This window comes from Actinomadura sp. NBRC 104412, assembly GCF_030269515.1.
GTDB lineage: Bacteria > Actinomycetota > Actinomycetes > Streptosporangiales > Streptosporangiaceae > Spirillospora.
This window is the reverse complement of sequence record NZ_BSTM01000042.1, coordinates 1-49,657: the sequence shown is the minus strand read 5'-3', so window position 1 is coordinate 49,657 and position 49,657 is coordinate 1. Positions and strand designations below refer to the sequence as shown.

Here is a 49,657-nt window from a genome sequence, read left to right as displayed (position 1 = left end):
AATGCCCAGCTCAAGAGCTGGCGGATCCTCCGCAAGCTGCGCTGCTGCCCGCACCGCGCCGGGCACCTGGCCAAGGCCATTCACGTGCTACAAACCCGCGAAGCTCACGCCTGCTGAAAAAGGTTCACTGTACGGGCCGGAAGACCTCCGGGATCACCGGGCGACGTTCGATCGGGATAGGTGCTGTTCCCTGGGCGACAGGCTAGCCGCTGTGGGCGAGTGCGATGTCGAGATGCGCACCGTCCCACCCGGTGGGTGTTCGCCAGATGACATGGACACCGTGGCGATCCGCCAGCGCCTCGAGGGACTGGGGATCCTCGGGTTGTTCGGGTATCACCAGGAAGCGGTAGGCGGCCTTTTCGCCCTCGGTGAATTCGAGGTGCTTGAGGCGGGTGGCTCCCTCCCGCATCCGGGGATAGGTGTGCCCCCCTTCTCCGAGGACCTCGTAGAGCAGCCACCCCTGAGGGCTCTCGCAGGAGGTGTCGACAAGAGGGGAGTCGACCTGAGGAATCCTGCCCACCCGATACAGGTCCCCGATCAAGGTGTGACGCAGATACTCGTGGACGTGTGAGGCCCTGTCCCTTCTCACCTCCTTGAGAAGCCGAATCTCGAACCCGTCGGGATCTGGACCGGGCGGTGGCTCGTTCGCCACAGTCGCGGTCGGGGCGGATTCCACGGCGGTCACTCGTGCAACGACCGCTGTGCCCTGTTCATCGACCTCGTCGTGGTCTGCGGAGCCGACGGGATTACCGGTATCTGGGCCATGTGTGAGGACGGCCGGCAGCGGCTCGGAATGGACGATTGTCAGAGTTTGCGTACAGCGTGTGAGCGCCACGTACAGGTGATTCAGGCCCGCGGGCCCCTCGTCCACGATGGCCGCGGGTTCCAGGACGATGACATGGTCGAATTCCAGCCCCTTGACCTCCGCGGTGGTGAGGATCTTGACCACGGACCCGAGGCCCTCAGGCGCGAGCCGTTCGAGCTGCTCCCGGAGCAGGCGCAGTAGCCGCCGATCGTCGGGCACGATGAAAGCGATCGACCGGGGACGGCGCCCGTCGGTCGCGGGGAGCAGCCGCACCTGTTCGACGGCGTCGGTCACCAGGGTGACCGGGCTGGAGGGCAGTACCCGCACCGGGTCTTCGTCCGACTTCGGGCGGACCGAGCGGGGGAACGACGTGTCGGGGGACAGCGTCGCGGCCAGTGGCGCGACGAAGTCCATGACCTCGCTGGGGACGCGGTAGCCGATGGTCAGCTCCGCGAGGTGGCCTCCGCTGCGTGCGCCCAACTGGTCGGCGAGTTCCTGCCAGCTGGCGTACTGATGGACGCCGGTGGCCTGGGCGAGATCCCCGAGAATGGTCATCGACCCGCTCGGGCAGCGGCGGGCGAGTGCCCGCGCCTGCATAGGGGTCAGGTCCTGGGCCTCGTCGACCACGATGTGCCCGTAGCGGCGAGTGACTTCGCCGGTCATCAGGAAGCGGATCTCCTCCAAGCACACCAGGTCCTCCAGCGACCACGGCTCCTGCGCCTCGCTCGCGGGCGCGGTCCTTCTGATCGCCTGCTGTTCTCGCTCGGTGAGCAGGTTGGCCGCGGCGGCGCGTAACGCCTTCCCGCGGAAGAGGCTCCGGAGAAGCCTCTGGGGGGAGAAGTCGGGAAATACCAGATCCACCAGCCTGGTGACATGACGGTTGCGTTCGATGTCCCTCCGCCAGTCGGGGTCGGGCCGTTCGGAGGTGGCGCGCGCCTGCTCGTGTAGCAGGTGATCGACGAGTTGGTCGGCGAACCTCTTCCGGCGAACCCGGTAGGGAAGCTGAACGCCTTCGGTCCCGGCGAACCTCCTCAGCAGCGACAGCGGAATCTCCACCGGTTTGGGCACTTTGGCGAGCTTCACGGTGCGGTTGGCCGGCGCCTTGACGGCCTTGAGATTGACCCGGTTGTTCACCGCGCGGCGGAGCACCTCGGCCATCCGGGCACTCGACTTGACCCGCCGTGACTCCAGCGGGTCGACGCCGCGGACCTCGCCCGCCCACAGGCGCGCGAGCTCAAAGCTCGTGACGCCGGAAGTGCCCAACTGCGGGAGGACCTCGCCGACGTAGTCGAGGAAGCCGGTGTGCGGTCCCACCACGAGGACGTCCTCGGCGCGGAAGACGTTGTTGAACAGCAGGTACGAAATCCGGTGCAGGGCGACCGCGGTCTTGCCGGTTCCCGGGCCTCCTTGCACGACCAGCAGACCCTTGCGTTCGTCGGAGACCAGCACGAACTGCTCGCGCTGGATGGTCTCGACGATGTCGCGCATCCTCTCGCCGCGGGCACGGCGAAGCTCGTCGAGAAGGAAGTCCGGCAGATCGAGCCCGATGTCGTCGCCCGCGCCGTCCGCGTTTCCCGCCGCCGCTGGCGCAGGACGCTCTTTGATGGCGTCGAAGTAGCCGACCACCGTCCGGTCGTCGCATCGGAGTTCCCTGCGGAGCAGGACGTCGCCGGGCTGGTCGGGCTGGGCGAGCATCCATTGCTTGGCCATGCGGGCGTTCCAGCTGATCACAACCAGGTCGCCATCGCTCGAGCGCACCAGACGCCGCCCGATGTAGAAGGTCTCCCGTCCCGTGGCGATGTCCGCGCAGACGTCCACCCGTCTGAAGACCAGGCTGCCGTCGAGAGGAGCATCGACTTGGAGCAGTTCAGGGGGTGTTTCGGGGATGAAGGCAGTGCCGGCATGGGCGTCTGTGGCGTCCCAGTACGGCTCCCTTCGCGTGTGACGTTCCCGGACCTGACGCGCGAAGCAGTCATAGGCGTGGTCAACGGCCGCCTGCTCGGCCTCGACAACGGGATCCTTCTCGGTCACTCGCGCTCCAGGAAAATGTCAGCCCGCGATTGGGGATCGAATGCCGGAATGGGCAGCGACCCTATGACCTCTACCGCCCTCCCCTCCAGTCGGAATGGTGTCTACATCCGGTCACAATCGATCAAGGGGAGGACAGACGGCCCCGTGGGCGCCGGGCCGGCTACGCGATCAGACAGAGACACGCAATAGCACGCGCTCCGCGAAGCCCGACACTGGTGGCCTGATCGGGAATCTTGTGGCGGAGGTGCGGAGGGACGGGCGAAGATGGCGGTTGTGACCGCAATGGGAGGCTGAACGGGGACGCGTCATGCGTGGGCCGGAATATGTGCAGGTCGAAGAGCCGTTGCTGCGGCAGCTCCGCGGTATGGGGTGGAGACATCTGGAGGGGACGCCCCCCGACACCTTCACTCCGACCGACCCGGCCGCGTCCGGGCGCGCTTCCTTCGCCGAAGTGTTCCTGGAAGATCGGCTGCGGGCCGCGCTACGGAAGATCAACCTCACGCCGGACCAGAAACCCTGGCTGGACGATCGTCGCGTCTCACAGGTCATGGCCGAGCTCACCAGGATCGGTGCGTTCAGCCTGCTGGAGGCCAACGAGAAGGCGACCGAGCTGCTCGTCTCCGGTGTCACCGTGGCGGGCCGCCCCGGCTGGGACGGGGGTCGTGACCAGCGCGTCCACTTCATCGACTGGGACCACGTGGATCGTAACGACTTCGTGGTCGTCTCGCAGTTCCGGGTGGACGTCCCGGGGACGCAGGGTCGTCAGCACATCACCCCGGACGCCGTCCTGTTCGTCAACGGGATCCCGATCGTGGTCGTGGAGTGCAAGAAGCCGGGTCGTGGCGATGCGATCGCCCAGGCGGTCGGGCAGATCCGGCGGTACTCCGGGCAGGACCGGGGGCGGAAAGGCAACCCGAAGCTGTTCCACACCGTCCAGCTCACCGTCGCTACCTGTGGGGAGCGGGCACGGCTCGGGACGTTCACGGGTGAGGCCGAGCATTACAACCGCTGGCGGAAGCCCTACCCGCTGACCGACGAGATCCTTGCCGAACGGCTGGGGTGCGACGTGCGGTCGGTCACCGAGCAGAACCGGCTCGCCGGGGTCGTGCTGCAGCCCGAACGGCTGCTTCAGATCGTGCACGACTACGTCACGTTCGTGACGCTCGACACCGGGCAGCGCGTGAAGATCGCGCCGCGCTGGCAGCAGTACCGTGGGGTGGAGCGGGCCAGGGAACGCCTTCTCACCGGGGAGACCAAGCCCGAGAACGGGGTACGGGACGAGCGCGGCGGGATCATCTGGCACACCCAGGGGTCCGGCAAGAGCCTCACCATGACCTTCCTCGTCCGGCGGATGCGGTCGACGCCGGAGCTGGCGTCCGCGAAGGTCGTCCTGGTCACCGACCGGACCCAGTTGCAGCGGCAGCTCGCGGCCACGCTCAGGCTGACCGGCGAGGACGTCCTGGAGGCCAGGAATGTCAAGGACGCCAAGCGGCTGCTGAAGGCGGAGGAGCCCGGGATCGTCGCCGTGATGATCCAGAAGCAGCAGGACATCGCCGCCCGCACCACCGAGGGCGAGCTGAGCGAGCGGGTCCCCTCGCTGGGCGAGCTCAACGACTCCGAGTCCATCGTGGTGCTGATCGACGAGGCGCACCGCTCGCACTCGTCCCGGCTGCACATGAACCTGCTGGAGGCGCTGCCCAACTGCGCCCGCATCGGGTTCACCGGCACGCCGATCATCATGGGCGCCAAGAAGAAGACCAGGGACATCTTCGGCCCCGTCATCGACCGGTACCTGCTCGCCGACGCCGAGGAGGACGGCGCCGTCGTCCGGATCTTCTACGAGGGCCACACCGTCAAGGGCGCCGTCCGGGACGGCCGCGACCTCGACGAGGTCTTCGAGGACATGTTCGCCGACCAGTCCGACTCCGAGCGCGAAGCACTACAGCGCCGCTACGCCACCAAGGGCGACGTCCTGGAGGCGGACGAGCTGATCGAGGCCAAGGCCCGGCACATGCTGCGCCACTACGTCACCGGCGTCCTGCCCGGCGGTTTCAAGGCGCAGCTCGTCGCCAACAGCCGGGCCGCGACGCTGCGCTACCGCACCGCCCTGATGAAGGCCCGGGACGCCCTGGTCGCCGAGGCGGAGAGGATCCCGTCCCACCTGCTGGACACGCCGCTGGACGAGCTCAGCCCGCGCCGGCTCGTTCTGGTGCAGGCACGCAGGCGTCTCGACCTGCTGCGCGCCATGGAGTTCGTCCCGGTCATCTCGCCGGGGGCCGACGACGGCCCGGAATACGGCCAGTGGACGGACGAGCGCGCGCAACGGAGCCGGGAAGCGGCGTTCAAGAGGCCGTTCCCCGAAACGCTCGGCGAGGGCGAGAAACCCATCGCCTTCCTGATCGTCAAGTCGATGCTGCTGACCGGGTTCGACGCTCCGATCGAGCAGGTCCTCTACATCGACCGGTCGCTGAAAGAGGCCGAGCTGCTCCAGGCCGTGGCGCGCGTCAACCGCACGGCCGAGGGCAAGAAATGCGGCTATGTCGTCGACTACTACGGTGTCGCCCATCACCTCGCCGACGCGTTGAAGGCGTACGCGGCCGAGGACGTGGACGGGGTGATGCACGACCTGTCCGAGGAGGTCGCCAAGCTCGACCCGATGCGGCGTACGCTGCGCGCCATCTTCACCGAGAAGGGCGTCGAACCGTCCGGCCACACCCTGGAGCCGTGCGTCCTGCTGCTGGAGGAGGGGGCGCGGTTCGACCGGTTCGAGGCCGAGCTGCGGCGATACCTCGGCACGATCGACGTCATCATGCCCGCCCCGATCGCGCGCCCCCATCTGCGCGACGCCACCCTCTACGCCGAGATCGCGATGCGGGCCCGCCGCCGGTACCGGGTGGACGGCGGGGACTTCGACCCGAGCATCTACGGCGCGAAGGTGCGCGAGCTCATCGACGAGCACATCCGGTCGCTGGGCATCGAGGAGGCGCTGCCGCCGGTGTCGCTGACCGCGGACGACTTCGAGGAGAAGGTGGCCGCGCTGTCGAGCACCCGGGCCCGCGCCTCGGAGATGGAACACGCCATCCGTGACCACATCGAGGTGCACCGCGGCAAGGACCCGCGCCGTTACCGGCTGCTCAGCGAGCGGCTGGAGGAGATCCTGCGGGACTACGCCGACGACTTCGAGCAGCAGGCCGTTCTGCTCGCCCGGCTTGTCGCGGAACTGCGCGAGGACCGTCCCGCCGACGACGACCCGCGCAACCCGGTGGAAAGCGCGCTGTACGGCGTTCTGCTGGAAGGGACGGCTCGCGACGGCGTGATCGAACCCGAGGCCGACCGGGTGCTGTGGGACATCGCCACGGCGGTGCTGGACATGGCCGTCCAGGCCACCCATCGCCGTGACTTCTGGCGCAGGCCCGTCGACCAGGAGAAGCTGCAGCACGACATCGCCCGGCGGCTCATCGCCGGCGATGTGGACCTTACCAAGGTGCAGGCGCTGGCGGACGAGCTCATGAGCGTGATCAGGCACTGGCGGCTTGACCTTCCTCGCCCATGACGGGTGGTGGTCGCCGGCGATGTCGGTGTCCCGTGGCAAGCTGGGGCGGTGAGCGGTCCGACGACGATCCAGATCGGCGATCTCGACGTGCGGGTGCGGGTCAGCGATCGGCGCCGGCACGTCCGGCTCACCGTCGAGCGCGACGCCGCCGTGACCGCCACCGTGCCGCCCGGCATCGACCAGGCCGAACTCGTGAAGATCGTCAAGAGCCGGCGCCGCTGGCTCTACCGGAAGCTGGCCGAACGCCGCTCGGTGGGGGAGGGGCGGCCCGCCCGTGAATACGTCTCCGGCGAGGGGTTTCCCTATCTGGGACGCAGTTACCGGCTGCTGGTCATCGACGAGGCCCCCGTGCCGGTCCGGCTGCTGCGCGGACGGCTGGAGATCCTCCGGAGCGCGGTGGACGACGATCCGGCCGCCGCCCTGATCGGCTGGTACACGCGTCGTGGCCGCGCCTGGCTGCCCGCCCGCCTGCGCCCCTGGGCGGAGCGGATGCAGGCGCCCATCAGTGACCTGCGAGTCATGCCACTCGGCTACCGCTGGGGTTCATGCTCCCAGGACGGACGGCTCAACCTCCACTGGGCCACCATGCAGCTCCCGCCCGACCTCATCGATTACGTCCTGGCGCACGAGGTGGCCCACTTGCACGAGCGTGACCACGGCGAGCGGTTCTGGAGCCGGGTGGAGCGTGCCATGCCCGACGCCGCAGCTCGCCGCATTCGCCTGAAACACCTGGGCCCCCACCTCTGGCTCCCCGAGTGAAGTCTGAGGCGGCGGCGCCGTCAACGCCATCGGCCTTGGTGCACATTCGTGTACGGAGACGGGTCAGGCGGTGTGTTTGTCTAAGGAAAGGGCGGCGCGTTGTTCTTCGGTGATGTTGTCGCGGTCGGTGGAGCGGGTCAGGTCCTCATACTCGGCGTCGCGATCAGCGAGGGTCTGGGCCGTGCCGCGAGCCACTGCCAGGGCGTCGGAGCCCAGGAGGAGCCTTGTGGGTGGGGCGTCCATGTCGGCGATGTGGAGGATGGCTTGGGCGATCTTTTTTGGGTCGCCGAAGGCGGTGTTCGCCACGGTTTCGTGCACTTGTGCGGCCGCCTGAATGATCTTGCGGTAGGGAGGGGACGGTTCGGGTTTGGCCATTGACGCGCCGGCCCATTCGGTCTGCATGCCGCCCGGTTCGATGGCCGTCACCTTGATGCCGAGGGGGCCGACCTCCTTGGCCAGGATTCCGGAGAGGCCGCTGATCGCCCATTTCGCCGTCTGGTACGCGGAGAGGCCCGGGGAGGAGGAACGGGAACCCACCGAGGACACCATGATCACTGAGCCTCCGCCCTGCTCGCGCAGGATGGGGAGCACGGCCTTCGTCACATGCACGGGGCCGAACAGGTTCGTCTCGATCTGCGCGCGGAAGCTGTCCGGGGTGGTGTCCTCGAACGCGGCGAGGTCGGCGTAGCCCGCGTTGTTCACCACGACGTCCAGCCGGCCGAACTCCGCCATCGCCGCGTCCACGGCCGACCGGACCGCGATGGGGTCGGTCACGTCCAGCGGCAGCGCCGCCAAGGCCCCGGGATGGGTCGCCACCAGGTCGTCCAGATGCTCCGGGCGCCGCGCGGTCGCCGCGACCCGGTCGCCCCGTCCCAGCGCCGCGAGAACGATCTCCCGCCCGAGCCCCCGCGAGCTCCCCGTGACGAACCACACCTTGCCCATGCGTCCCGCTTTTCCCTGTGTGGGGGTTTCAAGCGCGCCGATCTGCGGCGTGAGCCACGCCGCAGATCGGCTGTGCGGTCAGTGCCAGGCGAGGATGCGGAGCGGGTCCTCCAGCATGTCGCCGACATCCTTCAGGACTCGGGAGCCCTGCTCGCCGTCGATGACGCGGTGGTCGAACGACAGTGCCAGCGTGGTGACCTTGCGGACGGCCAGCTCGCCCTCGTGCACCCACGGCATGTCGCGGACCTGCCCGAACGCCAGGATGGCCGACTCCCCCGGCGTGATGATCGGGGTTCCGGTGTCCACGCCGAACACGCCCACGTTGGTGATGGTGATCGTGCCGCCGGTCAGGTCCTCGACCGTGGAGCGTCCCGCGCGGGCGGACGCGGTGAGGTCGGCGAGGGCCCTGGCCAGCTCGGGCAGCGACTTGGCGTGGGCGTCCTTGATATTCGGGACGAGCAGGCCGCGCGGGGTCGCCGCCGCGATGCCCAGGTTGACGCGGCGGCGCAGCACGATCTCGGCGCCGTTCGGGCCGTCCACCCAGGTCGCGTTGGCCTCCGGGGTACGCGCCACGGCCGTGAGCAGCGCCTTGGCGACCAGCAGCAGCGGTGACACCTTGACCTCGGCGAACTCGGGCAGCGTGCGCAGCCGCTTGACCGCCTCCATCGTCTCCGTCACGTCCACCTGAAGGAACTCGGTGACGTGCGGGGCGGTGAAGGCGGAGTTGACCATGGCCGTCGCGGTGCTCTTCCGCACGCCCTTGACCGGAACGCGCTCCTCGTCCGGGCCCAGGGGGGTCTGGACGGTCGTGGTGGTTGGCCGTTTGGCGGCCGGGGCGGTCTCCGACCGGTGCGCCGTGAGGACGTCGTCTCGCGTGATCGAGCCCCCGGGGCCCGAGCCGGAGATGGAGGTGAGGTCGATGCCCAGTTCCTTGGCCAGCTTCCGCACCGGTGGCTTGGCCGGCGGCAGGCCGTTGCCCACGACCTGTGGACGGGCGGGCGGGGCCTTCGGGACGGGCGCCTTGCGCGGGCGCCGTCTGGTGGTGCCGGGTTTGACCCCGTAGCCGACCAGGACGGGCTGGCGCTTGGGTTCGTCTGGTGTCACGGTGCCGGGCTCTTCGGCGGTGGGGACCGGCTCCTCCGCGGGGGGCGGGGCGGGCGCGCCGCCGCTCACGTCCACCGAGATGATGGGGACGCCGACGTCCACGGTGACGCCCTCGTCGGCCATCAGCTCGGTGACCACGCCCTCGAACGGGCAGGGCAGCTCCACGATCGCCTTGGCGGTCTCGATCTCCACGATGGTCTGGTTGACCTCGACCCGGTCGCCCGGCGCCACATGCCACTTGACGATCTCGGCCTCGGTCAGCCCCTCGCCCACATCGGGCAGCTTGAACTGCTTCACATCGCTCATCGGCTCGGCTCCCCCGGTCACCACGAGAACGTCCGGTCGACCGCGTCCAGGATGCGGTCGAGGTCGGGCAGATAGTGCTCCTCCAGCCGCGACGGCGGGTAGGGAGTGGAGAAGCCGCCGACCCGGAGCACGGGGGCCTCCAGGCGGTAGAAGCACTTCTCGGTGATGCGCGCGGCCAGCTCGGCGCCGTACCCGCTGAACACCGGGGCCTCGTGGACGACCACGCAGCGGCCGGTGCGGTTCACCGACTCCACGACCGTGCCGATGTCGAGCGGGTTGAGCGAGCGCAGGTCGATGACCTCCAGCGAGCGGCCCTCCTCGGCCGCCGCGGTCGCCGCCTCCAGGCAGGTCTTGACGGACGGCCCGTACGCCAGCACGGTGACGTGCCCACCCGGGTTGACGACGCGGGCGCTGTGCAGCGGCGTCCACGCGGCCGGGTCGGTCTCCACCGGGCCCTTCTCCCAGTAGCGGCGCTTGGGCTCGAAGAAGATCACCGGGTCGTCGGAGGTGACGGACTGCTGGATCATCGTGTACGCGTCCGCCGGGTTGGAGCAGGCCACCACCCGCAGCCCGGCGGTGTGCGTGAAGTAGTTCTCCGGGGACTCGCTGTGGTGCTCGACCGCGCCGATGCCGCCGCCGCACGGGATGCGGATCACCACGGGCAGCGACAGCGCGCCCAGCGACCGCATCCGCATCTTGGCGAGCTGCGTGATGATCTGGTCGGCGGCGGGGAACACGAACCCGTCGAACTGGATCTCGCAGACGGGACGGTAGCCGCGCAGCGCCAGCCCGATCGCGGTGCCCACGATGCCCGACTCGGCCAGCGGGGTGTCGATCACCCGCTCCTCGCCGAAGTCCTTCTGAAGTCCGTCGGTCACGCGGAACACGCCGCCGAGCCTGCCCACGTCCTCGCCCATGACCAGGACCTTGGGGTCGGCCTCCATCGCCTTGCGCAGGCCCTCGTTGAGCGCCTTGCCCAGCGTGAAGGTCGGGGTCGCCGAGCCGGTCTCCATCGTCTCGGTCATGACGACACCTCTTCCTCGAAGGACGCCAGGTAGGCGGCGAACTGCTCCTGCTCCTCGGTCATCAGGGGATGGTCCTCGGCGTACACGTGCTCGAAGATCCGCAGCGGACCGGGGTCGGGCAGGGCGAGGCACTGCTCACGCAGCTCGGTCGCGCCCTTCTTCGCCTCGGCCTCCACGTCCTCGAAGAAGGACGCGTCGGCCAGGTCGTTGCGGACGAGGTACGCCTTGACCCGCTCGATCGGGTCCTTGAGCTTCCACGACTCCTCCTCCGCCTTGAGGCGGTACCGGGTGGGGTCGTCGGTGGTCGTGTGGGCGCCCATGCGGTACGTGAACGCCTCGATGAGCGTCGGGCCCTGCCCCTCGCGGGCGTGCTCCAGGGCCTTCCGAGTGACGGCCAGGCAGGCGAACACGTCGTTGCCGTCCACCCTCAGGCCGGGGAACCCGTACCCCTGCGCGCGCTTGTAGAGGGGGATGCGCGACTGCCGTTCCAGCGGCTCGGAGATGGCCCACTGGTTGTTCTGGCAGAAGAACACGACGGGCGCGTTGAACACGGACGCGAACACGAAGGACTCGTTCACGTCGCCCTGCGAGGTGGCGCCGTCACCGAAGTAGGCGATGGTCGCCCCGGCCGACGGCGTTCCGAGGACGCCATCGCGCTGGATGCCCATCGCGTACCCGGTCGCGTGCAGCGTCTGGCTGCCGATCACGATCGTGTAGAGGTGGAAGCCGTGCTCGGACGGGTCCCACCCGCCGTGGTTCACGCCGCGGAACAGGCCCAGCAGCCGCAGCGGCTCGACGTTCCGGCAGTACGCGACGCCGTGCTCGCGGTAGGTCGGGAAGACCATGTCGTGCTCGGTCAGCGCCCGTCCGGAGCCGATCTGCGCCGCCTCCTGGCCCAGCAGCGAGGCCCAGATGCCGAGCTCGCCCTGGCGGGTCAGCGCGACGGCCTCAAGGTCGATGCGGCGTACCGTCACCAGGTCCCGGTACAGGTCGCGGACCTCCTGGGCGGACAGGTCCAGCGGGTAGTCGGGGTGTTCGATCCGCTCGCCCTCGGGGGTGAGCAACTGGACGAGTGCGGGTTCGGCGTGCTCGGGGGTGGCGGGCGCGCCGCGCACGGAGTCGATCGTCATCGATGCCTACTCCTTGGTCGGGGCCGGACGCGGGGTCGCCGCTCGGCCGGCCGTTCTTCAGTGGCCCCGTCCCCGGTAGGGGACGAACGCCGCTGAAGCCCATCGTGGCAGACCTCACACGTGGAGGCGCAAGCCCCACGCACCCGGATCCTTACCCGCCCACGGCGCCGTCCGATCACTCGCGGGACAGGGCGCGGGTGGCGCCCGCCGCCACGGTCAGTCCCAGCACGAAGCCCATGATGACGATCAGGTTGGCGATCCACTGGTAGACGCCCTCGGGCGCGAACACCCGTTCCTGACCCAGGTCGCCGATCGGCAGGATCAGGTCGAGGGTGTAGAAGAACGCGTTGAAGTGCGGGTGGTCGTCCTCGTTGAGGATGGCGGGCCGGTGCAGGGAGAACACGATCGTCCCGAACACCAGCAGGGACATCAGCCAGCTCGCGGCGCGGAACGGGCGGTAGCCGTAGCCGACCAGCACGTCCTGGAACCAGCCGACGATCTTGCGTGGGATGCCCTGTGTCTTGCGCCGGTCACGGGCCTTGGCCAGCAGCACCGAGCGCCCGTCGGCGTCCAGGCCGAGCGCGCGGTAGGTCTGCGCCAGCCGCTCGTACGGCTGCGGCTGGTAGCCGTCGGTGTCGCGGCGCAGCCAGTTCAGCCGGTCGCGGGCGGTGAGCGGCGGCTCCAGGGTCTCGTACTGCAGCCCGTCCAGTTGCAGCCGCTCCGGCCAGGTCGCCGGGTCGTCGCGCAGCAGGTTGATCTTGGCGAACGACAGGTCGGTCACGCCCTTGACCTGCTCGGCGGGACGCAGCAGCACCTCCTCGGCCTGGAGCCGTTGCAGGCTCAGCGCCGTCCCGGAATCGTTGTGCAACCGGGCGCCGCGCAGGCTGAGCTGGCCGCTGACGCGGGCACCCGCGAACGTGACACCGCCGTGCGAGGTGAAGCCGTCCGAGCAGTAGACGTCGGTCTCGACGGCCAGATCGTCGGCGTTGAGCGCGATCCCGTCCGGGCAGGAGAGCTGCGCACCCACGAACGACAGGTAGCCGCCGACGCGGGCGCCCCGCAACCGGATGGAGCCCTGCGCGGAGAAGCCTCCGTCACAGAACATGTTGGCCGCCACCTCCAGGCGGCTGGCGTACAGCGCGGCGCCGGACGGGTTGTGCAGCCGTGCCTTGCGCAGGATGAGCTGCCCGCCCACCCGCGCGCCGGGGACCCGCACCTCGCCGTTCGCGGTGAACCCCTGGTCGCAGTAGACGTTGGCGTCCACGCTGAGCCGGTCGGCCAGCAGCGCGTCCCCGCCCGGGTTGAGCAGGTGGACGCCCGACATGTTGAGGATGCCCGCGATGTGCGCGCCGTCCAGCAGTAGCCCGCCGGACACCTGGCTGCCCTCCAGCCACAGATGCCCGTCCACCCGCGTACCGGACGCGACCAGGCCCGGCATCCGGCACCGCATCATGTGGACGCTGTCCATGCTCGCCCAGTAGAAATGCGGCGCCTCGTCGAACACGCAGTTGGTCAGCGCCAGCGGCACGTCCACCTGCGCGTGCCCGAGGTTCAGGGAGCCGAGGATCCGGGCGCCGCTGAGCCGCACCGCCGCCACGTGTCCCGACTCGGGCTCGACGGCACCGGCCAGCAACGCCACCAGCACCTCGGCGCGGATGTACCGGTCGGGACCCCAGCGGTCGGCCGTCGCCGGGTCGCTCAGCCCGGGATCGGCGCTGGACAGGTCGACGGACTCGCCGCGCGGGAACGCCTCCCAGAGACGGCGCTCGGGGGGTGACAGCTCATCGATGTTCATCGATCGACTCCGGGGTGCTGGTGGGTCATGCAAGGGTCATGGTGCCGTACGCTGCTGACGGTAGGGGAACCGCAGATCAGTAAGGGGGCGGTCGTGGCTCGCGTGGTCGTCGACGTCATGCTCAAGCCGGAGATCCTCGATCCGCAGGGGCAGGCGATCGCTCGCAAGCTGCCGCAGATGGGGTACGAGGGCATCGGCGCGGTGCGCCAGGGCAAGAGGTTCGAGCTGGAACTGGCCGGCGAGGCCGACGAGGAGGCCCTCGGCCGGGTCCGTAGGATCGCCGAGACCCTGCTGGCCAACACGGTGATCGAGACCTTCGAGGTGCGCGTCCTGTAACCGCGGTGGGACGCCCGGGTCGCGCACGGGTGATTTACCGGCCTCGCGAATGGACGAGCCGCCAATTGGAACGTGCTATCCCCTTTGCTCTCATCAACCGATCTAGGCCAATCCCGGCCGGGGGACTAAAGCCATCCAGTGACAACCGAGTGTTCACAGAAAGAGCCCGCCGTTCAACGATTACGGAAGATACCGCCGGGGAAGCCTTAGCTGCGTCGAGTCGAGCAACGCTCGGGGGACCGGAGTCCCGCCGCGGGATCCCGGGGCATGAGCACGAGGTGACCGGTGGACATGAGGTTCTCGCTCGCGCTGCCGCGCGAGGCGCTGAGCATCCCGGTGATCCGCCGGGTACTGGGGGAGGCGCTACGCGGTCTCGGGGTCGCCGAGGACTGCGTCGCCGACATTCTCGTCGCCACCTCCGAGGCGTGCACCAACGTGATCCAGCACGCCCGCGGCACCCGCGAGTTCGAGGTGGCCGGACGGGTGGACGACGGCCTGTGCCTGCTGAAGATCATGGATCTGGGCCGCGGCCCGCGCCGCACCCCCGCCGTCACCGACCCCTCGGACTTGGCCGAGTCCGGCCGCGGTATTAGGATCATGCGGGCATTGGTGGACGAACTCATCATCGACTCCGCGTCCGAACGGGGCACGGTCGTCCACCTCGAGAAGCGCCTGACCTGGCGCGACGAGGCGCTGATCAGGGACCTGGACGAACCCCTGGTGCACAGCGCCGGGTAGATTGAGACGAACGCGGGGGGATCGCGTCGTGCGACGGTGACCGGTGGTCGCCGTGCCACGGCGCCGTTCGGCGGGCAAGGCCGCCTCACCCCCGGCCGCCTCATTCCGGAGGAACAGTAGAGATGGACGCTGCCCGGGTAGGGATCGTCACCTTCCCAGGTTCCCTCGACGACCGTGACGCCGCGCGTGCCGTGCGGCTCGCGGGCGCCGAGCCGGTCGCCCTCTGGCACGCCGACCACGACCTGCGCGGCGTGGACGCCGTCGTGCTGCCCGGCGGGTTCTCCTACGGCGACTACCTGCGCGCCGGTGCGATCGCCCGGTTCGCGCCGCTGATGACCGAGCTGATCGCCGCGGCCGGGGACGGGCTTCCGGTGCTGGGGATCTGCAACGGCTTCCAGGTGCTGTGCGAGTCGCACCTGCTGCCCGGCGCGCTGCTGCCCAACGCCGGCCTCCACTTCGTCTGCCGTGACCAGCGCCTGCGCGTCGAGAACGCCGAGACCGCCTGGACGGCCGACTACGCCGAGGGCCAAGAGCTGGTCGTCCCGATCAAGAACAGGGACGGCCGCTACACCGCCGACGCCGCCACGCTCAGCGAGCTGGCGGAGAGCGGCCGGATCGTGGCCCGCTACGTCGACCTCAACCCCAACGGCTCGCTCGACGACATCGCGGGCGTCTGCAACGAGGCCGGCAACGTGGTCGGCCTGATGCCCCACCCCGAGCACGCCGTGGAGACCCTCACCGGCCCCTCGACCGACGGGCTCGGCTTCTTCACCTCGATCGTCAAGAGGCTGGTCGCCGTATGACAGAGCGGGAAGGACGCGGCGTCGCCCGCCGTGGAGGGCGGGCGGCGAGCGACGAGGGAAGGCGGCGCCCAACGGCGCCCTGTACGCGAACGGGAAGCACAGCATGAGCGAGCAGCCGTCCACCCCCGGCGCCCCGGACGTCACCGCGACCGGCGAACCGGACGAGCCGAGCCTGGAGTGGTTCGCCGACCTCAAGTCCGACGCCGACGACCCCGAGCTGCAGCCGGTCAACCCCTCGGTCGTCCAGGCATTCGAGGCCGTGGCCGAGGAGGGCGAACGCCAGGCCGCCGCCGGCCTGGTCCCCCAGCCACCAAGGCCCGACACAGGCCCGCAGCCCGCGGTCCCCTCCAACACGGGCCCACAGCCGGTCGTCCCGTCCAGCACAGGCCCGCAACCCGTGGTCTCCGGCACACAGCCCGTCGTGACCGACACCGGGCCGCAGCCGCGGATCCCCAGTGTCGAGGACCAGTCGAACGCGCCCGACTCGGGCCTCCGGCATCCCGCGTCCGGCACCGGGCCGCAGGAGGCCGTTCGGGACGACGCGAGGCCCGGGGACGCGGCGCCCCTGGCCGGTGGGGACGGGACCGCCGCCCGTCCCGCGACGGCGGCCGAGATCCTGCAACGCTTCGAGGAGCAGCCCCCGGCCGTCGAGGTGCCCGTGCCGCCGGTGCCGGTGTCCGTGGAGGACGGGCCGGACGCCGCCGTCCCCCAGGAGACCGACACGGTCGCGGTCGCGGCGGCCACCCCGGACCGGCCGCAGCCGTACGCAGAGCTGGGCATGAAGGACGAGGAGTACCAGCGGGTACGGGAGATCCTGGGCCGCCGCCCGACCTCGGCGGAGCTGGCGATCTACTCGGTGATGTGGAGCGAGCACTGCTCGTACAAGAGCTCCAAGGTCCACCTGCGCCAGTTCGGTGAGAAGGCGCCCAAGACCGACGCGCTGCTGGTCGGCATGGGCGAGAACGCCGGCGTGGTGGACGTGGGCCAGGGCTGGGCGGTCACCTTCAAGGTCGAGTCGCACAACCACCCCTCCTACGTGGAGCCGTACCAGGGCGCGGCGACCGGGGTCGGCGGGATCGTGCGCGACATCATGTCGATGGGCGCCCGTCCGGTCGCGGTGATGGACTCGCTGCGCTTCGGCCCGGCCGACGAGCCCGACACGCAACGGGTGCTGCCCGGGGTGGTCGCGGGAATCGGCGGGTACGGCAACTCGCTCGGCCTGCCCAACATCGGCGGCGAGACCGTGTTCGACCCCACCTACGCGCAGAACCCGCTGGTGAACGCGCTGTGCGTGGGCGTGATGAAGCACGAGGACATCAAGCGGGCGATCGCCCCTGGGCCGGGCAACCACGTGATCCTGTTCGGTGCCACCACCGGCCCGGACGGGATCGGCGGCGCGTCCGTGCTGGCCTCGGCGACCTTCGATGAGGAGTCGCAGGCCAAGCGGCCGGCGGTGCAGGTCGGCGACCCGTTCACCGAGAAGCTGCTGATCGAGTGCTGCCTGGAGCTGTTCCGCGAGGACCTGGTGGTCGGCATCCAGGACCTCGGTGCCGCGGGCGTGTCGTGCGCGACCACCGAGCTGGCCGCCGCCGGGACCGGCGGCATGCACGTCGAACTGGACGCCGTCCCGCTGCGCGACTCGACGCTGCGCCCTGAGGAGATCCTCATGAGCGAGTCGCAGGAGCGCATGATGGCCGTGGTCGAGCCGTCCAAGGTCGAGCGCTTCATGGAGATCTGCGCCAAGTGGGAGATCCCGGCGACCACGATCGGCACGGTCACCGACACCGGGCGCCTCGTCATGACCTGGCGCGGCGAGACCATCGTCGACATCCCCCCCGGCACCGCCGCCGACGAGGGCCCGGTGTACCGGCGCCCGCTGGAGCCCCCGGCCGACCTGGGCTCGCTGCAGGCCGACACTCCGGGACGGCTGACCCGCCCGTCCAGCGCCGAGGAGATCCGCCGCACGGTCCTGTGGCTGGCCGGGTCCCCGAACCTGGCGAGCAAGACCTGGGTGACCTCGCAGTACGACCGGTACGTGATGGGCAACACCGTGCTGGCCATGCCCGAGGACGCCGGGGTGATCCGGATCGACGAGGAGTCCGGGCTGGGCCTGGCGCTGTCCCTGGACGGCAACGGCCGCTACACCCGGCTCGACCCCTACAGCGGCGCCCAGTTGGCCCTCTCCGAGGCGTTCCGGAACGTGGCGGCCACCGGCGCCCGCCCGCTGGCGGTCACCAACTGCCTCAACTTCGGCTCCCCGGAGGACCCCGGAGTCATGTGGCAGTTCGCCCGTGCCGTGGAGGGCCTGGCGGACGCCTGCCAGTACCTGGGCGTCCCGGTCACCGGCGGCAACGTCAGCTTCTACAACCAGACCGGCACCACGCCGATCAACCCGACCCCGGTCATCGGGGTGCTGGGCGTCCACGACGACGTCCGCCGCCACGTGAACATGTCGTTCACCTCCGACGGCGCCACCCTCGCACTCCTGGGCGAGACCCGCGAGGAGTTCGGCGGCTCCGAATGGGCGCACGTGGTCTACGGCCACCTGGGCGGCCTGCCGCCCCTGGTCGACCTGGCCGCCGAACGCGCCCTGGCCTCGGTCCTGGTCGCCGCCGCCCGCGAGGGTCTGCTCACGGCCGCACACGACCTCTCCGACGGCGGCCTCTCCCAGGCCCTGGTGGAGTCCTGCCTGCGCGGCGGCCTGGGCGCCAAGATCACCCTGCGCGGCGACCCCTTCGTCAACCTGTTCAGCGAGTCCGTCGCCCGAGCCGTGGTGGCCATCCGCCCCGGCGGCGAGAACCGCCTGGTACAACTGTGCGAGACCGCGGGCGTCCCCATTTCCCAACTGGGCATCATCGGCGGCGACTCCCTGGACGTCTCCACCGTAGGCCCGGACGGCGAAGCCCAAGAGCTGTTCACGATCCCCCTAGTGGAACTAAGGGACACCCACGAACGCCTACTCCCGAGCTACGCCAACTAACCACCCCCAAGCCGAACACCGCTCAACCGCCACCAGCAACCCCCTCTGCCCACAAAACAAGCCCAGACGACGAGCGCAGCTCGTGGCCGCATAAGAACCTTTCGCAACGACCTCAGCCCGTAACCCCAGCCCCGAACGGCGCCCAAGCGTTGCGATCGCGACCGAAGGCAGGTTCCGAGCCTGCGAGGAACCTGATCGCGCAGCGAGCCCCTAGGCGAGTCGGAGCGATGCAGCGATCGCCGCAGGCGCGACAAGCGAGGAGCGCCAGCGACGAGCGCAGCTCGCGCCTGCCCAAAAATTAGAACACAGATATATGCACGTGGTCGTAGTGGTTGGCGGTGATGCCGCCGCGGTTGGCCATCATGCGCCAGCCTGGGCTGCGCATGTCGTAGATGCGCTGACGCCAGATGACGTACTTGATGCCGAGCCTGCTGGCGTTGCTGATGGCGTATTGGGCGGTGCGGTCGCCCTGGGCGCGGCCGTTGGCGGACGGCATGCTGCCGCCGGTGCTGACCATGAAGTCGCAGGCGGTGCCGGTGGCGTGGTCTTGGGCGTCGACGCCGCCGCGGAAGCAGCCGATGGTGGGGAACGGGCCGAACTCGATGTCGATCGTGTTCTTCACCTTGAGCATGCGCGCGGTGACGCCGCCCATGCCGACGCTCGGGGATTCGGGCTTGTACTTTTTGATCAGTGCCCGGATCCTGGCCCGCTGCTTGACCAGGTCGGCGATCTCCTTCTCCAGGTCCTTGATCTTCTGGTCGGCCTCGCGCTTGGCGCGCTGTTGGTCGTTGACGAGTTTCTGGATCTGCCGGACCCGGGCGGACTGGTTGGAGGCCACGTGGCTGGCGAGGCTCAGGCCGCTGAGCGCGCTGGACGGGTCGTCGGAGCCGAGGACCGACACGGACGGGTCGGCGCCGCCGGTCATGTACTGGGAGGCCGCTAGCTGGGCGACCAGGTTGCGGGTGGCTTCCAGGTCGGTGTTGAGCTCTCTGGCCTTGGCCAGGGCCTTCCTGGCGTCGTACTGGGCGTCCTTCAGCTTGGCGAGGTCGCCGCCGTAGGCCCTGTCGAGCTTTTCGATCTGGATGTTGAGCTTCCGCATCTTGGCCGTGTCGCCTGGGGCCGCGGCCTGCGCGTTCACCGTGGTGCCGGCGGTGAGCGGCACGGCACCGGCGGCGAGTGCCACGAGTGCCAGGGCGGGACGCCGTAGCCGGGTGCGCCAGCGACGGGTGGAGTTCGGGGTCTCCTCCACGTCCTCTCCTCTCCTCGATCGCCTACCGGGTTAGCTGACGGGTTCGGGCCGGGAGTCGGCCCTGCCACCGCCGGTGGTGACCGGTGGTGGGTTCACCCCGGCCGGTCTGGCCCGGGGGCTGGCCCCGGACTCACCGGCGATGGGTCCCCGGCTCCCGTGGCGCGGGTGCCACGGGACTCGGCCGATCCGGCCGTTCCGTCCCCGGGGGGCGGGACGGTGCGCGGGCCGAATGCCGTCGGACTGCAATGCGGTCGAACTGGAATGAGCCCTACGAACCTTAGCGGAGATCAAACCGCCGGGCGTCGTGGAATGGCCCATTGCTCGGTGGGCGTGGCCATTTCGTGGGTGCGGAGCCATGTCAGGTGACCCGGCTCACAGCGTGGACCAGCAGGGGATGCCGCCGCGCGTTCCACGGGGAAGCCGTCCGTTCCGTGCCTTTGCTCGGGCGGCGCTTGACCAATTCCGCGCCCACGAGAAAGGGCGCGGGGGCGCGGCAGGGCGGTTCGCCGGCGCGGCCCGGTGGCGCGCATGCGAGGGCCGGCCTTCGGTGGGCAGTCCGCAAGAGCACTCCTTCTCTCCGGCGGGGACCGGGCACCCGCGGCCGAGCCGATGATCTCGGCCGCGGATACCTTAATGGATCCGAGGTGAAAGAAACTCTTAAATGACCCTTAAATCCTCGGGTCCGGGCGGGTCCCGATAGGCCCGGCGCGGTCAGCTACGGCTGAGCTTGCCCTGGTAGCCGAGCCGCCGGTTGCCGGGCAGCCTCCACACGTACTGGAGCGTCCCGTCGACCTGGCGGGTGACCTCGACGGCACCGCTGGAGCACGGCTTGGAGATGTCCAGGGCCATCTTGAGCGTCCGGTTCGTGCCTTCGGTGAAGGTCAGCGTCCCGGTGCAGCGACTCTGCGGGTACACCGCGCGCGCCTTCGTCTGGCCCGGCTCGAACGTGACCTCGACTGGGAACGAGGCGCCGCGCGAAGGGTTGACGGCCGTGCCCTTCCACGTCCCGGCGAAGCCCTCGGGGATGGCCGTCACGGGCTGGTCGTTGATGGCGTTGGCGGGCCCGGCCTGCTGCGGGGACGGCTCCTCGTTCCCCCGCATCTGCGGCCACAGCACCAGAGCGATGATCGCGACGCCGACCAGCACGCCGATCGTGAGGGAGAGCGCCACGCCCAGCATGCTGTTGCCGGGGCGCAGGCGCAGCAGGTTCTCTAAGACCCCCGGCAGCCCACGGGGGGACGGCTCGGACGCCACGGCGGGCAGGACGGCCGTGGAGCCGCGCTCTTCCGGAACCTCGTCCCTGAAACGGTCCATGCCGGGGATCAGGTGCGGGACCGGGTCCGTCCTGTCGGTCGGCCCGGCGAACCCCGCCTCGGGCACGGCGGGCACATGCTGCGTCGCCATGTCGTCGTACACCCGGTCGCGGGACGGGGGCGGGCCGGACGGTTCGATGCGCGGCGTGTCGATCCGCGTGAGCTCGGCCGCCTCCGCCGCCTCCGTCGGCTCCGGCGGGGCCGACCAGGAGCCGGCCTTGGAGGACGAGCGGGGCTCGAACCACCCCTCGGAGCCCGACCGGGCCGTGGCCTCCCGCGGCGGCTCGTACAGATTGGACGGCTCGTACGAACCCGGCGCCGACGGTTCCCGGGGCGGGTCCGGGACGGCGGCCCTCAGCGGCACGGATTCAGGCGTAGGGCCGGTGAACGCGGTCGGTGAGAGGGGCGGCGACTCCAAGATGATCCGGGGCTCGGCGGGAGGCGGGGTGAGCGAGGCGCCGACGGCGAGCGCGCGACCCTCGTCGAGGAGCGTGCCGGGCATCTTCTCGGCCAGCGGCCCGGACTCGTCCAGCATCCGTTCGAGCAGCGCCGCCGCGGTGGGACGCCGCGCGGGGTCCTTGGCGAGGGCGTCGGCGACGATCTCGCGCAGCGAGTCCGGCAGCTCGTCCATCTCGGGCTCGTCGTAGACCACCCGCTGCATGACCTCGGAGGTGGAGTCGTCCCCGAACGGGGCCCGCCCGTAGGTCGCGTACAGCAGGCACGAGGCCCAGGCGAACACGTCGGCGGCCGGGCCGTTGTCGCTGCCGCTGAGCTGTTCGGGGGCCTTGTAGGAGGGGTCGTCGCTGACCCGCCCCGTCGGGGTGGCGTCCACGGCCTCCAGAGCGGCGGCGACGCCGGTGTCGGTCAGCCTGGGACCGTCCCGGCCGAGCAGGATGTTGGCGGGCCTGAGGTCGTGGTGGACGGCCCCGGCCCGGTGGATCGCGGCGAGCGCGACCGCGGTGCCGACCGCCAGCCGCTCGATCACCGCGTTCCCGCGCGGGCCCTCCTCGGAGACCAGCCGCAGCAGGGACGGCCCGGCGACGTACTCGCTGACCACGTACGGGCGGTCGCCCTCCACGTCGGCGTCGAGGATCGCGGCGGTGCAGAAGCCCCGCACCTTGCGGGCGGCGGCGAAGGCCCCGGCGAACCGGGCGCGCGCCGCCGGCTCCCCGGTCAGCCGCAGGTGCAGCAGCTTGATCGCGACCTGCCCGCCGGACGGGGTCCGGCCGAGGAAGACGGCGCCGTGCTCGCCGACGCCGAGCCGTCCGGTGACCTCGTAACCGCCGAGTCTTCGCGGGTCACCGGGCTGCAGGGGCAGCGCATCGGCCATCTACACAACCTCCGTGTTCTCCCCGCCGGGGACCGGCCCCCCAGCCGGCCCCCAAACCTTCCGTCCCCCGCGCCTTTCCGTGCCCCGTCCGGGTCGGCGCGCCGGTCCGTACGCCGGCCCGGGGCCGCGCGCCGTGGTCGCATGGTGCCCCGTGCCGGGCCGGAACGGGGCCTCGTCTGGTCTCTGCGCTCGTGTGCGGTTCCGTGCCTTCCATGCCTTCCGGGCACCTGTGCCGTTCGGCCCCTGCCGCCGTCCGCCGTGGCCGGTCCCTTTCTACCGGGTGCACGGCCCCGCCGCGCCGGGGACGGACAGGATGGGAGGAACGGTAGCGTCGGTGGCGATGTCGCGAACACCACTCACCCGAGCCGTGCTGGACGAGCAGCGGCACGCGCTGGGCCTGCCGCCGCACGGCGGTACCGATGAGCCCGCGGAGCTCCGCCGGTCCGCCCTGGAGGCCGTGCTGGCCGCCTACGACGCGGGCGCCGAACCGAACCGGCCCGTTCTCAAGGGAGCCGTGCGGTACCTGCTCGACCGGCTCGCCGCGCTCGCACCGGGGCGGTCGGTGGAGGTCCGGGTCCCTCCGTACGCCGCCGTCCAATGCATTGCCGGGCCGCACCATACCCGTGGAACCCCGCCGAACGTGGTGGAGATGGACCCACCGACGTGGATCGCGCTGGCGACCGGGCGGCTGGCCTGGGACGACGCCGTGAAAAAGGGGCGGGTCCGCGCCAGCGGCCCGCGCGCCGACCTGTCCGGTCACCTGCCGCTTCCGCCCGCTGACTGAGCGTTCGCCGGACGGCCTCGCCGCGCACGGCGGCGTCCCGCCCCGCGAGGGGGTTGTCACGGGGGGGCGGGCGCTGCCAGCGTGGGTGGTGCCATGCTGATCGCGCACTGGACCTTCGACGTCGGCACCATTGACGGCCGCAGCGCCGCCGAGGCCAGGGGTGCCGGACCGGCCATGGCGCTGGACGAGTCGGTGGCCGTCGTGCCGGGCAGGGACGGCGAGGCGCTGTCGTTCGACGGGACGGGCGGGGCGGTGGTGCCCGCCTCCCCGCAGCTCGTCCTGAACCAGATGTTCGGGTACGCGGTCGCCTTCCACGCCCGTGTGGCCCAGGAACCGGACGGCGAGTGGCGTGGCCTGTTCTACAAGCCCGTGGGGGAGAACGACGCGCGGAGCATCGGGATCTGGCTCTACCCGGACACGACCCAGCTCCGGGTGCAGCTCTTCACGGTCGAGGGGCCCGAGTACATCGACAGCCGTGCGTCCCTGCCGGTCGGTGCGTGGACCCATGTGACCTTTGCCGTCGATCGGGGCGGCATGCATCTTTACATCGACGGGCGGCTCGACACGGGAATCCCCTTGGAACACGAGGTGGTCCCTTCCTACGGGCCGATCCATCTGGGAAGCGAGCCGGGGAAGCCCGGCTTCGTGGGCCTGATGGACGATGTCCAGGTGTACGCCTCGGCCCTGAGCCCCGGAGAGGTCCGCGACCTGGCCTCCCCCGATCTCCCCATCGAGTAGGGCAATTCGGGCGATCTGGGGATCGGAGCAGGTGAGAGAGGGATCTAGACTGGCGGACGTGCCTCTCGGTGATGGACGTCTGAGCCATGACATCGACCCTTCCGACCGCTCCCCACAGGACGCCTGCGGGGTCTTCGGCGTATGGGTCCCGCCCTCGGAGGCGGATCATGCCGAAGTGAGCAAGCTCACATACTACGGGCTGTACGCGCTACAGCACCGCGGGCAGGAATCCGCGGGCATCGCCGTCAGCGACGGCACCCGCATCGTCGTCTTCAAGGACATGGGCCTGGTCGCCCAGGTCTTCGACGAGTCGGTGCTGAACACGCTGCGCGGCCACCTGGCCGTCGGCCACTGCCGCTACTCCACGACCGGCTCACCGACCTGGGAGAACGCCCAGCCCACCTTCCGTCCCACCGAGGGCGGCGGGCTGGCCCTCACCCACAACGGCAACCTGATCAACACCCTGGAGCTGGCCTCCAGGCTCGACCCCGGCGTGCTGACCGCCACCTCCGATACCGAGGTGCTGACCGCGCTGCTGAGCACCCACACCGGCGGCGACCCGCTGGCCGCCGCGCGGGAGGTCCTCCCGTTCGTCCGCGGCGCCTTCTCCCTGGTCTTCATGGACGAGGGCACGTTGTACGCCGCCCGCGACCCCGAGGGCGTCCGTCCCCTTGTGCTGGGACGCCTCGGAGCGGACGGCGGCGACGGCTGGGTGGTGGCCTCCGAGACCGCGGCCCTCGACATCGTCGGCGCCCGCTTCGTCCGGGAGATCGAGCCCGGCGAGCTGGTCGCGATCGACGCCCGCGGGCTCCGGTCCGAACGGTTCGCCGAGGCACGGCCCAAGGGGTGCCTGTTCGAGTACGTCTATCTGGCCCGTCCCGACACCACCATCGCGGGCCGCAGCGTCCAGGCCACCCGGGTCGAGGTGGGACGGCGGCTGGCCCGCGAGCACCCGGTCGAGGCCGACCTGGTCATCCCGACGCCCGAGTCCGGCACCCCCGCCGCCATCGGGTACGCGGAGGCGTCCGGCATCCCCTACGGCCAGGGCCTGGTGAAGAACTCCTATGTCGGCCGCACGTTCATCCAGCCGTCCCAGACGATCCGCAAGCTCGGCATCCGGCTCAAGCTGAACCCGCTGCGCGAGGCGATCGAGGGCAAGCGGCTGATCGTGGTGGACGACTCGATCGTCCGCGGCAACACCCAGCGCGCCATCGTGGCGATGCTGCGGGACGCGGGCGCCGCCGAGGTCCATGTCCGGATCTCCAGCCCGCCGGTGGCCTGGCCCTGCTTCTACGGCATCGACTTCGCCAGCCGTTCCGAGCTGATCGCGGGCAACCTCTCCGTCGAGGAGATCCGCGACTCGCTGGGCGCCGACTCGCTCGGCTACATCTCGCTGGACGAGCTGATCGCCGCCTCCCGGATCCCGAAGGACAACCTGTGCCGCGCCTGCTTCGACGGGCACTACCCGATCCCCGTCGGGGACGAGGCGCACGGCAAGTACCTGCTGGAACCTTCCACCACGTGAGCACGGGGGAGACGGGGATGGGCACCTCGTACGAGGCGGCCGGGGTCGACATCGCGGCGGGCGAGCGCGCCGTCGAGCTGATGAGGTCCCGGGTCGCCCGCGCCAGACGTCCCGAGACCGTCGACGACGCCAGCGGCTTCGCCGGGCTGTTCGACGCCTCGGCGCTGCTGCGGTACCGCCGTCCCCTGCTGGCCACGTCCACCGACGGCGTCGGCACCAAGGTCGACCTCGCCCGCCGCCTGGGGATCTACGACACGGTCGGGCACGACCTGGTCGGCATGGTGATCGACGACCTTGTCGTCTGTGGTGCCGAACCGCTGTTCATGACCGACTACATCGCCTGCGGCAAGGTCGTGCCCGAGCGGATCGCCGACCTGGTCGGCGGCATCGCCGACGCCTGCGCCCTCGCGGGCTGCTCCCTGGCCGGTGGCGAGACCGCCGAACATCCCGGTCTCCTGGAACCCGACGAGTTCGACCTGGCCGGCGCCGGTACGGGCGTCGTCGAGGCGGACCGGCTCCTGGGGCCCGACCGCGTCCGCCCGGGCGACGCCGTGATCGCCATGGGGTCGTCCGGTATCCACTCCAACGGCTACTCCCTCGTCCGGCACATCCTGGCGGCCAACCCCGGCCTCACCTTGGAATCCCAGCCTGACGAGCTCACCCGCACACTGGGCGAGGAACTCCTCACCCCCACCCGGATCTACGCGCAGCACTGCCTGGCGCTCACCCAAGCCGTAGAGGTACGGGCCTACGCCCACATCACCGGCGGCGGCCTGGCCGCCAACCTGGCCCGCTCCCTCCCCGGCACGGCCGACGCCGTCCTGGACCGCTCGTCCTGGACGGTCCCGCCGATCTTCGAGCTGCTCGCCGCGCACGGCCGCGTCCCCCGCCCGGAGATGGACAAGACGTTCAACATGGGCGTGGGCATGGCCGCCATCGTTGCCCCGGACGCCGCCGACACCGCCGTGAAGCTCCTCGACGACCGCGGAGTCCCCGCCTGGATCCTGGGTGAGATCACGCCCGGGACGGGCCAGGCCGTACTCCGCTGACCGCGAACCCCGTGGCGCCGCCCCGCGTCATATCGGCCGTGGTCAACAGGGCAATCGGCCGTCTGCTGGGCCCATCGCTCGTCCTGGCGGGCCTGATGGTCTACGCGATCCTCGCCCCGACCGGATGGGCGTACGCGGAGACGGCCCGCTTCCGCACGTCCGTGGAGAACGTCCCGGCGACGCCGGTCGCGCTGGTGCTGGGCGCGGGGATCAACGGCTCGCAGCCCTCACTGCTCCTGGCACGCCGCCTCGATCTGGCGGCCGACCTGTACCGTCGCGGCAAGGTCAAGGTCCTGCTGGTGTCGGGCGACAACCGCACCAAGGGCTATGACGAGCCGACCGTGATGCGCGACTACCTGCTCCGCCAGGGCGTCCCCGACCGCAAGGTCGTCCGGGACTTCGCGGGACGTGACACCTGGGACTCCTGCACCCGCGCCAAGCGCATCTTCGGCGTGGACCGGCTGACCGTCGTCACCCAGGACTTCCACCTGCCCCGCGCCGTCGCCCTCTGCCGCGCCGCCGGACTCGACACCTGGGGCGTCGGCGACCGCAGCCCCTGGGGAATGGGCGCCACCAAGGTCGGCTACACCCGCGAACCACTGGCCATGATCAAGGCTCTGGCGAGCCTCACCACCCGCCCCGACCCGGACCTGCTGGGCCACCCCGAACCCACGGTCCACAAAGCCCTGACGTCCGGCTGAGCCCCGCCCACCGGCCAGCACACGGCGCCGCAGGCGCCACCGCGAAGAACGCGAACACAAGCCGAAGCCAGGAAACCGACCACCCCAGCCCCGAACGGTCGCTCAAGCGTTGCGATGGCGTCCGACGGCAGGTTTCGAGCCTGCGAGAAACCTGATCGCGTTAGCGAACCGCTAGGGCCTGCTTCGAAGTGAGATGAGCGGTGGCGTGTCATGCGCCGAAGGCAGCGAGGTCCCCGGTAGAGCGTTCATCGAGAAGCCTCCCACGCTATCGAGTGCGGCATCAACCGGCTCGAACGCCACCGGGCATCCGCACCACCGCCATCAAAGGACGTCGACCAACTTTAAAACAGGCCCTAGGCGATTCGAAGCGATGCGGCGATCGCCGCAGGCGCTACAGGCTAGCGCTTGGAATCAGAGGACTCGTCGTAGTCGGCGTACTTTTGGGCGAGCTCGTCGTAGGGGTCGTCGTAGTCGTTGGTGGGGGCGGGGTCGGAGACTCCCAGCTCGCTCTTCAGGCGGTCGAGGTCGGTGTTGCCACCGTTGTACTTCAGCTGCCGGGCAACCTTTACCTGCTTGGCCTTGGCTCGGCCGCGACCCATTGGCTCGACCCCCTCGATGGTCAGGGCTTTCGTGGGCCCATCAACGCGCGCGTGTACCACACGAACCGATGCCTGATGAGCCATGCGTCAGTCACGGGTACAACCGTACCCGTTTTGCGCCCGGCTCGGTACATCGTCGGTACGTGGCGGCACGCTCGTTCAATGAAGCCCAGTCTATCCCCCGGCCATGGCCCTCTATACTCCGGGCGGATCATGTCAGGGGGACGATCCGCCCGGAGCCCGTGCCTCAGAGCCAGATGCCGCGGAGCCGTCCGATCTCGGACATCCGCCGCTCGGCGAGCCGGTCGGCGGCCACCGCGGGCGGGACGCCCTCCTCGGCGGCCAGGTGGAAGATCCGCCGGGTGGTGTCGAAGATCCCGGTCGCCCGCGCCTTGGCCCGGTCGAAGTCGAAGCCGCCGATCTCGTCGGCCACCTGGATCACCCCGCCCGAGTTCACCACGTAGTCGGGGGCGTACAGCACGCCCCGGTCGGCGAGCTGCTTCTCGATGCCGGGGTGGGCGAGCTGGTTGTTGGCGGCACCGCACACGATCTTGGCGGTCAGCGCGGGAACGGTGTCGTCGTTCAGGGAGCCGCCGAGGGCGCACGGGGCGTACACGTCCAGGCCGGCCCGCACGAGCTCGTCGTTGCCGGCGACCACGTCGACGGCGGGGTGCGCGGTCTTGACCCGTTCGAGCGCCGCCTCGTTCACGTCGCAGATGACGACCTCGGCACCGTCCTCCCTCAGATGATCGACGAGCCGGTGTCCCACCTTGCCGACGCCCTCGACCCCTACGCGGCGGCCGTGCAACGTGGGGGCGCCCCAGGTGGCCTCGGCCGCGGCCCGCATGCCCTGGAAGACTCCGAAGGCGGTGAGGATGGAGCTGTCACCGGCGCCGCCGTTCGCACGCGTACGGCCCGTCACGAAGCGGCACTCGCGCGCCACGATGTCCATGTCCTCGCTGTAGGTACCGACGTCGCAGGCGGTGTAGTAGCGCCCGCTCAGGGACTGGACGAACCGTCCATACGCCCGCAGCAGGCCCTCGGACTTGTCCGTCGCGGGGTCCCCGATGATGACGGCCTTGCCGCCGCCGTGGTCCAGCCCGGCCAAGGCGTTCTTGTACGCCATGCCGCGGGCCAGGTTGAGCACGTCCGCCAGGGCCTCGTCCTCCGACGCGTACGGGTAGAAGCGGGTGCCGCCCAGGGACGGGCCAAGCGCCGTGGAGTAGATCGCGATGATCGCCCGGAGGCCGGTGGCCTCGTCCTGGCAGAACACGACCTGCTCGTGGTTTCCGAAGCGGGACGTCTCCCTCTGGGGGTCCCTGGGTCCTGTGCCCTTGTGGGGCGACCCGAAGACATTAGGCACGGTAGTGCCCTCCTCTCTGTCTCTAGGTCAGCGTAGAGGAGGTAACACGGCGGTCTCAGCGGCGCGTACGGCCGTACCGCGCGGCCCGCGCGTGCCACGATGCGGGAGTGTTTCCGTACGCCGCGTACCTACGGGTATATGAGCCGGTGACCACCTTCCCCGAACCCTCCCGCACCTTGTGGACGGCCTATGCCGACTCACGCAGGCGGCCTCGGCGCATCCACGCGCTGGGCGCGGAACACCTTCAGGCCAAGTACCGCCTCGTCGCCTCTCCTCCGGTGGTCGTGCCTGAGCATGAGAGCGGTGACGCCTATGTGCGGCGTTCCCACAACATGATCTACATATGCCCATGGGAGACCCGGCTTCGTTCCTGGCTCGCGCTCGCCCGCTTCAAGGAGGAGACCCCGTCCCGGGTGAGCGCCTCCTATGTGGCTCCGTCCGAGCTGCGCAAAGTGGAGGAACGCTTCGAGCGCTGGAAGTTGACAGGTCGTTCCTTGCGTCCCCACATCCTGTCCAGCAACTGGCATGTGCCGCCCGCGTGGTTCGTACCGTTCGCGGCGCAGGAACGCTGCCTGCTGCTGGGCGAGTCCAGGATGCGTGTGCCCGAGGCGCCCAAGGGCGCTCCCACATTGGGTGAACCGACCGGTCGCAACCGTGCCTTGGCCGCCGGTATGCGCACGCTCATCTACGTCACCGCCATGGTGGACGCACGCGCCCGCATCGACGCCGCCATGCCCATCATCGACGCCCACCAGGACAGGGCGTTCGGCTTGGACGCGGCACAGGTAAGGACGCTGCGCGAATGGCTCGCGTCCTTCCACCCCCGCGCGCTGGTCGAGCTCGACTACGGAGGGCTCGTCCATCTCATGGACGATCAGGCCCTCAACGCCGACCAGTCCGTCGCCGAGGTCGGCGTCGCCTTGGCGGCGATGGCGCGCCGCGAACACGAACTGTCACTGGCGATGATCCGTCGCCTGCATTCCCGCTGGCGTCCCATCAAGGCGCTGGCGTCGGCCAACTGACCGATCATCGCTGGCCTGAACCGGCCAACAACGGGTGAAACTTCTGTCACCGCCGCACCACAGAAATACGTCAGCACCTCCATGACCAGCCAAAAAGTCCTTTACCCACGGGGATCACTGCGCTCGCCCCATCCGCCTGACCTGCACACTCGTGCGGAGACCGCGCCTTGCGCGCGGACGAACTGAACCAATTTTCCGAATCCACGCGCGATACGACTATACGTGTCGCTAGAATCACTCAGCGTGACCCAGCGGCCACGAAGACGCGCCGCTCCCGGCCTCGCGGGGATCTTCCCACGCAACTCTCGCCAGGAGCTTGCTTGTCGCGTTGAGTGGTGGCAAGGTTACACGTTGTGATGTCATAGTGGCTCTTTCGGGCCATAGGGGACATCAGTGACCGCGCGAGATCAAAATCGCAGGATCGCTGTCATCGGTCCACGGAGGAGAGGCCGCACACATGTCAGCACGTACGCCAGAGGCCGAGCCCCTGCTGACGCCGGCAGAGGTGGCGACGATGTTCCGCGTCGACCCCAAGACGGTCACGCGCTGGGCGAAGGCCGGAAAGCTGACGTCCATCCGCACGCTCGGGGGACACCGGCGCTACAGGGAGGCCGAGGTCCGAGCGCTGCTGGCGGGAATCCCGCAGCAGCGGTCGGAGTAGGGCCGCGTTCCATCCGCCCCCGCTCCACCACCGCGGCGAGACGCCCAGCGCCTCGCCCGGCCACGAGCGGGTCACGGCAAGGAACACGGTCTTAGCACTCCGGCCGGCGAGCGTCCTCGGCGCTCGCCGAACACACCCGGTACACCATGAGGGGGGCGGCCAGGAGAGCCCTGAACCATGTTCAGAGATCTCCTGGACGATGGATCCGGGACCACGATCATCCGAGAATCGCGGTCCCGGATCTGTGTTTATTGCATCCGCGAGCTGCGCTCCTCGCCTGGCGGCTCGTCGCTTGTCGCGGCTGCGGCGATCGCTGCATCGCTCCGACTCGCCTAGAGGCTCGCTCCGCGATCAGTTCCTCGCAGGCTCGGAACTGCCTTCGGACGCGATCGCAACGCCTGGCCGCCGTCCGGGGCTGGGGTAAGGGGCTGAGGCGGTTGCGGAAGGTCTTGTGACAGCCGCGCTCGTCGCCGATGCTCCTCACTGCGGCGCGCGTGCGCTCGCCGCATCGCTCCCACATCGCCTAGAGGCTTGCTCCGCGATCAGCTTCTCGCTCTGCCTGAATCTGCCTTTGGATGCGATCGCAACGCTTGGCCGACCGTTCGGGGTTGAGGTAAGGGGTTGAGGCGGTTGCGAAGGGTCTTGTGACAGCCGCGAGCTGCGCTCGTCGCCGACACTCCTTGCTGCGGCGCGCGTGCGTTTGCCGCATCGCTTCGACTCGCTTCGACGTATGCTCTGCGATCAGCTTCTCGCTCCGCTCGAGTCTGGCTTTGGATGCGATCGCAACGCCTGGCCGCTGTCCGGGGTTGGGCCAACGGGCTGAGGCGGTCACGAAAGGTCTTGTGGCAGCCGTGCTCGTCGCCGATGCTCCTTGCTGCGGCGCGCGTGCGTTTGCCGCATCGCTCCCACTCGCGTCGACGCTTGTTCCGCGATCAGGGTCTCGCTGGCGCTCGCCCCTGCCTTCCGGTCGCGATTGTGACGTTTGGTCGACCGTTTGGGGGTGAGGTAGTTGCGATGTGTTTGTTGGCGGGGTGCTGCGGAGGGGAGTCGGAGCGACGAGCGTGGCTCTAGCTGGGGTTTAGTTCTTGTTCTACTAGTTTGTTGAACAGGGTGGCTACGGCGGGGTCGTGGCGGCCGGCTACTTCCAGGAGGACGATTAGCTGGTCTATCAGGAGGTTTTCCAGGGTGGGGCGGGTGATGTCGCGGGTTTCCAGCCAGTCGAGGCCGGCGGTTTCGACGGAGGCCATCCAGGAGCGCAGGGTGATGCGCAGGATGGGTGGGGGCGACTCCGCGTCGAAGGCGCAGAGGATGCGTTCCAGCAGCATGGAGCGGACGCCGTCGACGATCTCGCCGACTTCGCCGGAGCGGTCGGCGGGGCCGCCGCGGAGGAGGGCGGCGTAGCCGGCGGCGTGGCTTTCGACGAAGCCGAAGTAGCGTTCCAAGGAGATCCGGAGGCGTTCCAGCGGCTTGCCTTCGGTGGGGGGCTTGAGGAGGTCGGTGAGCTGGTTGGCCGCGTTGGTGAGGGCGGCCAGGTAGAGCTCGTACTTGCCGCCGAAGTAGTGGTAGACGAGGGCGCGTGAGGCGCCCGCGGCGGCGGCGACGTCGTCGATGGAGACGTCCTCGGGCGGGCGGGTGCTGAAGAGTTGCAGCGCCGCCTCGATCAGCTCGTCCCGGCGCTCGTCCACGCTGAGCCTGCGGCGGGTCCGCTGCCCGTTCCTCGGTTTGCCTCCGGTCATTGTACGTTCGCCCACCTGCGCAGCGTATCCGAGTGCGACCAGGGGAACGCGCACCCCTTTTCCCCTTGTGAACGGAGCACCTCGGCATTGTGCTCCAGAACACCACAGGCCCGAACTGCCATTGACGTACGCCCGTTACTCACGGTTGCGACGATTCGGAGCGAAGGCAAGGCATCATGGCATCTCCCCCCGAGTGGGGGAGGCGCGCCGGCCCCCCGGTTCGCCGAGGCGGCAGGTCCTGCAGGCCCCCTGGACGGAGTGCCATGTCACTTGGTGAAGGTAGTAGTCCCCCGCGTGAACGAAAGGGCGCTGTGCCCCTGCCGCGTGGCGGCGCAGGGCGCACGGTGCCCGGTCCCAAGCCGACGATCCGCAATGTCGCCGAACGTGCGGGAGTGTCGAAGTCCCTGGTCTCCCTGGTGATGCGCGGGTCGCCGCATGTGAGCGAGCGACGGCGGCAGGCCGTGCTCCAGGCGGCCCGTGAGCTGGGGTACCGGCCGAACGCGGTCGCACGCAGCCTGGTGGAGGGCCGGACGAGGCTCATCGGGGCGATCGTGGCCGACCTGCACAACCCGTTCTTCGCCGAGTTCCTGGACGGGCTCCAGGAGACCCTGCACGGCGAGGGCCTGCGCATGCTGGTCGGCAGTGGGCGCTGGGATCCGATGTTCGAGGCTGAGGCGGTCGAGGCGTTCCTGGAGATGCGGGTGGACGGCCTGGTGCTGCTCAGCGTCGTGCCCGATTCGCTGAAGGAGGCGGCGGCCAGCGTTCCGGTGGTGGTGGTCGGCGAACGCGATGTGGTGGGGGTCGACATCGTGGTGGACGACGACGAGCTGGGCGCCAGCCTGGCCGTCGAGCATCTGGTGGAGCTGGGACACCGGCGCATCGCCCATATCGAGGGGGCACGCTCGACCACGGCGCGCTACCGCCGGGCCGGGTACGAGAAGGCGATGCGGCGGCACGGGCTGGAGGACGAGATCGTCGTCGAGCACGGCGACTTCACCGAGGAGGGCGGGTACCGGGCCGCGCAGGTGCTGCTGTCGCGTGACCGCAGGCCCACCGCGATCTTCGCGCCCAACGACCTGGTCGCCACCGGGGCGCTGTCGGCGGCGGACGAGCTGGGGCTGCCCGTGCCCGAGCAGGTCTCGATCGTCGGGTACGACAACACGCATCTGGCGGCGATCCGGCATATCTCGCTGACCAGCGTGGACCAGCCGCGCCGTGACATGGGGCGGGTCGCCGCCGAGCTGCTCACCGCGCGGATCGAGGATCCGGGACGGGTGGCGCGCCAGAACCTGGTCGTCCCCCATCTGGTGGTGCGGTCCACGACCGGGCCCGCGCCGCGGTAGCGCCGCGGGAGGCTCGTCCGTTCTCTCCTGGCAAGGGGACGGTCAAGCCTCCCGCAAGCGGCGTGCCGCGGGGCGCCGGACGGGGCGTTAATGGGGACGACCGTTCGGCGGCCCGTGGCGCGCCGCAAGAGATCGATGTCACCGGGGGGCGGGGTCGTGCGTGATCCGGAGTTGGTGTCGTCCGCGCAGCGTGCGGCGAGCGAGCTGGAGCGTGCCTGGTCGGAGTGGCGGCACGCGCGGGGCCTCGCCGAGGAGTTGTCGGAGTCGGTGGCGAGTTACGTGGCGCACTCGATCGACCATCCCTGGGGACGCCCCCGTGTGGTCCTCGGCCTGGACACGGAGGAGGCGCGTGCCCTGGCCGCGCTGCTCGGCAAGGCGGAACCGGCGAGCTGACCGGTGCGCGTTTTGACGAATCCGTGCCGGTATGCAGACTGTCAGGGTCCATAACGAACTCGTTACGGGGGTCGGCCCATGGGATCGCACCGACACGGCATGGCCGCGGTCGCTCTGGCGCTGTGCCTGGGCGTGCTGGGGGCGTGCGGGGGCGGTTCCGATCAGGGCAGCGGACCGGACCGTAGCGTTCAGCCGCCCAGGTCCACGCAGACAGGCGGGACGCCGGACGGACGGGGCCCGACCGGAGGGTCCAACGCGCTGGAAGGCAAGGTCATCGTGATCGATCCGGGGCACAACGGCGGCAACGCCCGGCACCCTGGGGAGATCAACCGGCTGGTCTTCGTGGGCAACGGGCGGAAGCCGTGCGACACGACGGGGACGTCCACCAACGACGGTTACAGCGAGCACGCCTTCACCTGGGACGTGTCCAAGCGCCTCGCCAAGTTGCTGAGGGAACGCGGGGCCGAGGTCAAGCTGACCCGCGAGAACGACGTCGGCGTGGGGCCCTGTATCACCGAGCGGGCCGGTATCGCCAACCGTGCGAAGGCGGACGCGGCGATCTCCATCCACGGCGACGGGGCGCCGGCGTCCGGCCATGGGTTCCATGTCATCGAGCCGATCGGGGTGCCGGGGTTCAACACGCGGATCGTCGGGCCGTCGCGCACCCTCGGCACGGCGATCCGGGACGCGTTCCATGAGGGCACCGGCCTGCCGTTCTCGACCTACCGGGGCACGCGGGGCATCGACCGCAGGAACGACCTGGGCGGGCTCAACCTGTCCAAGGTGCCGAAGGTGTTCATCGAGTGCGGCAACATGCGGAACTCGTCGGACGCGGCCAAGATGAGGAGCGCCGCCTTCCGGCAGCGGATGGCCGAGTCCCTGGCGAACGGCTTCGCCGCCTACCTGGCGCGCTGAGCGGATGTTTGCTGATCTGGGTGAGCTCGGCCGGGCGTGGGAGCGTGCGGGCTACACGGTCCAGGGGGTCCGGGACCTGCTCGGCCCGGTCGCGGGCGGCGCGCTGGCGCGGGACGAGATCGTTCCGGCGCTGCGGGCGACCGGCGGGGGGTCGCCGCTGGAGGCGCTGGTCCGGTTGTTCTGGCTTCAGGTGCCCGTTCCCGCCGCGTCGCTGGGGTCCGGACGGTACGGCGCGGACGAGCTGATCGCCGCCGGGCTGGCCGAGGCGTCCGGTGGGGAGGTGCGGGCGCTGCTGCGCGTTGAGCCGCTGGAGGCGGTGGACGACCCGGCCGGTGGCCACGCCGGCTATGTCGTCTCGGATCTGAAGGTGCTGCCGGGAAGCGCCGCCGCCGTCCGGCCCGATCATGTGGTGGGCGCGGGCGGCGCGTCCGGCGGCCTGGGGCGGCTCGCCGTCCACAGCCCTGTGGATAACGCCCTCGATCTGGGTACGGGCTGCGGCGTCCAGGCGCTGTGGCTGGCCTCGCGGGCGCGCCACGTCACCGCCACGGATGTGAACCCCCGGGCCTTGGCGATGGCGAGGATGAGCGCCGCCCTCTCCGGGGTGGAGGGCGTCGAGTTCCTTGAGGGCTCGCTTCTGGAGCCGGTCGCGGGACGCCGGTTCGACTTGATCGTCTCCAACCCGCCGTTCGTCATCGCCCCGCCGGAGGAGGGCACGCGGTACGTCTACCGCGAGTCGGGTCTACCGGGTGACGAGTTCTGCAGGCGCCTGGTCGCCGAGGCGCCCGGCCTGCTGAACGAGGGCGGCCATTGCCGGTTCCTGGCCAACTGGTTGCAGGTCAAGGGCGTTCCCTGGGAGGAACGGGTCGGCGCCTGGGTCGAGCAGTCCGGCTGTGACGCGTGGGTGGTCCAGCGGGACGTCCAAGACCCGGCGGAGTACGCGGAGCTGTGGCTGCGCGACTCCCGCGAGGCGGGGACGTCCCGGTACCGGGAGCGGTACGACGCCTGGCTCGACTACTTCGAGCGGCACGAGGTGACCGGAATCGGCTTCGGGTGGATCGTGCTGCGGCGTACGGGAGCGGACCGCCCGGTGATCCGGGTGGAGGAGATCCGGCACGCGGTCGATCAGCCGGTGGGCGCCTATGCCGACCGGATCCTGGACGGGTTCCGCGCCGCCCGCGAGTTTTCCACAGCCTGTGGAAAGGGTGTCGCGGACGGCCTGCCGCTCCGTACCGTGGACGGCGTCGTGCAGGAGCAGATCGGACCACCGGGAGCCGAGGACCCGGAGCGGATCCTGCTCCGGCAGAGCGACCGGCTGCGCCGGGCGGCAGGCGTCGGCACGGTCGAGGCCGCCCTCGCCGGGGTCTGCGACGGGACCCTGCCGCTCGGCCCGCTGCTGGACGCCATCGCGCGGCTCTTGGCGCTCGACCCCGGTCAGGTACGGGCGCACGCCGAGGCGGTGCTGCCCGAGCTGATCGCCGACGGCTTCTTCGAGCTCGTCCCGGGCTGACCCACCTAGGGGCGGGCGGCGGACAGGTCGCGGAAGGCGCTGCCGTGGAGGCGGCGGGACAGGGCCCGGTTGGTGCGGTGTGCCCAGAGCGGGCCGCCATAGATCATGGCGGTGTACGCCTGGACGAGGGTCGCGCCCGCCCGGATGCGTTCCCAGACGTCGTCGGCGTTCTCGACGCCGCCCACCGAGATCAGCACGAGCCGGTCGCCGGTACGGGCCCGGAGGCGGCGCAGGACCTCCAGGGAGCGTTCCTTCAGCGGCGCGCCGGACAGGCCGCCGGTCTCCTTCACCAGTTCGGCGGGGCTCGCCAGCCCCTCCCTGCCGACCGTGGTGTTGGTGGCGATGATCCCGTCCAGCCCGAGGTCGAGCGCGAGCTCGGCGACCGCGTCCACATCGGCGTCCGCCAGATCCGGAGCGATCTTGACGAGCAGGGGGACGCGGCGCTCGCGGCACGCCCTGTCGGCCGCCTCGCGGACCGCCGTGAGCAGGGGGCGCAGATGCTCGACCGCTTGCAGGTTCCGCAGGCCGGGGGTGTTGGGCGAGCTGACGTTGACGACCAGGTAGTCGGCGTACGGGGCGAGGCGTTCGGCGCTCGCGACGTAGTCGGCGACGGCCTCGGCCTCCGGCACCGCCTTGGTCCTGCCGATGTTGACCCCGACGATCGTTCCGGGGCGGCGCGCGGCGAGCCGCCGCCCGGCGGCCTCCGAGCCCTCGTTGTTGAATCCCATCCGGTTGATGACCGCCCTGTCACGGGGAAGGCGGAACAGCCGGGGGCGGGGGTTGCCCGGCTGCGGCCGTCCGGTCACCGTCCCGATCTCGACGTGCCCGAACCCGAACGCGCCCAGCGCGTCGCAGGCCACCGCGTCCTTGTCGAAGCCGGCCGCGAGCCCGAGCGGGCTGGGGAACTCCAGGCCCAGCGCGCGGACGGTGATCGCGGGGTCGCGCGGGGCCAGAAGGCGCCGCAGGAGCGCGGTCGCGCCGGGCACCGCTTGGATCGCCCGCAGCCCGCGCAGCGTCCAGTGGTGCGCGGTCTCGGCCGGAACCCGGGAGATGACCTGTGAGAACAACAGCCCGTACATCGAGGTCGATTGTCCCAGGGCCGGGCGCGGCCCGGCCGCATGGGGCGGGGTCAGCGCGCGGGGCGGCCGCGGAAGGCGCGGCGGAACTGGAGCCGGACGTCCCGCACGGTCTGCCGGATGGGCGACAACACGCTCCTGCTCACCCACCGGGCCGGGTCGCGGACGGTCACCCGCCAGGCCGCGCGGAGCACCTGCCCGGCCGGGACGAGCACGGTTTCCTTCACCACGCGGGCGGGCGTGACGACGAGGGTGCGCCACAGCCACCTCAGGCCGCGGGCGGTGAACCGCCACAGGGCGGCGATCGCCTGGCCGAGGGGGCGGAGCAGGTAGCGGTACAGGGCCAGCGCCGGGATCACGAACAGGATCCGCGCGGTCCAGGAGAACAGCCGGCCGAGCATCCGCCAAGCCCAGAACAGCGCCCCCAGGAAGATGCCCCAGACGGCCGAGACGCCGGTTCCCAGCAGGTGCAAGGCCCGGACGAGGGCCGCGCCCGTGGCGCGTGCCAGCCGGGCCAGGAAGTCCAGCGGCGGGCGCAGCACGTACCGCCACAGCAGGAGCGCCGGTCGGACGATCAGGACCTCGCCCAGGAACCTCAGCGCGATGCCGATGCCCTTCAGCACCAGCCACAGCCCGAGGCCGATCCCCTTGAGCACGAGCCACAGCCCGAGGCCGATGCCCCTGAGCACGAGCCACAGGCCGAGGCCGACCTGCTTGAGGACCCACCCGATGCCCCGGCACAGGGCGGCGAGCGGGCGGACGAGAACCAGGTTCAGGATCTTGCCGATCTGCGTGCCGAGCCAGCGCAGGCCGGCGGCCAGACCGGAGACGATGGCGGCGAGAAGCCTGCCGATCGGCGCGAGGAACACCGCCGTGAACCAGGACGCGGCCCGTCCGATGCCCCGTCCCAGGAACCGCAGACCACCCCAGAGGGCGACGACGGCCAGCCAGCGGAGCGGCCCGTACACGAGGTTCGTCCAGAGCCAGGCCACGCCCGACCAGAGGGCGGCGGCGCCCATGCCGATCAACCGGACGATGGGATGCAGCAGGGTCAGGTAGGCGGCGCGCAGCATCCGCCCGATCCATCCGGGTGTCCGCTTCAGGCCACGTCCGGCCAGCGCCGCCAGATCGTAGACCAGGCGGAGGGGCAGGACGATCACCACGGCGATCACCCGCGCCGGGAGGACGATCCACGCCGGACCCGCCTGCGTGCCCAGCGGCCGGCCGTGAGCGGCGGGCGGCGGCCCTGAGTCCTTCTCCAGTGGCCCTGTGGTCACGGCTGCGCTCCCGGGTGCGGTCCCGGCCCTGTCCTGGCCGGCAGCAAGATCAGACTGTATGTCCATTTTGGACGTCGACGGCGTTGCTGTCGTTCACCCTGTTCCGGCCCGGCGCGCAGAACCCCGGACCGCTCTGGCCGGTGGGACTCCTGGGGAAGGTGTTGAACCCGCCGCGGTGCCGATCGCGTATTGCTCGACGACCCGGGGGCCGGATCGGCTGATCGGCTGGAGGCAGAGATGGGGATCTCGCGATGGGGGCCATGGACGGCGCCCGTGGTGGCCGTCCTGGCGGCCTCGGCGATCGTTCTCACGGCCTGCGGGAACGAGGGGTCCGGAGGCAGGCTGAACGCCCGCGCCGGGACGAACCCGAGCGCGGCGCCGTCACAGCCGCCCCTTCCGTCGCCGGCCGCGGTGCCGACGGCGCTGGAGGTGGCGAGCGTCGGCGGGCTCGGCAGGGTGGTGACCGACCGGAAGGGACGCACCCTGTACCGGTTCGACAAGGACACGGCCCGGCCGCCCGCGTCCACCTGCGTGGACGCCTGCGCGAAGGCGTGGCCGCCGGTGCCGGCCGGGGACGGCGCCGTCCAGGTGAAGGGCGTGGACGAGGACCTGGTCGGCAAGGTGCGGCGCCCGGACGGGCAGTGGCAGGTCACGCTCGCCGGCTGGCCGCTCTACACGTACGCCAAGGACCGGCGGCCGGGGGACGCCAAGGGGCAGGGCGTGGGCGGCGCGTGGTACGCGGCCCGGCCGGACGGCAAGAAGGCCGCGCCGCCCCCGGCGCGGAAACGTCCCCAGCGGGAGGGCGGCGACCGCCGGGCCGGGTGGACGGTGGTCAAGGTGCGGCGCGACCCGCGGCTCGGCATGATCGTCACCGATGGCGCGGGACGGGTGATGTACCGGTTCGACCGGGACCGGCCACGCACCACCACATGCTTCGGTGCCTGCAGAAGAGCCTGGCCGCCGGTGATCTTCACGAGCTGGAGCAGGCTGCGCGTCGAAGGCGTGGATCGCCGTCTCGTGGGCTTCATCGAACGCGAGGACGACGGCCGGTGCCAGCTCACCATCGCGGGACACCCGATGTACCACTTCGCCGGGGACGACCGCCCGGGTGACACCGAGGGGCAGGGCGTCCAGAACGTGTGGTGGGTCGTGTCGCCGCGCGGCGAGCGGGTCATCACGGGCACCGGCGGGCCGGATCATGGCGGAGGCAGGGGCGGGAGGTACGGCTACTGAGCTTCGTCCCGGGTCCTGATCATTCTCCCGAACAGGGGCGATGGGAGGGATTCCGGGACGGGCGGGCGGTCTCCGGACGGGTCCGGACGGCCCGCCGCACAGGCGAAGGCGTGGAGATTTCGCGGGTCGGTCGGGGTCCGCGGTCTCCACGCCTTCTTGCACGTCAGCTATGTCGGGAATGTAATGAAGTGCCGGTACAGGTATGGAAGGGTGGGGCGACGGGGTATGTCGCGAGTGCGGGCCGCACCCCATGCCGCCCCTATGCCACAAGATCACAATGTTTCGGAAGAGATTCCCGTTTCCATTGCGTTGCGTTTTTCTCACGATTTAGTCGGGTAGTAAACCGAGATCTCGACAGCTCCTAAGCCGGGTGTTTACGTGGGATCCGGTCCCGCCATGGAATGCGGCCCGGCGAAGCGCCCGCATGGTGGGAGCTTTCTGGAGGTCCGATGGCGGAGCGAAGCAGAACCCGGACCCGGTACGGCGGCGTTCGGCGCAGGGCCAGGAGCCTGCGAGCGGCCCTCGCGGTAGTGCTCCTGGGGGCGTGACTGGCCGCCTGCGGCGACGACGGTGGCCCCCCCGAGCTCACCTGGTACGTCAACCCCGACAACGGTGGCCAGATGAAAATCGCCCAACGTTGTAGTCAAGCTTCGGGCGGCCGTTACACCATCACCACCTCACTTCTCCCCAGCGACGCGACCGCCCAGCGTGAGCAGCTCATCCGCAGGCTGGCGGCCAAGGATTCCGGAATCGACCTGATGAGCCTGGACCCGGTCTTCGTCCCCGAGGCCGCCAACGCCGGGTTCCTGCGCCCGTTCACTCCCGGCGAGGCCACGCCGCTCACCCAGGGCGTGTTCCCCGCGGCGGTGCAGAGCTCCACCTGGAAGGGGAGGCTCTACGCGGCGCCGATGTGGGCCAACACCCAGATCCTCTGGTACCGCAAGTCCGTCGCGAGACGCGCCGGGATCAACCCCAACGACCCCAACTTCACCTGGGACCAACTGATCGACGCGGCCACCCGTACCAACACCCTGGTCGGCGTCCAGGGCAACCGGTACGAGGGCTACGTGGTGTGGATCAACGCGCTGATCGCCTCGGCCGGCGGCCGCATGATCGGCCAGACCGAGCGGGGCTCCCGCGCCTCCATCGAGATCGACTCTCCGGCCGGGCGGGAGGCCGCGCGGATCATCGGCAAGCTCGCGCGGTCCGGCGTGGCGAGCCCGACCCTGTCCACCGACATCGAGGAGCAGTCCCGGGCCACGATCAACAGTCCGCGCGGCGGGTTCCTCCTCAACTGGGGCTATGTCTGGCAGGCGGAGCAGGGCGACGCCGAGGACGGCGCCATCAGCCCGAACATCGTCAACGACCTCGGCTGGGCGCCCTATCCCAAGGTGACCCCGAACCAGCCGGCCAGACCGCCCTTCGGCGGCATCGAGATCGGGGTCAGCGCCTTCAGCAGGCATCAGGACGTCGCCGTGGAGGCGGTCCGGTGCATCACCTCACCCGCGAACATGAAGCAGTACATGCTCGACGAGGGCAACGTGGCGGCCCGGCCGGACATCTTCGATGATCCGGACATCCTCCAGCAGTTCCCGATGGCGCCGCTGCTCCGTGACTCGATCGTGGCCTCGTCGCCTCGTCCCAACACCCCCTACTACGCCGATCTGTCAGGGGCGGTACAGAACCGCTGGCACCCACCCACCGAGGTGAACGAGAGCACACCGGGTGAGACCAGCGTGTTCGTCCGTCAGGTCCTGCGCGACCAGGCGCTGCTCTGAGAGAGGGGCCTCGATGACTCTGGTGGAAAAGGCGCCGGTCGCCGACCGGGAGGCGCAGGCGGCGATCTCCGACCGCAGCCGCGCCGAGCGCAGGATGGGCCTGCTGCTCTCGGCGCCCGCGGTGGTCGTGATGCTGCTGGTGACGGGGTATCCGCTGCTCAACGCGGTGTACCTGTCGCTGTTCAGCTACCGTCTCACCGCGCCCGAGGACAAGCGTTTCGTCTGGTTCGCCAACTATGCCACCGCGCTGACGGACGGGCTGTTCTGGCAGGTCGTGCTGACCACGTTCGTGATCACCGCGGTCACGGTCGGGGTGGAGCTGGTCCTCGGCTTCATGCTGGCGACCGTGATGCACCAGGCGATCTTCGGCCGGCGCACCGTCCGCACCGGGATCCTGCTGCCCTACGGCATCGTCACGGTGATCTCGGCATTCGCCTGGAAGTACGCCTTCGACCCGCAGTCGGGGTTCGTCAACCCGTGGTTCGGGCTCGGCGACTACGCCTGGTTCTCCCATCGCTGGTCGGCGATCTTCGTGATCATCCTGTCCGAGATCTGGAAGACGACACCGTTCATCTCGCTGCTGCTGCTGGCCGGGCTGGCGCAGGTGCCGCGCGACCTCGGCGAGGCGGCCACGGTGGACGGCGCCACCGCCTGGCAGCGGCTGTGGCGGGTGACCATCCCGAACATGAAGGCGGCCATCCTGGTGGCGGTGCTGTTCCGCACCCTGGACGCCTGGCGGATCTTCGACAACCCGTTCATCATGACCTCCGGCCAGCAGGGCACGGAGGTGTTCTCGTTCCTCACCTACCGGCAGACGATCACCCGTACCGCCATCGGGCTGGGTGACGCGGTCGGGGTGCTGTTGTTCCTTTCGGTGGTGCTCATCGCAGCCGTGTTCATCAAGGGGTTCCGGGTGGACCTTTCGCAGGTACGAGGAGATCGCTGATGGAGTCGACCCGATCGAAATGGGGCTGGATCCTGGCCTCGCTGCTCATCCTGGTCTGGTCGGCCTTCCCCATCGTGTGGATCGTCATGCTGTCGTTCAAGAACCCCAGCGAGATCGGTAATACCAAGGGGTTCTTCCCCAAGGAGTGGACCTGGGAGAACTACTCCACGGTCTTCAGCACCGACCTGTTCACCGCGGCATTGCTCAACTCGATCGGGATCTCGCTGATCGCCACGTTCGTCGGGGTGGTGTTCGCGACGCTGGTCGCCTACGCCATCGCCCGGCTGGAATTCCCCGGCAAGAAGACGATCCTGTCCTTCGCCCTGGCCATCGCGATGTTCCCGGTGGTGTCGCTGGTCGGGCCGCTGTTCGACCTGTGGCGCAACATCGGCCTGTACGACACCTGGCCCGGCCTGATCATCCCCTACATCTCGTTCGCGCTGCCGCTGGCGATCTGGACGCTGTCGGCGTTCTTCCGCGAGATCCCCTGGGAGATGGAGCAGGCCGCGCAGGTCGACGGCGCCACCACCTGGCAGGCGTTCCGCAAGGTGATCGTGCCGCTGGCGGCGCCCGGGGTGTTCACCGCGGCGATCCTGGTGTTCTTCTTCTGCTGGAACGACTTCGTCTTCGGCATCTCGCTCACCTCCACCAACAGGGCCCGGCCGGTGCCCGCGGCGCTGGCCTTCTTCACCGGTGAGTCGTTCTTCGAGCAGCCCACCACCGCCATCTGTGCCGCCGCCGTGGTCGTCACGGTGCCCGTGGTGGCGATCGTCCTGCTGTTCCAGCGTCGGATCGTCGCCGGGCTGACGTCCGGCGCCGTCAAGGGATAGGAAGCGCCATGGCCGCCATCACCATGAAGAACATCGTCAAGAAGTACGGCGACGGGTTCCCGGCCGTGAACGACGTCTCCCTGGACGTGCGGGACGGCGAGTTCATGATCCTGGTCGGGCCGTCCGGCTGCGGTAAGTCCACCCTGCTGCGGATGATCGTGGGCCTGGAGGACATCACCGCGGGCGAGATGCGGATCGGCGACAAGGTCGTCAACAGGGTCGCGCCCCGGGAGCGCAACCTGTCGATGGTGTTCCAGAACTACGCGCTGTACCCGCACCTCACCGTGTTCGAGAACATCGCCTTCCCGCTGCGCCTGGCCAAGACCCCCGAGGACGAGGTGCAGCGCCGGGTGAACGAGACCGCCGAGCTGCTGGAGCTGACCGAGCATCTCCAGCGCAAGCCGGCCAACCTGTCGGGCGGGCAGCGGCAGCGCGTCGCGATGGGCCGCGCGATCGTCAGGGACGCGCAGGCGTTCCTGTTCGACGAGCCGCTGTCCAACCTGGACGCCAAGCTGCGCGGCCAGATGCGCACCGAGATCTCCCGGTTGCAGCGGCGGCTCGGGGTGACCACGGTGTACGTCACGCACGACCAGACCGAGGCGATGACGCTCGGCGACCGGGTCGCGGTGCTGCGCAAGGGCGTCCTGCAGCAGGTCGGCAGCCCGCGCGAGCTGTACGAGGAGCCGGCCAACCTGTTCGTGGCCGGGTTCATCGGGTCGCCGTCGATGAACTTCCTGCCCGCGACGGCGGCGGACGCGCACGTGGACACGCCGCTGGGCCGTTTCGAGCTGGACGAGCGCAAGGCCGCCGCCATCGGCGACCGCGAGATCGTGCTGGTGGGCATCCGTCCCGAGCATTTCGAGGACGCCTCGCTGGTCTCCGACGAGAAGCGCTCCCGCGGCGCCACGGTGCGCGCGCACGTGGACGTCACCGAGTGGCTGGGCAACGAGCTGTACGCCTACGTGCCGTACGAGGCGCCGGACATCGTGTCGACCAAGCTGCGCGAGCTGTCCCGCGAGCTGGACAGCGACCAGCTCCGCACCCAGGCCGTGGTGGCGCTGGACGCCGGCAGCCTGATCACGGCGGGCGAGGACGCCGAGCTGTGGATCGACACCGGCAGGGCGCACATCTTCGACGCGGAGACCGGCGAGAACCTGACCCGGGACGAGGAGCGGGTGGCGAAGCTGAGCGAGCAGGCCGACAAGGCCCGCGAGGCGCAGCGCCGCGCCCAGCGGGAGCGCACCGAGCGCGCCGCCGGTACGGGCGCCACGGCGGCGGCCGGCGCCTCCAAGGAGGCGGGATCCGGCGGGGGCGGTGAGGGGAGCGGCGCGGGCGAGTAGCGGCGCGATGCGCTTCCTCTTCGCGCCTCCGGCGGAACCGGCGGCAGGGCTGCTCGACCTGCCCTGGCGCGAGCCGCTGGAGGCGTGGGACGACGACCGCCTGGTGGACATCCGCCAGCGCGGCCTGTCCCGGCACGTCGTACGGTTCGTCGCCGAGTCCGGCAAGGTGTACGCGCTGAAGGAGCTGGACGGGCGGCTCGCCCGGCGCGAGTACCGGCTGCTGCGCAAGCTGAAGGAGCTGGCGCTGCCCGCCGTGGACGTGCTGGGGGTGGTCGTCGACCGCGGTGAGTGCGCCGACGCGATCCTGGTGACCAGGTTCCTGGAGTTCTCCAGCTCCTACCGGGCCCTGTTCGCCAACCCGCGCGGCGGCCACCCCACCGACCGCCTGCTGGACGCCCTGGTGGAGCTGCTGGTCCGGCTGCATCTCGCGGGGTTCATGTGGGGCGACTGCTCGCTGTCGAACGCGCTGTTCCGGTTCGACGCGGGCGCGTTCGCCGCGTACCTGGTGGACGCGGAGACCGCCGAGTTGCACCCGTCCCTCACCGACGGGCAGCGCGGCTACGACGTGGAGCTGGCCAGGGAGCGGATCGCCGGGGAGCTGTTCGACCTGTACGCCGCGGGGACGCTGCCGCGCTCGGTCGATCCGGTCGGCATCGCCGAGGACGTCGTCCGGCGCTACGAGGCGCTGTGGGACGAGCTGACCCGCGAGGAGATCCTGCATCCCGACGACCAGCGGTACCGGATCGCGGAGCGGCTGCGCCGCATCAACGAGCTGGGCTTCGACGTGGACGAGGTCGAGCTGGTGGACGCGGGCGAGGAGGGGTCGCGGCTGCGTGTGCGCACCTGCGTCGCCGAGCCCGGCCACCACCGGCAGCTTCTCTACACCCGTACCGCGCTCAGCACCCAGGAGAACCAGGCGCGCCGCCTGCTGAACGACATCGCGTCCTTCCGCGGGCACTTGGAGCAGAAGTTCGGTCGTCCCGTCCCGGAGGTGGTGGCGGCCAACAAGTGGCTCGCCGAGGTGTACGAGCCGGTCGTCGCGGCCATCCCGGAGGAGCTGCGCGACCGGCTGGACGAGGTGGAGGTCTTCCACGAGGTGCTGGAGCACCGCTGGTTCCTGTCGGAGCGCAAGGGCCGCGACGTCGGCACCACCGCCGCGGCCCGTGACTACTTCCGGAACGTGCTGCCCAAGGTGCCGGACGAGCTCACCTTGACCGCCAACAAGGCGTCCAAGCGCCGCCCGGTATCACGCGACTGAACCCTGGGTGCGCGCGGGGAGCGCGCCGTCAGTCGAGGGCGCTGCCCTTCTTCCACTTCTCCCAGGAGAGCTGCCAGAACGACCAGCCGTTGTTCCACTCCAGCTTGCGCCTGGTGCCCTTGATGATGACGACATCGCCCGGCTGGGCGTTCTTGTAGAACCAGATGGCGTCGCCCGCGGGCTGCCGGACGCAGCCGTGGCTACAGTTGGCGCGGCCCAGGCAGTACTCCTCGCCCGCGGTCTGGTGCAGGTACTCGCCGCTGTTGGAGATCCGCACCGCCCAGCCGATCAGCTCGTCGTAGTAGCCGGGGTCGCCCTTCTTGCGGCCCGGCGAGATCATCCGGGTCGGGTTGTTCTTCTCCATGGTCAGGTGCACGCCGCTGGTGGTCGTGTACTCCAGGGTGCTGCCGTTGCCGCCGCTGACCGGGATGGTGCGCTTCTTCTTGCCGTCGACCGTCACCACCGACCGGTGCTTCTTCAGGTCGACCTTGGTGATCCGGGCCGCGCCGATCTCGAAGGTGCGGGTGAAGTCGCTGGTGCCGTACACGTCCTTGGCGGCGCGCACGCCCGCGAGCCGCGCCTTCAGCGTGACCTTCTGGTGCGCGGCCCAGTACTCCTTGGTCCGGTACACGACCTGCCGGTCGCCGATCCAGCGCCAGGCGCCCTCGACCGGCTTCTCGGCCGTGACCTCCAGGGCCCGCTCGACCGCCGCCTTGTTGGACACCGCGCGGTCGAAGTTGAGGATGATCGGCATCCCGACGCCGTAGGTGTCGCCCCGGTTGTTCTCCAGGATCCAGTCCAGCGAGACGTCGATGGTCTTCTTCGGCTTGAGCGTCCTGAACGAACTGAACGCCTGCGACGCGGTGCCGATCGAGTTCTTCGCGACGGCGTTCACCGTGTAGGACGTGGACGGCCTGAGCGTCCACTTGGAGCGCCATTGGGTGCGCTGGGCGTTGAATTCGCCGGGCACGTCCTTGCCCTTGGCCCGCACGGTGACCGATTGCAGCGTCCCCCCGGCGGCCGTCACCACGACGCCCTTGTCGGGACGTGCCTTCTTGGTGCCCTGCGCCGGCGTGATCGTCACCTTGGCCGCGGGAACCGTGGTCTCACCGCCCGCCGTGGTGCCCAGGTGCGTCTGGGTCTCGCATCCGGTCAGTGCCAGCCAGACACAGAGCATGAGCGCTCCGGCCCGCCAACGTCGCCTGCTTTCGCCGTCCATCAGCACCTGCGCCACGCCGAGCCGGCTCCCCTCACCCGTCACAAGAGGCCGTTATTTATTGATGTTGAAAAAATACCCTGCTATGGCCTCTCCGTCCCGGGGGATGGTGATTGCGATGTGAGAACAAAGCGTCACCGAGCGGGGAGGGGATGACGGGCACTCAGGCGTGGCGTCCCGCCCACGTCCAGGCGTAGGCGGGGTCTTCGCAGGCTTGGCCGCCCTCGCCCAGCTCCAGCGGGCGGAACGTGTCGACCATGACGGCCAGTTCGTCGAAGAACTCCACGCCGATGCTGCGCTCGTAGGCGAGCGGCTGCGGGCCGTGGGCGTACCCGCCGGGATGGACCGAGACCGAGCCCTGGCCGATGCCCGACCCCTTGCGCGCCTCGTAGTTCCCGCCGCAGTAGAACATGATCTCGTCGGAGTCGACGTTGGAGTGGTAGTAGGGGACGGGGATCGACTGCGGGTGGTAGTCCACCTTGCGCGGCACAAAGTTGCACACCACGAAGTTGTTCCCCTCGAACACCTGGTGGACGGGCGGCGGCTGGTGGACCCGGCCCGTGATCGGCTCGAAGTCGTGCACGTTGAAGGTGAAGGGGTACAGGCACCCGTCCCAGCCCACCACGTCGAAGGGGTGCTCGGCGTACACCATGCGGGTGCCGGCCAGGCCGCGCGAGGTGCGGTGCTTCACGAGCACTTCGACGTCCGTGCCCGTGGCCTGAAGGACCTCGGTCGGGCCGTGCAGGTCGCGTTCGCAGTAGGGGGCGTGCTCCAGGAACTGGCCGTAGCGCGACAGGTAGCGCTTGGGCGGGGCGATGTGCCCGGTCGCTTCGATGATGTAGGCGCGCAGCGGTCCCTCGCCCTTGGGCAGCCAGCGGTGGGTCGTGGACGTGGGCAGGATGACGTAGTCGCCCTGCCTGGCGTGCAGGGCGCCGAAGATGGTCTCGACGGTGGCCTCGCCGGACTCGATGTAGACGATCTCGTCGCCGGTGGCGTTGCGGTAGAGCGGGGAGTCGGCGGTGCAGACCGCGTACGACAGGCGCACGTCCGCGTTGCCCAGGATCAGCCGGCGGCCGGTGACCACGTCGGTGCTCGCCCAGGTGTCCTTGGGGAACAGCTCGTGCAGGCGCAGGTGGCGATGTCTGAGCGGGTGGTTGGGCGTGGTCGCCACGTCGGGGATCTCCCAGATGGTTGAGTCCACCAGAGCCGAGGGCACGCCGCGGTGGTACAGCAGCGAGGACGCCGACGAGAAGCCCTCCTCGCCCATCAGCTCCTCGCGGTAGAGGCGCCCCTCGCCGTCGCGGTGCGCGGTGTGGCGCTTGGGCGGCACGTCACCGACCCGGCGGTAGTACGCCATCGCTTCCCCCTCCTCCGGCTCGTCCGAGAAACTAGTTCATGTATTAACCGTCTCTCCGGCGGGCGGCCCCCGTCAATCCCCTACCCGTGCGGGGACGAGATCAGCTCCGCTCGCGCACGTCGAACTGGTCACGGTTGGAGATCAGCTTGTCCAGCAGCATGATCAGGATGCGCTGCTCGGTCTCGCTGAGGACGCCCGTCCACTGGTGCTCGCGCTCGTTCTGCGCGCGGAAGACCTCCAGCATCGTGGCGTGCCCGCGGTCGGTGAGCGACAGCAGCACCGAGCGGCCGTCCCGCTCGCCGGGCGAGCGGGCCAGCAGGCCGTCCGCGACCAGCGACTTGGCCAGGTTGGAGACCGCGGCCCTGGTCATGCCCGCCAGCGTGGCCGCGCGCCGCGGCTCCAGCGGGCCGGCCAGCCAGGTCACGAACAGCAGCCGGAACCCGGCCCACGACAGCCCGCGCGGCCGGTGCACGGCCGCCTCCAGGTCATAGGTGACGATCATGGCCGCGCGGTTCAGGGTGAGCAGCACCTGGGTGGCGAGCCGGTGCCGGAACCCGAACTCCTCGGAGAGCCGCCGGTCGGCCAGCTCCACGAACGACCAGAAGTCCACCGCGCCCTCGGCTGCCCCATCGTCCCCGGCCATGCCGTCACCCTAGCGCCGCGCACGGATAGTTCAACCGTGTACTAGTGTCCCGCGTCTGAAATTCGTTGAAGAAATGTAGGGTTGCTGGATGGCTCGCAGGGGTCGGCCGGTGGCCGAGGTGAGGTTGACCGATGAGGAGCGCGAGACGCTGGTGCGTTGGGCGCGGCG

Annotated in this window: 39 protein-coding genes, 1 pseudogene and 1 riboswitch; of the genes and pseudogenes, 24 read left to right on the top strand and 16 right to left on the bottom strand. The window is 70.1% G+C overall.

The annotated features are described in order from the left end of the window. A pseudogene (locus QSK21_RS32895) lies at positions 1–117 on the top strand (IS5/IS1182 family transposase); the annotation flags it as partial. An 85-nt stretch (positions 118–202) separates the two neighbouring features. Here QSK21_RS32895 and QSK21_RS32890 read toward each other — a convergent pair. Continuing rightward, entirely contained in the window at positions 203–2,836 is a 2,634-nt protein-coding gene (locus tag QSK21_RS32890; RefSeq protein WP_285701499.1) for a HelD family protein, read from the bottom strand. 307 nt (positions 2,837–3,143) lie between these two features. Between QSK21_RS32890 and QSK21_RS32885 the strand changes: the two genes are divergently transcribed. Further along, positions 3,144–6,389: a type I restriction endonuclease subunit R gene (locus QSK21_RS32885; RefSeq protein WP_285701497.1), complete on the top strand. Its 3,246-nt coding sequence runs from the start codon at positions 3,144–3,146 to the stop codon at positions 6,387–6,389. Positions 6,390–6,437: 48 nt separating this feature from the next. Continuing rightward, complete coding sequence (locus QSK21_RS32880) at positions 6,438–7,148, top strand: M48 family metallopeptidase (protein WP_285701496.1); 711 nt, start codon at positions 6,438–6,440, stop codon at positions 7,146–7,148. Positions 7,149–7,211: 63 nt separating this feature from the next. Here the strand turns inward: QSK21_RS32880 and QSK21_RS32875 are convergent, their stop codons facing one another. The 5 genes from QSK21_RS32875 to QSK21_RS32855 form a co-directional block, all read right to left on the bottom strand. Continuing rightward, positions 7,212–8,090: an SDR family NAD(P)-dependent oxidoreductase gene (locus QSK21_RS32875; protein ID WP_285701495.1), complete on the bottom strand. Its 879-nt coding sequence runs from the start codon at positions 8,088–8,090 to the stop codon at positions 7,212–7,214. Positions 8,091–8,168: 78 nt separating this feature from the next. Further along, a complete protein-coding gene (locus QSK21_RS32870; RefSeq protein ID WP_285701494.1) occupies positions 8,169–9,500 on the bottom strand; it encodes a dihydrolipoamide acetyltransferase family protein in 1,332 nt (443 codons plus the stop codon). 17 nt (positions 9,501–9,517) lie between these two features. Further along, on the bottom strand, positions 9,518–10,525 hold the full coding sequence (locus QSK21_RS32865) for an alpha-ketoacid dehydrogenase subunit beta (RefSeq protein ID WP_285701492.1): 1,008 nt from the start codon (positions 10,523–10,525) through the stop codon (positions 9,518–9,520). Beyond that, positions 10,522–11,655, bottom strand: coding sequence for a pyruvate dehydrogenase (acetyl-transferring) E1 component subunit alpha (gene pdhA, locus QSK21_RS32860; RefSeq protein ID WP_285701490.1), 1,134 nt, complete (start codon positions 11,653–11,655; stop codon positions 10,522–10,524). The genes QSK21_RS32865 and pdhA overlap by 4 nt, the downstream gene beginning before the upstream one ends. Positions 11,656–11,830: 175 nt before the next feature. Beyond that, positions 11,831–13,450, bottom strand: a complete 1,620-nt coding sequence (locus tag QSK21_RS32855; RefSeq protein WP_285701489.1) for a hypothetical protein — start codon at positions 13,448–13,450, stop codon at positions 11,831–11,833. Between the two features lie 93 nt (positions 13,451–13,543). Here QSK21_RS32855 and purS point away from each other — a divergent pair, with 93 nt between their 5' ends. The 4 genes from purS to purL all read left to right on the top strand — a co-directional run bounded on the left by purS (position 13,544) and on the right by purL (position 18,307). Continuing rightward, entirely contained in the window at positions 13,544–13,786 is a 243-nt protein-coding gene (gene purS, locus QSK21_RS32850) for a phosphoribosylformylglycinamidine synthase subunit PurS (RefSeq protein WP_285701487.1), read from the top strand. A gap of 291 nt (positions 13,787–14,077) precedes the next feature. Further along, positions 14,078–14,524, top strand: a complete 447-nt coding sequence (locus QSK21_RS32845; RefSeq protein WP_285701484.1) for an ATP-binding protein — start codon at positions 14,078–14,080, stop codon at positions 14,522–14,524. A 122-nt stretch (positions 14,525–14,646) separates the two neighbouring features. Then, positions 14,647–15,327 (top strand): phosphoribosylformylglycinamidine synthase subunit PurQ, encoded by a 681-nt coding sequence (gene purQ / locus QSK21_RS32840; protein WP_285701483.1) that lies wholly within the window; start codon positions 14,647–14,649, stop codon positions 15,325–15,327. Positions 15,328–16,006: 679 nt separating this feature from the next. Then, a complete protein-coding gene (gene purL, locus QSK21_RS32835; RefSeq protein ID WP_285701506.1) occupies positions 16,007–18,307 on the top strand; it encodes a phosphoribosylformylglycinamidine synthase subunit PurL in 2,301 nt (766 codons plus the stop codon). A gap of 298 nt (positions 18,308–18,605) precedes the next feature. Here purL and QSK21_RS32830 read toward each other — a convergent pair whose 3' ends face one another. Together QSK21_RS32830 and QSK21_RS32825 are read right to left on the bottom strand one after the other, a co-directional pair. Next, complete coding sequence (locus QSK21_RS32830; RefSeq protein ID WP_285701482.1) at positions 18,606–19,556, bottom strand: coiled-coil domain-containing protein; 951 nt, start codon at positions 19,554–19,556, stop codon at positions 18,606–18,608. 3 nt (positions 19,557–19,559) lie between these two features. Continuing rightward, a riboswitch (cyclic di-AMP (ydaO/yuaA leader) is annotated at positions 19,560–19,749 on the bottom strand. A 518-nt stretch (positions 19,750–20,267) separates the two neighbouring features. Then, complete coding sequence (locus tag QSK21_RS32825) at positions 20,268–22,199, bottom strand: serine/threonine protein kinase (protein WP_285701481.1); 1,932 nt, start codon at positions 22,197–22,199, stop codon at positions 20,268–20,270. A 340-nt stretch (positions 22,200–22,539) separates the two neighbouring features. On the opposite strand from QSK21_RS32825, the gene QSK21_RS32820 reads away from it, so the two are divergent. From QSK21_RS32820 to QSK21_RS32800, 5 genes are all read left to right on the top strand, one after another. Continuing rightward, positions 22,540–22,983, top strand: coding sequence for a sterol carrier family protein (locus QSK21_RS32820; protein WP_285701480.1), 444 nt, complete (start codon positions 22,540–22,542; stop codon positions 22,981–22,983). A gap of 93 nt (positions 22,984–23,076) precedes the next feature. Further along, positions 23,077–23,721 carry a LamG domain-containing protein gene (locus QSK21_RS32815; protein WP_285701478.1) on the top strand — a complete coding sequence of 215 codons (645 nt, stop codon included), beginning with the start codon at positions 23,077–23,079 and terminating at the stop codon, positions 23,719–23,721. Between the two features lie 58 nt (positions 23,722–23,779). After that, positions 23,780–25,246 carry an amidophosphoribosyltransferase gene (gene purF, locus QSK21_RS32810; protein WP_285701477.1) on the top strand — a complete coding sequence of 489 codons (1,467 nt, stop codon included), beginning with the start codon at positions 23,780–23,782 and terminating at the stop codon, positions 25,244–25,246. Positions 25,247–25,263: 17 nt separating this feature from the next. Further along, positions 25,264–26,295, top strand: coding sequence for a phosphoribosylformylglycinamidine cyclo-ligase (gene purM, locus QSK21_RS32805; protein WP_285701503.1), 1,032 nt, complete (start codon positions 25,264–25,266; stop codon positions 26,293–26,295). Positions 26,296–26,333: 38 nt separating this feature from the next. Then, positions 26,334–26,996 carry a SanA/YdcF family protein gene (locus QSK21_RS32800; protein ID WP_285701475.1) on the top strand — a complete coding sequence of 221 codons (663 nt, stop codon included), beginning with the start codon at positions 26,334–26,336 and terminating at the stop codon, positions 26,994–26,996. 398 nt (positions 26,997–27,394) lie between these two features. Here the strand turns inward: QSK21_RS32800 and QSK21_RS32795 are convergent, their stop codons facing one another. Further along, positions 27,395–27,595: a DUF3073 domain-containing protein gene (locus QSK21_RS32795; RefSeq protein WP_285701472.1), complete on the bottom strand. Its 201-nt coding sequence runs from the start codon at positions 27,593–27,595 to the stop codon at positions 27,395–27,397. A 247-nt stretch (positions 27,596–27,842) separates the two neighbouring features. Further along, complete coding sequence (locus QSK21_RS32790) at positions 27,843–28,958, bottom strand: Leu/Phe/Val dehydrogenase (RefSeq protein ID WP_285701470.1); 1,116 nt, start codon at positions 28,956–28,958, stop codon at positions 27,843–27,845. Positions 28,959–29,065: 107 nt separating this feature from the next. Here QSK21_RS32790 and QSK21_RS32785 point away from each other — a divergent pair, with 107 nt between their 5' ends. Continuing rightward, positions 29,066–29,980 carry a DUF8083 family protein gene (locus tag QSK21_RS32785; RefSeq protein WP_502871621.1) on the top strand — a complete coding sequence of 305 codons (915 nt, stop codon included), beginning with the start codon at positions 29,066–29,068 and terminating at the stop codon, positions 29,978–29,980. A 457-nt stretch (positions 29,981–30,437) separates the two neighbouring features. Continuing rightward, positions 30,438–30,641, top strand: coding sequence for a developmental transcriptional regulator BldC (gene bldC, locus QSK21_RS32780; RefSeq protein WP_012850682.1), 204 nt, complete (start codon positions 30,438–30,440; stop codon positions 30,639–30,641). A 1,067-nt stretch (positions 30,642–31,708) separates the two neighbouring features. Here bldC and QSK21_RS32775 read toward each other — a convergent pair. Beyond that, positions 31,709–32,392, bottom strand: coding sequence for a TetR/AcrR family transcriptional regulator (locus QSK21_RS32775; protein ID WP_285701467.1), 684 nt, complete (start codon positions 32,390–32,392; stop codon positions 31,709–31,711). Positions 32,393–32,721: 329 nt separating this feature from the next. Here QSK21_RS32775 and QSK21_RS32770 point away from each other — a divergent pair, with 329 nt between their 5' ends. From QSK21_RS32770 to QSK21_RS32755, 4 genes are all read left to right on the top strand, one after another. Then, positions 32,722–33,720: a LacI family DNA-binding transcriptional regulator gene (locus QSK21_RS32770; protein ID WP_285701501.1), complete on the top strand. Its 999-nt coding sequence runs from the start codon at positions 32,722–32,724 to the stop codon at positions 33,718–33,720. 156 nt (positions 33,721–33,876) lie between these two features. Then, positions 33,877–34,113, top strand: coding sequence for a hypothetical protein (locus tag QSK21_RS32765; RefSeq protein ID WP_285701466.1), 237 nt, complete (start codon positions 33,877–33,879; stop codon positions 34,111–34,113). Between the two features lie 99 nt (positions 34,114–34,212). Further along, positions 34,213–35,028, top strand: coding sequence for an N-acetylmuramoyl-L-alanine amidase (locus QSK21_RS32760; RefSeq protein ID WP_285701464.1), 816 nt, complete (start codon positions 34,213–34,215; stop codon positions 35,026–35,028). A 4-nt stretch (positions 35,029–35,032) separates the two neighbouring features. Next, positions 35,033–36,535: a DUF7059 domain-containing protein gene (locus QSK21_RS32755; protein ID WP_285701462.1), complete on the top strand. Its 1,503-nt coding sequence runs from the start codon at positions 35,033–35,035 to the stop codon at positions 36,533–36,535. Positions 36,536–36,540: 5 nt separating this feature from the next. Here QSK21_RS32755 and QSK21_RS32750 read toward each other — a convergent pair whose 3' ends face one another. Together QSK21_RS32750 and QSK21_RS32745 are read right to left on the bottom strand one after the other, a co-directional pair. Next, positions 36,541–37,614: a quinone-dependent dihydroorotate dehydrogenase gene (locus QSK21_RS32750; RefSeq protein WP_285701460.1), complete on the bottom strand. Its 1,074-nt coding sequence runs from the start codon at positions 37,612–37,614 to the stop codon at positions 36,541–36,543. Positions 37,615–37,664: 50 nt separating this feature from the next. Next, complete coding sequence (locus QSK21_RS32745) at positions 37,665–38,888, bottom strand: hypothetical protein (RefSeq protein WP_285701459.1); 1,224 nt, start codon at positions 38,886–38,888, stop codon at positions 37,665–37,667. A 237-nt stretch (positions 38,889–39,125) separates the two neighbouring features. Between QSK21_RS32745 and QSK21_RS32740 the strand changes: the two genes are divergently transcribed. From QSK21_RS32740 to QSK21_RS32715, 6 genes are all read left to right on the top strand, one after another. After that, positions 39,126–40,121 carry an SCO0930 family lipoprotein gene (locus tag QSK21_RS32740; RefSeq protein ID WP_285701458.1) on the top strand — a complete coding sequence of 332 codons (996 nt, stop codon included), beginning with the start codon at positions 39,126–39,128 and terminating at the stop codon, positions 40,119–40,121. Between the two features lie 620 nt (positions 40,122–40,741). Further along, entirely contained in the window at positions 40,742–41,899 is a 1,158-nt protein-coding gene (locus QSK21_RS32735; protein ID WP_285701457.1) for an extracellular solute-binding protein, read from the top strand. Between the two features lie 13 nt (positions 41,900–41,912). Continuing rightward, positions 41,913–42,845: a carbohydrate ABC transporter permease gene (locus QSK21_RS32730; protein WP_285701456.1), complete on the top strand. Its 933-nt coding sequence runs from the start codon at positions 41,913–41,915 to the stop codon at positions 42,843–42,845. After that, positions 42,845–43,675, top strand: a complete 831-nt coding sequence (locus QSK21_RS32725) for a carbohydrate ABC transporter permease (RefSeq protein ID WP_285701455.1) — start codon at positions 42,845–42,847, stop codon at positions 43,673–43,675. The genes QSK21_RS32730 and QSK21_RS32725 overlap by 1 nt, the downstream gene beginning before the upstream one ends. Before the next feature lie 8 nt (positions 43,676–43,683). After that, positions 43,684–45,015 (top strand): ABC transporter ATP-binding protein, encoded by a 1,332-nt coding sequence (locus QSK21_RS32720; protein ID WP_285701454.1) that lies wholly within the window; start codon positions 43,684–43,686, stop codon positions 45,013–45,015. A 7-nt stretch (positions 45,016–45,022) separates the two neighbouring features. Further along, positions 45,023–46,273 carry a DUF4032 domain-containing protein gene (locus tag QSK21_RS32715; RefSeq protein ID WP_285701452.1) on the top strand — a complete coding sequence of 417 codons (1,251 nt, stop codon included), beginning with the start codon at positions 45,023–45,025 and terminating at the stop codon, positions 46,271–46,273. 28 nt (positions 46,274–46,301) lie between these two features. On the opposite strand, the gene QSK21_RS32710 is transcribed toward QSK21_RS32715, so the two are convergent. The 3 genes from QSK21_RS32710 to QSK21_RS32700 all read right to left on the bottom strand — a co-directional run bounded on the left by QSK21_RS32710 (position 46,302) and on the right by QSK21_RS32700 (position 49,489). After that, the gene (locus QSK21_RS32710) at positions 46,302–47,450 is read right to left on the bottom strand and encodes a L,D-transpeptidase (RefSeq protein ID WP_285701451.1); all 1,149 of its coding nucleotides are present in this window, start codon (positions 47,448–47,450) and stop codon (positions 46,302–46,304) included. Between the two features lie 202 nt (positions 47,451–47,652). Further along, positions 47,653–48,846 carry a homogentisate 1,2-dioxygenase gene (locus QSK21_RS32705; protein WP_285701450.1) on the bottom strand — a complete coding sequence of 398 codons (1,194 nt, stop codon included), beginning with the start codon at positions 48,844–48,846 and terminating at the stop codon, positions 47,653–47,655. A 100-nt stretch (positions 48,847–48,946) separates the two neighbouring features. Continuing rightward, the gene (locus QSK21_RS32700) at positions 48,947–49,489 is read right to left on the bottom strand and encodes a MarR family winged helix-turn-helix transcriptional regulator (protein ID WP_285701449.1); all 543 of its coding nucleotides are present in this window, start codon (positions 49,487–49,489) and stop codon (positions 48,947–48,949) included. Positions 49,490–49,657 lie beyond the last annotated feature (168 nt).

Excerpts from the sequence above, each read along its gene's own strand:
- QSK21_RS32845 (WP_285701484.1), top strand. The coding sequence starts at position 14,078 with ATGAGGTTCTCGCTCGCGCTGCCGCGCGAGGCGCTGAGCATCCCGGTG.
- QSK21_RS32820 (WP_285701480.1), top strand. The coding sequence starts at position 22,540 with ATGTCGCGAACACCACTCACCCGAGCCGTGCTGGACGAGCAGCGGCAC.
- QSK21_RS32795 (WP_285701472.1), bottom strand. The coding sequence starts at position 27,595 with ATGGGTCGCGGCCGAGCCAAGGCCAAGCAGGTAAAGGTTGCCCGGCAG.
- bldC (WP_012850682.1), top strand. The coding sequence starts at position 30,438 with ATGTCAGCACGTACGCCAGAGGCCGAGCCCCTGCTGACGCCGGCAGAG.
- QSK21_RS32715 (WP_285701452.1), top strand. The coding sequence starts at position 45,023 with ATGCGCTTCCTCTTCGCGCCTCCGGCGGAACCGGCGGCAGGGCTGCTC.
- QSK21_RS32705 (WP_285701450.1), bottom strand. The coding sequence starts at position 48,846 with ATGGCGTACTACCGCCGGGTCGGTGACGTGCCGCCCAAGCGCCACACC.
- QSK21_RS32870 (WP_285701494.1), bottom strand. The coding sequence starts at position 9,500 with ATGAGCGATGTGAAGCAGTTCAAGCTGCCCGATGTGGGCGAGGGGCTG.
- QSK21_RS32825 (WP_285701481.1), bottom strand. The coding sequence starts at position 22,199 with ATGGCCGATGCGCTGCCCCTGCAGCCCGGTGACCCGCGAAGACTCGGC.
- QSK21_RS32755 (WP_285701462.1), top strand. The coding sequence starts at position 35,033 with ATGTTTGCTGATCTGGGTGAGCTCGGCCGGGCGTGGGAGCGTGCGGGC.
- QSK21_RS32710 (WP_285701451.1), bottom strand. The coding sequence starts at position 47,450 with ATGCTCTGTGTCTGGCTGGCACTGACCGGATGCGAGACCCAGACGCAC.
- QSK21_RS32720 (WP_285701454.1), top strand. The coding sequence starts at position 43,684 with ATGGCCGCCATCACCATGAAGAACATCGTCAAGAAGTACGGCGACGGG.
- QSK21_RS32875 (WP_285701495.1), bottom strand. The coding sequence starts at position 8,090 with ATGGGCAAGGTGTGGTTCGTCACGGGGAGCTCGCGGGGGCTCGGGCGG.
- QSK21_RS32700 (WP_285701449.1), bottom strand. The coding sequence starts at position 49,489 with ATGGCCGGGGACGATGGGGCAGCCGAGGGCGCGGTGGACTTCTGGTCG.
- QSK21_RS32885 (WP_285701497.1), top strand. The coding sequence starts at position 3,144 with ATGCGTGGGCCGGAATATGTGCAGGTCGAAGAGCCGTTGCTGCGGCAG.
- QSK21_RS32725 (WP_285701455.1), top strand. The coding sequence starts at position 42,845 with ATGGAGTCGACCCGATCGAAATGGGGCTGGATCCTGGCCTCGCTGCTC.
- QSK21_RS32730 (WP_285701456.1), top strand. The coding sequence starts at position 41,913 with ATGACTCTGGTGGAAAAGGCGCCGGTCGCCGACCGGGAGGCGCAGGCG.
- QSK21_RS32735 (WP_285701457.1), top strand. The coding sequence starts at position 40,742 with ATGAAAATCGCCCAACGTTGTAGTCAAGCTTCGGGCGGCCGTTACACC.
- QSK21_RS32740 (WP_285701458.1), top strand. The coding sequence starts at position 39,126 with ATGGGGATCTCGCGATGGGGGCCATGGACGGCGCCCGTGGTGGCCGTC.
- QSK21_RS32750 (WP_285701460.1), bottom strand. The coding sequence starts at position 37,614 with ATGTACGGGCTGTTGTTCTCACAGGTCATCTCCCGGGTTCCGGCCGAG.
- pdhA (WP_285701490.1), bottom strand. The coding sequence starts at position 11,655 with ATGACGATCGACTCCGTGCGCGGCGCGCCCGCCACCCCCGAGCACGCC.
- QSK21_RS32815 (WP_285701478.1), top strand. The coding sequence starts at position 23,077 with ATGCTGATCGCGCACTGGACCTTCGACGTCGGCACCATTGACGGCCGC.
- purQ (WP_285701483.1), top strand. The coding sequence starts at position 14,647 with ATGGACGCTGCCCGGGTAGGGATCGTCACCTTCCCAGGTTCCCTCGAC.
- purM (WP_285701503.1), top strand. The coding sequence starts at position 25,264 with ATGGGCACCTCGTACGAGGCGGCCGGGGTCGACATCGCGGCGGGCGAG.
- QSK21_RS32855 (WP_285701489.1), bottom strand. The coding sequence starts at position 13,450 with ATGAACATCGATGAGCTGTCACCCCCCGAGCGCCGTCTCTGGGAGGCG.
- QSK21_RS32865 (WP_285701492.1), bottom strand. The coding sequence starts at position 10,525 with ATGACCGAGACGATGGAGACCGGCTCGGCGACCCCGACCTTCACGCTG.
- QSK21_RS32760 (WP_285701464.1), top strand. The coding sequence starts at position 34,213 with ATGGCCGCGGTCGCTCTGGCGCTGTGCCTGGGCGTGCTGGGGGCGTGC.